At 72.3% G+C, this 55,309-nt stretch carries 54 protein-coding genes and 1 pseudogene (2 of these 55 only partly in view); 31 read left to right on the top strand and 24 right to left on the bottom strand.

Going from position 1 to position 55,309, the window contains the following annotated elements:
- On the top strand, positions 1-247 hold the final stretch of the coding sequence (locus ACIGEZ_RS16030; protein WP_399831226.1) for an ABC transporter. It extends 407 nt beyond the left edge of the window; the window shows 247 of its 654 coding nt (coding positions 408-654); its start codon lies off the left edge, out of view; the stop codon is at positions 245-247.
- A gap of 12 nt (positions 248-259) precedes the next feature.
- Here ACIGEZ_RS16030 and ACIGEZ_RS16035 read toward each other — a convergent pair whose 3' ends face one another.
- From ACIGEZ_RS16035 to ACIGEZ_RS16050, 4 genes are all read right to left on the bottom strand, one after another.
- On the bottom strand, positions 260-2,113 hold the full coding sequence (locus tag ACIGEZ_RS16035; RefSeq protein WP_399831228.1) for a DNRLRE domain-containing protein: 1,854 nt from the start codon (positions 2,111-2,113) through the stop codon (positions 260-262).
- 95 nt (positions 2,114-2,208) lie between these two features.
- Positions 2,209-3,105 carry a polysaccharide deacetylase family protein gene (locus ACIGEZ_RS16040; protein WP_399831231.1) on the bottom strand — a complete coding sequence of 299 codons (897 nt, stop codon included), beginning with the start codon at positions 3,103-3,105 and terminating at the stop codon, positions 2,209-2,211.
- A gap of 17 nt (positions 3,106-3,122) precedes the next feature.
- Positions 3,123-3,953 carry a PPK2 family polyphosphate kinase gene (locus ACIGEZ_RS16045; RefSeq protein ID WP_399831477.1) on the bottom strand — a complete coding sequence of 277 codons (831 nt, stop codon included), beginning with the start codon at positions 3,951-3,953 and terminating at the stop codon, positions 3,123-3,125.
- Between the two features lie 139 nt (positions 3,954-4,092).
- Positions 4,093-4,734, bottom strand: coding sequence for a TetR family transcriptional regulator (locus ACIGEZ_RS16050; protein WP_399831233.1), 642 nt, complete (start codon positions 4,732-4,734; stop codon positions 4,093-4,095).
- Between the two features lie 76 nt (positions 4,735-4,810).
- Between ACIGEZ_RS16050 and ACIGEZ_RS16055 the strand changes: the two genes are divergently transcribed.
- Entirely contained in the window at positions 4,811-5,740 is a 930-nt protein-coding gene (locus tag ACIGEZ_RS16055; RefSeq protein ID WP_399831235.1) for an oxidoreductase, read from the top strand.
- Between the two features lie 88 nt (positions 5,741-5,828).
- On the opposite strand, the gene ACIGEZ_RS16060 is transcribed toward ACIGEZ_RS16055, so the two are convergent.
- A complete protein-coding gene (locus tag ACIGEZ_RS16060; protein ID WP_399831238.1) occupies positions 5,829-6,485 on the bottom strand; it encodes a DUF1326 domain-containing protein in 657 nt (218 codons plus the stop codon).
- Positions 6,486-6,619: 134 nt separating this feature from the next.
- On the opposite strand from ACIGEZ_RS16060, the gene ACIGEZ_RS16065 reads away from it, so the two are divergent.
- Positions 6,620-7,465: a DUF2182 domain-containing protein gene (locus tag ACIGEZ_RS16065; RefSeq protein ID WP_399831241.1), complete on the top strand. Its 846-nt coding sequence runs from the start codon at positions 6,620-6,622 to the stop codon at positions 7,463-7,465.
- A gap of 49 nt (positions 7,466-7,514) precedes the next feature.
- On the opposite strand, the gene ACIGEZ_RS16070 is transcribed toward ACIGEZ_RS16065, so the two are convergent.
- The 3 genes from ACIGEZ_RS16070 to zapE all read right to left on the bottom strand — a co-directional run bounded on the left by ACIGEZ_RS16070 (position 7,515) and on the right by zapE (position 10,612).
- Positions 7,515-8,900, bottom strand: coding sequence for an alkaline phosphatase PhoX (locus ACIGEZ_RS16070; RefSeq protein ID WP_399831244.1), 1,386 nt, complete (start codon positions 8,898-8,900; stop codon positions 7,515-7,517).
- Between the two features lie 163 nt (positions 8,901-9,063).
- Positions 9,064-9,492: an OsmC family protein gene (locus tag ACIGEZ_RS16075; protein WP_399831247.1), complete on the bottom strand. Its 429-nt coding sequence runs from the start codon at positions 9,490-9,492 to the stop codon at positions 9,064-9,066.
- A 34-nt stretch (positions 9,493-9,526) separates the two neighbouring features.
- On the bottom strand, positions 9,527-10,612 hold the full coding sequence (gene zapE, locus ACIGEZ_RS16080; protein ID WP_399831250.1) for a cell division protein ZapE: 1,086 nt from the start codon (positions 10,610-10,612) through the stop codon (positions 9,527-9,529).
- 36 nt (positions 10,613-10,648) lie between these two features.
- Here zapE and ACIGEZ_RS16085 point away from each other — a divergent pair, with 36 nt between their 5' ends.
- The 4 genes from ACIGEZ_RS16085 (at position 10,649) to msrB (ending at position 13,934) form a co-directional block, all read left to right on the top strand.
- Positions 10,649-11,431, top strand: a complete 783-nt coding sequence (locus tag ACIGEZ_RS16085; protein WP_399831253.1) for a pyrimidine reductase family protein — start codon at positions 10,649-10,651, stop codon at positions 11,429-11,431.
- Positions 11,432-11,538: 107 nt separating this feature from the next.
- Positions 11,539-12,012 carry an indole-3-glycerol phosphate synthase gene (locus tag ACIGEZ_RS16090; protein WP_399831256.1) on the top strand — a complete coding sequence of 158 codons (474 nt, stop codon included), beginning with the start codon at positions 11,539-11,541 and terminating at the stop codon, positions 12,010-12,012.
- Between the two features lie 106 nt (positions 12,013-12,118).
- Positions 12,119-13,510: a UDP-N-acetylmuramate--L-alanine ligase gene (gene murC, locus ACIGEZ_RS16095; RefSeq protein WP_399831259.1), complete on the top strand. Its 1,392-nt coding sequence runs from the start codon at positions 12,119-12,121 to the stop codon at positions 13,508-13,510.
- A 16-nt stretch (positions 13,511-13,526) separates the two neighbouring features.
- On the top strand, positions 13,527-13,934 hold the full coding sequence (gene msrB / locus ACIGEZ_RS16100; RefSeq protein ID WP_399831262.1) for a peptide-methionine (R)-S-oxide reductase MsrB: 408 nt from the start codon (positions 13,527-13,529) through the stop codon (positions 13,932-13,934).
- A gap of 94 nt (positions 13,935-14,028) precedes the next feature.
- On the opposite strand, the gene ACIGEZ_RS16105 is transcribed toward msrB, so the two are convergent.
- Positions 14,029-14,460 carry a Fur family transcriptional regulator gene (locus tag ACIGEZ_RS16105; RefSeq protein ID WP_399831265.1) on the bottom strand — a complete coding sequence of 144 codons (432 nt, stop codon included), beginning with the start codon at positions 14,458-14,460 and terminating at the stop codon, positions 14,029-14,031.
- 173 nt (positions 14,461-14,633) lie between these two features.
- Here ACIGEZ_RS16105 and katG point away from each other — a divergent pair, with 173 nt between their 5' ends.
- The 3 genes from katG to ACIGEZ_RS16120 all read left to right on the top strand — a co-directional run bounded on the left by katG (position 14,634) and on the right by ACIGEZ_RS16120 (position 17,921).
- On the top strand, positions 14,634-16,868 hold the full coding sequence (gene katG, locus ACIGEZ_RS16110; RefSeq protein WP_399831268.1) for a catalase/peroxidase HPI: 2,235 nt from the start codon (positions 14,634-14,636) through the stop codon (positions 16,866-16,868).
- Between the two features lie 91 nt (positions 16,869-16,959).
- Positions 16,960-17,718 (top strand): hyaluronoglucosaminidase, encoded by a 759-nt coding sequence (locus tag ACIGEZ_RS16115; RefSeq protein ID WP_399831270.1) that lies wholly within the window; start codon positions 16,960-16,962, stop codon positions 17,716-17,718.
- Positions 17,719-17,729: 11 nt separating this feature from the next.
- A complete protein-coding gene (locus ACIGEZ_RS16120; protein WP_399831272.1) occupies positions 17,730-17,921 on the top strand; it encodes a hypothetical protein in 192 nt (63 codons plus the stop codon).
- A gap of 138 nt (positions 17,922-18,059) precedes the next feature.
- Here the strand turns inward: ACIGEZ_RS16120 and ACIGEZ_RS16125 are convergent, their stop codons facing one another.
- Positions 18,060-18,830 (bottom strand): SDR family NAD(P)-dependent oxidoreductase, encoded by a 771-nt coding sequence (locus ACIGEZ_RS16125; RefSeq protein WP_399831274.1) that lies wholly within the window; start codon positions 18,828-18,830, stop codon positions 18,060-18,062.
- 296 nt (positions 18,831-19,126) lie between these two features.
- On the opposite strand from ACIGEZ_RS16125, the gene ACIGEZ_RS16130 reads away from it, so the two are divergent.
- A complete protein-coding gene (locus tag ACIGEZ_RS16130; protein WP_399831277.1) occupies positions 19,127-19,498 on the top strand; it encodes a hypothetical protein in 372 nt (123 codons plus the stop codon).
- Positions 19,499-19,548: 50 nt separating this feature from the next.
- On the opposite strand, the gene ACIGEZ_RS16135 is transcribed toward ACIGEZ_RS16130, so the two are convergent.
- Entirely contained in the window at positions 19,549-19,941 is a 393-nt protein-coding gene (locus ACIGEZ_RS16135) for a VOC family protein (RefSeq protein WP_399831280.1), read from the bottom strand.
- 62 nt (positions 19,942-20,003) lie between these two features.
- Between ACIGEZ_RS16135 and ACIGEZ_RS16140 the strand changes: the two genes are divergently transcribed.
- Complete coding sequence (locus tag ACIGEZ_RS16140) at positions 20,004-20,651, top strand: nucleoside/nucleotide kinase family protein (RefSeq protein ID WP_399831283.1); 648 nt, start codon at positions 20,004-20,006, stop codon at positions 20,649-20,651.
- Here ACIGEZ_RS16140 and ACIGEZ_RS16145 read toward each other — a convergent pair.
- On the bottom strand, positions 20,648-22,192 hold the full coding sequence (locus ACIGEZ_RS16145) for a DUF4157 domain-containing protein (protein WP_399831286.1): 1,545 nt from the start codon (positions 22,190-22,192) through the stop codon (positions 20,648-20,650). The genes ACIGEZ_RS16140 and ACIGEZ_RS16145 overlap by 4 nt on opposite strands.
- A gap of 112 nt (positions 22,193-22,304) precedes the next feature.
- Entirely contained in the window at positions 22,305-23,042 is a 738-nt protein-coding gene (locus ACIGEZ_RS16150; RefSeq protein WP_399831289.1) for a hypothetical protein, read from the bottom strand.
- Positions 23,043-23,139: 97 nt separating this feature from the next.
- Between ACIGEZ_RS16150 and ACIGEZ_RS16155 the strand changes: the two genes are divergently transcribed.
- The 4 genes from ACIGEZ_RS16155 to ACIGEZ_RS16170 all read left to right on the top strand — a co-directional run bounded on the left by ACIGEZ_RS16155 (position 23,140) and on the right by ACIGEZ_RS16170 (position 26,824).
- Positions 23,140-23,673, top strand: coding sequence for a tetratricopeptide repeat protein (locus tag ACIGEZ_RS16155; protein WP_399831292.1), 534 nt, complete (start codon positions 23,140-23,142; stop codon positions 23,671-23,673).
- Positions 23,674-23,681: 8 nt separating this feature from the next.
- The gene (locus ACIGEZ_RS16160) at positions 23,682-24,590 is read left to right on the top strand and encodes a LysR family transcriptional regulator (protein WP_399831295.1); all 909 of its coding nucleotides are present in this window, start codon (positions 23,682-23,684) and stop codon (positions 24,588-24,590) included.
- 43 nt (positions 24,591-24,633) lie between these two features.
- Positions 24,634-25,593, top strand: a complete 960-nt coding sequence (locus tag ACIGEZ_RS16165) for a hypothetical protein (protein WP_399831298.1) — start codon at positions 24,634-24,636, stop codon at positions 25,591-25,593.
- A gap of 82 nt (positions 25,594-25,675) precedes the next feature.
- Complete coding sequence (locus ACIGEZ_RS16170) at positions 25,676-26,824, top strand: aminopeptidase P family protein (protein WP_399831301.1); 1,149 nt, start codon at positions 25,676-25,678, stop codon at positions 26,822-26,824.
- 35 nt (positions 26,825-26,859) lie between these two features.
- On the opposite strand, the gene treZ is transcribed toward ACIGEZ_RS16170, so the two are convergent.
- Together treZ and ACIGEZ_RS16180 are read right to left on the bottom strand one after the other, a co-directional pair.
- Complete coding sequence (treZ, locus tag ACIGEZ_RS16175; RefSeq protein ID WP_399831304.1) at positions 26,860-28,611, bottom strand: malto-oligosyltrehalose trehalohydrolase; 1,752 nt, start codon at positions 28,609-28,611, stop codon at positions 26,860-26,862.
- 150 nt (positions 28,612-28,761) lie between these two features.
- On the bottom strand, positions 28,762-29,739 hold the full coding sequence (locus tag ACIGEZ_RS16180; RefSeq protein WP_399831307.1) for a GNAT family N-acetyltransferase: 978 nt from the start codon (positions 29,737-29,739) through the stop codon (positions 28,762-28,764).
- Between the two features lie 119 nt (positions 29,740-29,858).
- Between ACIGEZ_RS16180 and ACIGEZ_RS16185 the strand changes: the two genes are divergently transcribed.
- On the top strand, positions 29,859-30,419 hold the full coding sequence (locus ACIGEZ_RS16185; protein WP_399831311.1) for an FHA domain-containing protein: 561 nt from the start codon (positions 29,859-29,861) through the stop codon (positions 30,417-30,419).
- Between the two features lie 116 nt (positions 30,420-30,535).
- Positions 30,536-31,555 (top strand): cytochrome P450, encoded by a 1,020-nt coding sequence (locus ACIGEZ_RS16190; RefSeq protein ID WP_399831314.1) that lies wholly within the window; start codon positions 30,536-30,538, stop codon positions 31,553-31,555.
- Between the two features lie 195 nt (positions 31,556-31,750).
- On the opposite strand, the gene ACIGEZ_RS16195 is transcribed toward ACIGEZ_RS16190, so the two are convergent.
- Positions 31,751-32,800, bottom strand: coding sequence for a peptidoglycan-binding protein (locus ACIGEZ_RS16195; protein ID WP_399831318.1), 1,050 nt, complete (start codon positions 32,798-32,800; stop codon positions 31,751-31,753).
- 298 nt (positions 32,801-33,098) lie between these two features.
- On the bottom strand, positions 33,099-35,456 hold the full coding sequence (gene treY / locus ACIGEZ_RS16200; protein ID WP_399831321.1) for a malto-oligosyltrehalose synthase: 2,358 nt from the start codon (positions 35,454-35,456) through the stop codon (positions 33,099-33,101).
- Between the two features lie 90 nt (positions 35,457-35,546).
- Here treY and ACIGEZ_RS16205 point away from each other — a divergent pair, with 90 nt between their 5' ends.
- Positions 35,547-36,767, top strand: a complete 1,221-nt coding sequence (locus ACIGEZ_RS16205; protein ID WP_399831479.1) for an MFS transporter — start codon at positions 35,547-35,549, stop codon at positions 36,765-36,767.
- Here ACIGEZ_RS16205 and glgX read toward each other — a convergent pair.
- On the bottom strand, positions 36,736-38,856 hold the full coding sequence (gene glgX, locus ACIGEZ_RS16210; RefSeq protein ID WP_399831324.1) for a glycogen debranching protein GlgX: 2,121 nt from the start codon (positions 38,854-38,856) through the stop codon (positions 36,736-36,738). The two genes, ACIGEZ_RS16205 and glgX, sit on opposite strands and share 32 nt — an antisense overlap.
- Before the next feature lie 167 nt (positions 38,857-39,023).
- On the opposite strand from glgX, the gene ACIGEZ_RS16215 reads away from it, so the two are divergent.
- The 5 genes from ACIGEZ_RS16215 to ACIGEZ_RS16235 all read left to right on the top strand — a co-directional run bounded on the left by ACIGEZ_RS16215 (position 39,024) and on the right by ACIGEZ_RS16235 (position 43,654).
- Positions 39,024-39,857, top strand: a complete 834-nt coding sequence (locus tag ACIGEZ_RS16215) for a Tat pathway signal sequence domain protein (protein WP_399831327.1) — start codon at positions 39,024-39,026, stop codon at positions 39,855-39,857.
- Positions 39,858-39,906: 49 nt separating this feature from the next.
- On the top strand, positions 39,907-41,208 hold the full coding sequence (locus ACIGEZ_RS16220) for a copper amine oxidase (protein ID WP_399831330.1): 1,302 nt from the start codon (positions 39,907-39,909) through the stop codon (positions 41,206-41,208).
- 128 nt (positions 41,209-41,336) lie between these two features.
- Entirely contained in the window at positions 41,337-42,590 is a 1,254-nt protein-coding gene (locus ACIGEZ_RS16225; protein WP_399831333.1) for an SAV2148 family HEPN domain-containing protein, read from the top strand.
- Positions 42,591-42,665: 75 nt separating this feature from the next.
- Positions 42,666-42,944 carry a hypothetical protein gene (locus tag ACIGEZ_RS16230; RefSeq protein ID WP_399831336.1) on the top strand — a complete coding sequence of 93 codons (279 nt, stop codon included), beginning with the start codon at positions 42,666-42,668 and terminating at the stop codon, positions 42,942-42,944.
- Positions 42,941-43,654 carry a 3'-5' exonuclease gene (locus ACIGEZ_RS16235; RefSeq protein ID WP_399831339.1) on the top strand — a complete coding sequence of 238 codons (714 nt, stop codon included), beginning with the start codon at positions 42,941-42,943 and terminating at the stop codon, positions 43,652-43,654. Before ACIGEZ_RS16230 ends, ACIGEZ_RS16235 begins: the two co-directional genes overlap by 4 nt.
- Positions 43,655-43,815: 161 nt before the next feature.
- Here ACIGEZ_RS16235 and ACIGEZ_RS16240 read toward each other — a convergent pair whose 3' ends face one another.
- Together ACIGEZ_RS16240 and ACIGEZ_RS16245 are read right to left on the bottom strand one after the other, a co-directional pair.
- Positions 43,816-44,649, bottom strand: coding sequence for an alpha/beta fold hydrolase (locus tag ACIGEZ_RS16240; RefSeq protein ID WP_399831342.1), 834 nt, complete (start codon positions 44,647-44,649; stop codon positions 43,816-43,818).
- Between the two features lie 45 nt (positions 44,650-44,694).
- Positions 44,695-45,552 (bottom strand): phosphotransferase enzyme family protein, encoded by an 858-nt coding sequence (locus tag ACIGEZ_RS16245; RefSeq protein WP_399831344.1) that lies wholly within the window; start codon positions 45,550-45,552, stop codon positions 44,695-44,697.
- A gap of 149 nt (positions 45,553-45,701) precedes the next feature.
- Here ACIGEZ_RS16245 and ACIGEZ_RS16250 point away from each other — a divergent pair, with 149 nt between their 5' ends.
- From ACIGEZ_RS16250 to ACIGEZ_RS16280, 7 genes and pseudogenes are all read left to right on the top strand, one after another.
- The gene (locus ACIGEZ_RS16250; RefSeq protein WP_399831347.1) at positions 45,702-46,637 is read left to right on the top strand and encodes a carbohydrate ABC transporter permease; all 936 of its coding nucleotides are present in this window, start codon (positions 45,702-45,704) and stop codon (positions 46,635-46,637) included.
- A complete protein-coding gene (locus tag ACIGEZ_RS16255) occupies positions 46,634-47,476 on the top strand; it encodes a carbohydrate ABC transporter permease (protein ID WP_399831350.1) in 843 nt (280 codons plus the stop codon). The genes ACIGEZ_RS16250 and ACIGEZ_RS16255 overlap by 4 nt, the downstream gene beginning before the upstream one ends.
- Positions 47,473-48,783: an ABC transporter substrate-binding protein gene (locus ACIGEZ_RS16260; protein ID WP_399831352.1), complete on the top strand. Its 1,311-nt coding sequence runs from the start codon at positions 47,473-47,475 to the stop codon at positions 48,781-48,783. Before ACIGEZ_RS16255 ends, ACIGEZ_RS16260 begins: the two co-directional genes overlap by 4 nt.
- 40 nt (positions 48,784-48,823) lie before the next feature.
- Complete coding sequence (gene mgt / locus ACIGEZ_RS16265) at positions 48,824-50,017, top strand: macrolide-inactivating glycosyltransferase (RefSeq protein ID WP_399831355.1); 1,194 nt, start codon at positions 48,824-48,826, stop codon at positions 50,015-50,017.
- A 191-nt stretch (positions 50,018-50,208) separates the two neighbouring features.
- Positions 50,209-51,423, top strand: a complete 1,215-nt coding sequence (locus tag ACIGEZ_RS16270; RefSeq protein ID WP_399831358.1) for a S8 family serine peptidase — start codon at positions 50,209-50,211, stop codon at positions 51,421-51,423.
- A 74-nt stretch (positions 51,424-51,497) separates the two neighbouring features.
- Entirely contained in the window at positions 51,498-52,061 is a 564-nt protein-coding gene (locus ACIGEZ_RS16275) for a DUF1697 domain-containing protein (RefSeq protein ID WP_399831361.1), read from the top strand.
- A 173-nt stretch (positions 52,062-52,234) separates the two neighbouring features.
- A pseudogene (locus ACIGEZ_RS16280) lies at positions 52,235-52,798 on the top strand (TIGR03086 family metal-binding protein); the annotation flags it as partial.
- Here the strand turns inward: ACIGEZ_RS16280 and ACIGEZ_RS16285 are convergent.
- The 4 genes in view from ACIGEZ_RS16285 to ACIGEZ_RS16300 are tightly spaced (at most 35 nt apart) and all read right to left on the bottom strand, a layout consistent with a single transcriptional unit that may run on beyond the window.
- Entirely contained in the window at positions 52,705-53,541 is an 837-nt protein-coding gene (locus tag ACIGEZ_RS16285) for a sirohydrochlorin chelatase (protein WP_399831364.1), read from the bottom strand. The pseudogene ACIGEZ_RS16280 and the gene ACIGEZ_RS16285 overlap by 94 nt on opposite strands.
- A gap of 2 nt (positions 53,542-53,543) precedes the next feature.
- Complete coding sequence (locus tag ACIGEZ_RS16290) at positions 53,544-54,437, bottom strand: ABC transporter permease (protein WP_399831367.1); 894 nt, start codon at positions 54,435-54,437, stop codon at positions 53,544-53,546.
- Complete coding sequence (locus tag ACIGEZ_RS16295; RefSeq protein WP_399831369.1) at positions 54,424-55,221, bottom strand: ABC transporter ATP-binding protein; 798 nt, start codon at positions 55,219-55,221, stop codon at positions 54,424-54,426. The genes ACIGEZ_RS16290 and ACIGEZ_RS16295 overlap by 14 nt, the downstream gene beginning before the upstream one ends.
- 35 nt (positions 55,222-55,256) lie before the next feature.
- Positions 55,257-55,309, bottom strand: the end of a protein-coding gene (locus tag ACIGEZ_RS16300; RefSeq protein ID WP_399831371.1) for an aliphatic sulfonate ABC transporter substrate-binding protein. Its footprint extends 1,054 nt past the window's final position; the window shows 53 of its 1,107 coding nt (coding positions 1,055-1,107); the start codon falls outside the window, past its right edge; its stop codon occupies positions 55,257-55,259.

Consider the following 55,309-nt stretch of genomic DNA (forward strand, 5'->3'; position numbering starts at 1 on the left):
GATCGGCACCCTGACCACCCGCCCCCTGGTCCGCTCCCGCGGCTGGTCCCTGACGACCCTGCTCCTTGGCTCCCTGCTCGCCCTGGTGACCACCGGCTCCCCGGCCGCCTCCGCCGTCTCGGCCCTGGTCACCGCCGCCTCGCACGGGGCCGCGGTGCCGTACCCGTGGCTCGCCGGGGCGGGCGCCATCGCCCTCACGACGACGGCCGTGGCCCTGGCGTGCAGGGCCACGGCCTGGCGTGACTGAGTCCGGCGGGGCCTACTGGTAGGCGGGCACGGCCCAGGTCGCCTTGTAGCGGCGGTCGGCCGGGTCGACCTTGAAGACCGACTGCTCGTCACCGGTGGGCACGAAGCGGATCGAGTGGGTCTCCCAGACCTTGTGCGACGTCTGGGTCTCGGGGCAGCCCTGCGAGCAGGTGGAGACGACGGTGCCGGTGACGGGGTCGTTGCCGACGCTCTTGATCAGTGTGCGGTTGGTGACCTCCCCCGCGTTGGCGTAGTTCGTGCACCAGCGGTTCTCGAGGCCGGTGACGTAGGTCGCCAGGGGCCAGCGGTCCTGGAGGACGGTTTCGTCGTAACAGTCGACGGCCTCGCTCTTCGAGAACTGCGTGATGCCGCCGTTCGATCCGACCCAGAGCCGGTCGCTGTCGCCGTACACGGGCGTGAGCTCGTGGCCGTACGCCTTGTTGTCGCCGGTCTGCTTCGGCAGCGGGAAGGCCTTGTCCCAGGCGAGCTTGCCGTTCGCGTACTTGTACCGGACGAGGAGCTCGTCGCCGACGGCCCACAGGAAGTCGCCGGCGCGGTCGTAGACGATCTCGTGCGCGCCGGCGAGGGAGGTGTCCTGGACCGGGGTCGCGTTCCAGGCGCCCGGCTTGCCCTGGGCCTTGGAGAAGACGAGGAGGCCGCCCGCGATGTCCTTGCCCGTCGTGTCCTTGCCGAAGACCCTGGACGCGAACGCCGCGACGACCGTGCCGTCCGGCAGCATCTCCACGCCGTGGAGGTCGCCGGGGGCACCCACGTTGATCGCCCAGTGGTAGCCGGCCAGGGACGGGTAGGGGATCACGCCGATGAAGCCGCTGGCGCCGTCACCGGTGACGAGGACGTCGCCGCCGTAGACGCCGCCCGGGCGCAGCTTGTGCGAGGTGCCTCCGCCGAAGGCGTCGCCCTTCAGGGTCGTGTCGAAGACCGAGTGGTAGGCGTCGGGGATCCAGCGCTGGTACGGGCCGGAGGAGGGCCAGACGGCCGGGCTCGTGGAGTCGAGGAATTCCAGGGCCGCGTGGCTGGTGGGGTAGTTGCCCGGGTAGGTGGGGCCGTACGCGTTGCCCGACATGACCGGGGTGTGGCCCTCGTTGAACTCCACCTCCAGGGTCGGCGCGTTGTAGGCGGCATGGCACGCGTAGTCCGTCGACACCGGGTTCATCGAGCAGAAGTCCTTGTAGCTGGAGGAACGATCCTCCTGCGCCGAGAACCGGATGCCGTGGTTGGGCAGGGTGGTGTCGGCCCAGCCCTTGACCCAGTCGGTGACGTCGATGCGCTGGATGCCGTTGGACGCCGCCGGGTTGGTCTTGTTCGGCACGTCCGGGCAGTTCGGGTGGCCGAGGCCGAACGCCGTGTCCTTGACCTTGGCCGTGTCGACGGCCGGCTGGTTGGCCCAGGTGATCGTCGACTGGTCCCACGCCTGGGTGACCGGGTGGACGCTCATCGAGGCCTTGGCGGCGCAGTCGGAGACGAAGGAGTTGTAGACGCGCAGGCTGGCGCTCTTGATCAGGGCGCCGCGGAGCTTGGACACGTCGAAGCGCAGGAAGCTGCGGTACTTCGTGGCGCCGTTGTCGGGCGTGCCGACGTGCAGGAGCTGTTCCTGCGAGTGGTCGGCGTTGTCGGTGCTCTTGATGTACGTGTCCGACAGCCGCTTGATGATGTTGCGCGGCCCGGTCTGCGCCATGGGCGACACCGTCGGTGTGCCCTCCGCGGCGGCGACCGCGGCCGGCGCCGGAGCGGTCTCCCCGTTGACCGCGGCCTGGGACGACGGGACGAGCAGCGACGCGAGGAGGGCCACCCCGCCGCCGGTCGCCAGAAGGCCCCTCGCCAGGAGGGGCCGGGTGGAGCGACGCACGTGAAAGTCCGCCTTTCGGTGTCTCGACTCTTCTTCGGAAGTCGACAAGGGGACACCCTCGCATCGCGTGCCGGTGCTTGTACAACGGAAAACCGTCAGGCCATCAGGTCCGAGACCTTCACGAAGCGGTAGCCCTTCGCGCGGAGCTCCGGGACGATGCGGCGGATCGCCTGTTCGGTGACCGGGGCGGCGCTGCGGGTGCAGTGCATGACCACCAGGGAGCCGGGCTTCACGCCCGCGAGGACCTCCTCGGCGACGGCGTCCGCGTCCTTGGCGAAGGCGTCGCCGCTGACCACGTCCCACTGGACGGCGGTGACTCCGGCGGGGGCGAGGGCGCGCCGGGCGTCGTCGTCGTAGCAGCCGCCGGGGAAGCGGAAGTACGGCACGACGTTGGTCGCCCCGGCGTCGCGGAAGGCGTCGAAGGCGCGCTGGACGTCCGCCGCCATGTCCGGGCCCGACACGGTCGGCAGGCCGTAGCAGGGCGCGGCGAAGGCGTAGTGGCTGTAGGAGTGGTTGGCGATCTCGAAGCGGGGGTCGTTGCCGATGGACCTGGCCTGGTCCGGGTACTCCTCGGCCCAGCGGCCGGTCATGAAGACGGTCGCGTCGACCTTGAGCCGCCGCAGGGTGGCGATGAGCTGCGGGTTGTCGAAGTGCTCGCCGCGGGCCGCGCGCGGCCCCTGGTCCGCCGTCATGTCGGCGTCGAAGGTGAGCGCGACGACCTTGTCGGTGCTCTTGGCGCGGTGCGTGTAGACGGGCGTCAGCCCGTCGGCGGCCGGCGCCAGCGTCGGCGGCACCTTGCGGGCGGGTGCCTGGTGGCCGGGGGCCGGCCGGGCGGCCGGCTTCGCGCTCGGCGGGGCGGCCTTCGGCTGGGCGGCCTTCGGCGTGGCCGCCGGTGCGGAGGGCGCCGGCGGTTCGGCCGCGCCCCCGCCGCAGCCGACGAGAACGGCGCCCAGGAGAGCGAGCGCCGACAGCTTTCGTGCAGAAATGGTCACCCAGGGAAATTAACCGATCATTGGGTGAGCAACTGCCTTCGGCACTCCGCCACGTCGAAGTCGGCCTTCGGGTACTGCGGGTCCAGCTCCTCCAGATGTTCGAGGAGGAGGGTGCTGACCGCCCAGTTGCGGTACCACTTGCGGTCCGCGGGGACCAGGTGCCAGGGGGCCGCGTCCGTCGAGCAGCGCTCCAGGGCGATCTCGTACGCCTCCTGGTACTCGGGCCACACGGCGCGCTCGGTGATGTCGCCCGGGTTGAACTTCCAGTGCTTCTCCGGGTTGTCCAGGCGCTCCAGGAGGCGGGAGCGCTGCTCCTCGTACGAGAGGTGGAGGAAGACCTTGACGATGGTGACGCCGTCCTCCGTCAGGGACTTCTCGAAGGCGTCGATCTCGGCGTAGCGCCGTTCCAGCTCGGCCCGCGGGGCCAGCTCGCGGACCCGGGCGATGAGGACGTCCTCGTAGTGCGAGCGGTCGAAGATGCCGATCTCGCCCGGCTCGGGCAGGGCCTTGGTGATCCGCCACAGGAAGGGGTGGCCGCGCTCCTCCGGCGTCGGTGCCTTGAAGGCCCGGATGCGGCAGCCCGAGGGGTTGAACTGGCCGATCACATGCTTGACCGTGCCGCCCTTGCCGCTCGTGTCCATGCCCTGGAGCACGAGGAGCATCCGGCGCCGCTCGCCCGCCGTGCTCGCCGCGTAGAGGCGTTCCTGCAGGTCCGCGAGCGCCGGACCGTGGGCGGCGGCGGCCGCGAGGCCGGCGGCCTTGCCGGCGGGGCCGCCGGGGGTCGCGGAGGCGTCGTAGGAGGAGAGGGCGATCCGCTCGCCGACGGGGAGCCGCAGCAGCTCGCGCAGCGGGGGCGTCCCCGGACCGTCCCCTGCGGACCTCGCACGCCTCGTGCCCTCCCTGCCGTCCTTCCTGCCGTTCTTGCCCTTCTTCCTGCCGTCCTTCTTGTCCTTGCCCTTGTCCTTCGGCACCTCGTGCCCCTTCCCGTCAGTCGAGCGGCCCCTCCCCCCGATCCTGCGGGTCGAGTGCCGGGGCCACCACCGCGAACGCCCGGTCGAGCAGCGCCATGGGGTCCTCCGCCGCGTCGCTGTCGCCCCACCGCTGGAGCGCCGTGTGGAAGGCGACGAGCGCCGTCCCCGCCGCGAGACGCGGATACAGGTCGACCGCGGGGTCGAGCCCCTGACGGTGCGCCAGCTCCGCCGCCAGCGCCTCCCGCCAAGCGGCCTGCCGCTCCAGGAAGCGGGCGAGTAGTGCGGGCGTACGGAGGATCAGCTGGACCACGCGCAGCGCGCGGGCGGTGTGGTCGGCGTGCTTGTCGGTGCAGGCGGCCAGCGGCACCGCGACGGCGTGCCGCAGGGACGCCGACGGGGGTTCACCGGCCGGGCGCTCGGCGAGCGCCGCGTGGATGTCGCTGCCCATCCCGGCCAGGAACTGGACGACCACGTCCTCCTTGGACGCGAAATACCGGAAGAAGGTCCGCTTCGACACTCCGGCGGCGGCCACGATCTCGTCCACGGTGACGGCGTCGAACCCGCGCAGGGCGAGGAGCTGGAGCGCCGCCTCCGTGAGCTCGGTCGCGACGAGGAGGCGCTTGCGCTCGGCGAGGCTGAGGGCGGCATCGGGGCTCATGCGCCGATCGTAGCCCGGACGCTGGCACTCGGAGAAAAACTTGACACCAAGTGCCACGCGCAGCAGTTTGTGTCACATGACAGAGCCGCAGAGCTGGAGCGCCGACCACATCCCCGACCTGACCGGTCGCGTCTTCGTCGTCACCGGGGCCAACAGTGGCCTCGGCCTCGCGACCACCCGCGCACTCGCCCACCGCGGCGGCCACGTCGTCCTCGCCGTCCGCGACGAGGAGAAGGGCCGCGCCGCGGTCCAGGACATCGCCGCCGGCCACCCGGACACCCGCCTGGAGGTACGCCGGGTCGACCTGGCCGACCTCGACTCCGTACGGGCCTTCGCCGACGGCCTGCGCGCCGACCACCCGCACATCGACGTCCTGGTCAACAACGCGGGTCTGATGGCCCCGCCCCGCACCCTCAGCGCCCAGGGCCACGAGCTGCAGTTCGCCGCCAACCACCTGGGCCACTTCGCCCTCACCGGACTCCTGCTCGACCGTCTCGCGGCCGGCCGCGCCCCCCGGATCGTGACCGTCAGCTCCCTGCAGCACCGCAAGGGACGCATCCACTTCGACGACCTCGACGGCGCGCGCCGCTACTCGCCCATGGGCTTCTACAACCAGTCCAAGCTGGCCAACACCGTCTTCGGCCACGAGCTCCACAAGCGCCTGACCGCCGCAGGCAGCCCCGTGCGCAGCGTGCTCGCCCACCCCGGCTACACCGCCACCAACCTCCAGGCCGCCACCCCGGTCGCCCTCGTCCGGCTGGTGTTCGGCCGCGTCCTCGGCCCGCTGCTCGCCCAGCCCCCGCACAGCGGCGCCCTGCCCCAGCTCTACGCGGCGACCGCCCCGGACGCGGAGGGCGGCGCCTTCATCGGCCCCGACGGCATGGGCGAGCTGCGCGGCGCGCCCAAGCGGGTCTCCTACGCGCCCGCGGCGACCGATCCGGAGACCGGCCACCGCCTGTGGGAGCTGTCGGAACGGCTCACCGGGGTGCGCTACGCCTGGGCCTAGACCCTGCTTCAGGCGGCGCGTGCGACCGGTGCCCGGCCGGCTGACCCGGCTCGGCGGAGCGCTCTGCCTGACCAGGGGGGTCATCCCCTCAGGAATCGGGGCCGCTCCAGTCGAAGGGGATGTGCTTGCTGGACTGGCCCTCGCGGCTCCACTGGAAGCCGAACGCCTCGGCCCGGTCCACCGTCGACCGGCCCCAGGTCACGACCTGGCCCGGGCCGGTCTCCGAGCCCGGCATGTTGACCGACTGGACGCGCGCGCCCTCCGGTGTCGTCGGCCCGCTGAGCGCCACGGCACCGGCCTCCACCCGGCCGGGAATCGCGGCCCTCCAGCTGCCGAGGTCCTCGTCGACCTCGATCTCGATCGGTGCGAAGTCCATGCCCCGCATCTCGGGTCCGAGCATGCCCACCAACTGTGCGGGCCAGCCGCCGGCCTGGCCGCCAAAGATCATCTGAAGGGCCGCGCGCTGTGCTTCGTCCGCGCGCTCGTCGAGGAAGACAGCCGCGTACGCGTCGGAGTGCTCGCCCCACACGTTGCCGACGAAGGCGCCGAGCATCAGCACGTTGAGCCCCTCCATCGGCACGTCCCCGTAGCTCCCCGCGTTGACGTGCCAGGCGAGGACGCCGTCACACGCCCCGTAGGTGGGCGGCTGCGCGAAGGTACAGGGGCAGGGGATATCGCACCTGCACGTATCGAACCAGTCTCCTGCCACGTGCCAGCTCGGAACGGTCGCCGTGGTCTCAGCCATGGTCGCGCCTCCTCAGGAGGCCCCTGGGAACATTCTCCACCCGCTACGGCGGGCAGACCAGGCCGGGCGGGCACCGTCCGCGGTTCTGTGCTGTGCTGTGGTGGAGGTGTCCTCGCGCGTTCGGGAGGAGGGCCATGCACATCCGGCTAGCGCCACCGGCCCCCACCGGACCGGGCGTCCTCCTGCCGAGGCGCGAGCTGGCCTTCGCCTGGATCCTGCTGACCCTGCTCGCCGCGCTGGCCTGGGCTCTGACCGTCGCACAGTCCCGCGAGATGGGCACCGGCTCAGGCACGATGGGCATGGCGCTGCCCCTGTTCCTGCCGCTGTGGGTGGTCATGATGGCGGCGATGATGCTGCCGTCGGTCGCGCCGGTCGCCGTGACCTGGGTACGGGCCATCGGCCGTACGTCCGCCGGCCCGGTCCGCGTGGTCCGGACCGGCGAGTTCCTCCTCGGCTACCTGCTCGCGTGGACGGCGTTCGGGCTGGTCGCGTACGGGCTGCTCGCCGCGACCGACCGGCTGCTCGACGCCTACCCCGGGGCGGGCCGCTGGATCGGTGCGGGCGTCTTCCTGCTGGCGGCCGTCCAGCAGTTCGGGCCGCTGAAGTCGGTCTGCCTTCGGCACTGCCGCAGCCCGATGTTCCAGCTGCTGCGGTACTCGCGCTTCCGCCCCCGGGCCAAGGACCTGCGCGTGGGGGCGCACCACGGGATGTACTGCGTCGGCTGCTGCTGGGGGTTGATGATCATCCTGATTCCGCTCGGGGTGATGAACGTGGCCGCCATGGCGGGGCTGTCCGTCGTGATCTTCCTGGAGAAGCTGTGGCGGCAGGGCCCGTGGCTCGCCTGGGCGGTCGGCGCCGCCTTCCTGGTCCTGGCGCTGCTCGCGCCGTTCCACGACTGGCTGCTCCCGGGCCTCGGGACCTCGCACTCGCCGATGGACATGGACCACATGGGTCGGATGCCGGGCCCCACACCTTCGTGAGGGGGCCGGATACATGGCGAACGCAGGCCGCACCGCGGTGACCGCGTGCTCAGCGCCAGGGGCCCGTCACCGCGAACGTCGTCCCTGGCGTGTAGCAGTTGACGAACATCGTGCCGCCGTCCGGCGAGAACGTGACACCCGCGAACTCGCCCCACTCCAGGGCCTCGGGGGTGCCGCCCGCCGTGGCAGCGGCTGATGTCAGGGCCTGGGCTCCGCGGGCCACCGCGTACACCTCGCCCTTCCTGCTCACGCCGAAGACGTGCTGGGCGCCGTTGCCGTCCTCGCAGACCATCAGGCCACCGGTCGGCGCCAGGCAGATGTTGTCCGGTGACTCGCCGGGGAGCCGGACGTCGGTGTCCGGGCCGAAGACCACGACAAGGGTGAGGCGACGCCGGTGCGGCTCGTACTTCCAGACCTGGCCGAAGTGGGTGGCGGCGGAACCGTCCTTGGCGCGGGCGAAGGACGAGACGAAGTACACCGCGCCCCGACCCCAGTAGCAGCCCTCCAGCTTCTGCGCGTGGGTGATGCCCTTCGGGCCGAAGTCCTGGAGCCTGACCGGGGTCCGGGTCGCGAGCGGGTCCGGCACCGGCACCCACTCGACCCTCTCGAAGCGCGCCCCCGGCTCCTGGACCACCGACAGGTCCGGCACCCCCGGCACCCGCATCGCCTCCAGGGCGCCGCCCGCGCGCAGGGAACCGGTGCCGCCGAGCGGCCGGTCGGGCAGGAACCGGTAGAAGAGGCCGAAGGGCCGCTCGAAGGCGTCCTCCGTCTCGTACACGATCCCGCTCAGCGGATCGACGGCGATCGCCTCGTGCTGGAAGCGGCCCATCGCGGTCAGGGGCACCGCGCCCGTACGGTGCGGATCGACGCCGTCGACCTCGAAGACGAAGCCGTGGTCCTTGGTGTAGCCGTTGGTCCCGGCCCGGTCCTCGGTCTCCTCGCAGGTGAGCCAGGTACCCCAAGGGGTGGGCCCGCCCGCGCAGTTGACGGCCGTACCGGCGATGGCGACCCGCTCCCCGAGGACGTGGTTGCGGCTGTCGAGGGTGAGCGCCGTACAGCCGCCTTTGGCCGCCGGGTCGTAGGTCAGACCGTCGACGGTCGGTACGCCGGTGAGTGCGGTGGCCCGGTTCTCGTGGTTCCGCACGAGGTGCACCCGGCCGCGCCGGCCGGCGAAGGCCCCCATGCCGTCGTGGTTGCCGGGAACGAGCCCCTCGCCGGAGCGGAGCGGATCGCCCTGCCGGGAGAGGACCCGGTAGGAGAAGCCGGCCGGGAGGTCGAGCAGGCCGTCGGCGTCGGGGATCAGCGGGCCGTACCCGGCGTGGCCGCCGAGGGCGGTGGCGGTGCCCGCGAAGAGCTCGGAGAGGGCGCCGGCGAAGGCGATGCCGGCGACGGACGCGCCGGTGCGGGCGAGGATCTGACGTCGTGTTGCGGACATGAGGCAACTACCCACTTCCTGCTGGGAACACCCCCATGCCGAAGGCCATGGGGGGAGGACAGGACGGAACGGTGGTGTGACGTGTGACCCGCATGTGTGTACCACGCACGGTGGTGGCACGTGAACCACGCGGGTCACCCGTCGCCTCAAGCGGCAGAAGGGGTCAGGACGCCAGTTCGGCCGTCAGCGTGATCGTCGTGCCCGTGAGCGCCTGGCTCACCGGGCAGTTCTTCTTGGCGTCCTCGGCCATTGCCCGGAACTCGTCCGCGTCCAGCCCCGGCACGTCGCCCCGCACCGTCAGGTGGACGCCGGTGATGCCCTCGCCCGGCTGGAAGGTGACGTCCGCCTTGGTCTCCAGGCGGGCCGGCGGGTTGCCGGCCTTGGCCAGGATGTTGGAGAAGGCCATCGAGAAGCAGGAGGAGTGCGCGGCGGCGATGAGCTCCTCGGGGCTGGTCTTCCCGTTGGGCTCCTCGGTCCGGGCCGGCCAGGAGACGTCGTACGAGCCGAGGCCGGAGGAGTCGAGGGTGACGACGCCCTTGCCCTTGAGGAGGTCGCCCTCCCAGACGGTGTGGGCGTGACGCACGGTGGCCATGGTGTATCCCTTTCGATCGGGTATGGCCCCCAAGCTACTGCTCCACGAGCCCCTTGGCGTCCCGGGCCAGGGCGGTGAGCCGGGAGATGGCCCGGAAGTACTTCTTCCGGTACCCGCCGTTCAGCATCTCCTCGCTGAACAGCCGGTCGAAGGGCAGACCGGAGGCGAGCACGGGTATCTCGCGGTCGTAGAGCCGGTCGGCCAGGACGACGAGCCGCAGCGCGGTCGACTGGTCAGGGACCGGCTGGACGTCGGTGAGGCAGACCGCGGAGAGCCCGTCGGTGAGGGCGCCGTACCGGCTCGGGTGGACCTTGGCCAGGTGTTCGAGCAGGTGCGGGAAATCGTCGAGGGAGGCGCCGGGAGTGGCGTACGCGGTCTTCGCGACGATCTCGTCGGAGTACGGGGCCGGGGCCTCGGGCAGCCCACGGTGCCGGTAGTCCTCGCCGTCGATCCGCAGCGGCTTGAAGTGCGCCGAAAGGCCCTGGATCTCGCGCAGGAAGTCGGCGGCGGCGAACCGGCCCTCGCCGAGCTTGCCGGGCAGCGTGTTGGAGGTGGCGGCGAGCGCCACGCCCTGCTCCACGAGGCGGCTGAGCAGCGAGGAGACGAGGACGGTGTCGCCCGGGTCGTCCAGCTCGAACTCGTCGATGCACAGGAGGCGGTGGCCGCCGAGGGTCTGGACGGTCTGCTGGAATCCGAGCGCGCCGACCAGGTTGGTCAGCTCCACGAAGGTGCCGAAGGCCTTGAGGGCGGGCTCGGCCGGGGTGGCGTGCCAGAGGGAGGCGAGCAGGTGGGTCTTGCCGACGCCGTAGCCGCCGTCGAGGTAGACACCGCGCGGGGCCGCCGGGGCGGCGGGCTTCTTCGAGAACCAGCGGCGGCGGCCCGCGCCGGAGGCGTGCGAGCCGCCGAGCCCCTCCGCGAAGGACGAGAGCGCCTTGACCGCGTCGATCTGGCTGGGCTGGTTCGGGTCCGGTATGTAGGTGTCGAAGCGCACGGCGTCGAACCGGGGCGGCGGCACCATCTCCGCGACGAGGCGGTCGGCGGGGACGTGGGGCTCTCGGGAGCAGAGCGAGAGCGGGGCCGCTTGGGTGGAGGCCGCTTCGGTTATGGCACGGGTCGACACAGTTCCCCACTGTAAGCGCCATGTCAGACTGCGAGGATGCGACGCCTGTTCCCTGTGACGGACATGACAGCGAAGGACCCGGACGCGGAATCGGACAGGGAGTGGTCCCTCGACGAGCTCGCCGACGCCTACGCGTACCCGCCGGAGGCGGCCTCCGCCCCCTGGCTGCGCGCCAACATGGTCTCCTCGCTCGACGGGGCGGGCCAGCACGACGGCCGCTCCCAGCCCCTCTCCTCCGAGACCGACATGCGGATCTTCGGCACCCTGCGGGCCCTGGCCGACGTGGTCGTCGTCGGTGCGGAGACCGTACGCCTGGAGGGCTACCGCCCGGCCAGGGCGCGGGAGGCCTTCGCGGAGCGCCGGGCGGCGGCGGGACAGGGTCCCGCCCCGGTGATCGCCGTCGTGACCGCGTCCCTGAACCTGGATTTCTCGCTTCCGCTTTTCACCGAGCCGCTGGTCCCGACCCTGGTCCTCACGGGGGCCGCGGCCTCCCCGGAGCGGCGGGCCGAGGCCGAGCGGGCCGGAGCCGAGGTCGTGGTCGCGGGGGACGGCCCCGGGGTCGAGCCGGAGCGGGTGGTGGCGGCGCTCGCGGAGCGCGGGCTGCGGCGCCTGCTGACCGAGGGCGGGCCCCGTCTGCTCGGCCAGTTCGTGGCCGCCGGGGTGCTCGACGAGCTGTGCCTGACCCTGTCGCCGACCATGACCGCGGGCGGCGCCCAGCGGATCGCCGGAGGCCCCTCCGTGGGCGTTCCGAAACGCTTCGCCGTGGCGTCGCTGCTGGAGCAGGACGGCTTCCTCTTCACCCGCTACCGTCGGATCTGACAATCGGCGGAATTTGTCGTTCCGCTTAGCGTTCGCTGGGCACACTTACTCACGCAGGTCCCCGTGCGGGCACGGGGAAGGATGGTTTCCGCAGAAGGGCTCCTGAGGTGTTCACAAGCGTTCTGATGATCGAGAAGCCCCTGACGTCCGTCGACGTGGATTTCGTCACCACGCTGCACGGCGACGAGGCGGTCTCCTTCATCGTCCTGATGCAGCCGCGCGGTGACCAGGCGGATGTACTGCTGCGTGCCATCGACGACGTGGCCATGGGCGAGCTGAAGGAGGCCGCCCGCGAGGGCGGGGAGCCGGAGGGCAAGGCGGCCCGGATCCCCGCCGAGCAGGCCCTGGAGTACTCGCTCCAGGCACTGAGAGGCGCCGGCTGCGAGGCGGTCGGACAGGTGGTCGAGGACCACCCCCTGAACAAGATGAAGTCCGTCGTCGAGGAGGCCGAGGCCGACGAGGTGATCGTCCTGACCGCCCCGCACTACGTGGAGGAGTTCTTCCACCGCGACTGGGCCTCCCGGGCCCGTCACAAGGTGGGCGTCCCGGTCCTGAAGCTGTTCGCGCACAGCGCGGAGTAGCGGCCTCCGTACGGACCGTCGCCCCGGGCGCGGCCGCCCGGGGCGACCCGTACGAACCACTAGGCTGGGGACCTCCAGGACAGACGCACCCCGGGGAGAGAACCACATGGCACCCGCCATCCCTGCCGCCATGGAACGGCCGCACTTCATCGGCATCGGCGGTGCCGGAATGTCGGGCATCGCGAAGATCCTCGCCCAGCGCGGCGCCAAGGTCGCCGGCAGCGACGCCAGGGAGTCCGCGACCGCCGAGTCCCTGCGCGCCCTGGGCGCCACCGTGCACATCGGGCACGCCGCCGAGCACCTCGCCGACGACGCCTCCGCCGTGGTCGTCTCCAGCGCCATCCGCGCCGACAACCCCGAGCTGGCCCGCGCCGCCGAGCTCGGCATCCCGGTCGTCCACCGCTCCGACGCGCTCGCCTCCCTGATGGACGGCCTGCGCGCCGTCGCCGTCGCCGGTACGCACGGCAAGACCACGACCACCTCGATGCTGGCCGTCGCGCTCACCGAGCTGGGTCTCGACCCCTCGTACGCGATCGGCGGCGACCTCGCCGGCCCCGGCACCAACGCCCGGCACGGCGATGGCGAGGTCTTCGTCGCCGAGGCCGACGAAAGCGACCGGAGCTTCCAGAAGTACGACCCCGAGGTCGCGATCGTCCTCAACGTCGAGCTGGACCACCACGCCAACTACGCCTCCATGGACGAGATCTACGAGTCCTTCGAGGCCTTCGCCGCCAAGATCCGCCCCGGCGGCACCCTCGTCGTCGGCGAGCACGCCGGCGCCCGCGAGCTGGCCGCCAAGGTCTCCGGACGGCGCGGCCTGCACGTGGTCACGGTCGGCGAGGACGAGACCTCCGACGTCTGGATCCGGACGATCACGCCGAAGGGCATGACCAGCGAGGTCTCCGTGGTCATGGACGGCGCCGAGCACACCTTCACGGTCTCCGTGCCCGGCCGTCACTACGCCCACAACGCGGCCGCCGCCCTCGCCGCCGGCTCCCGCGTCGGCATCGACCCGGCCGAGCTGGCCCAGGCCCTCACCGCGTACACCGGTGTCGGCCGCCGCCTGCAGCTGAAGGGCGAGGCCGCCGGCGTGCAGGTCATCGACTCGTACGCGCACCACCCCACCGAGATGACCGCCGACCTGGAGGCCATGCGCGGCGCCGCCGGGGCCGCCCGCCTCCTGGTCGTCTTCCAGCCGCACCTCTTCTCCCGCACCCAGGAGCTGGGCCGGGAGATGGGCGAGGCGCTCGGTCTCGCCGACGCCTCCGTGGTCCTGGACATCTACCCGGCCCGCGAGGACCCGATCCCGGGCGTCACCAGCGAGCTGATCATCGCCGCGGCCCGGGCGGCCGGCGCCGACGTCACGGCCGTCCACGACAAGACCGCCGTGCCGGACGTGGTGGCGGGAATGGCGAGGCCCGGCGACCTGGTTCTGACCATGGGCGCGGGCGACGTGACGGACCTGGGCCCGCGGATCCTGGACCGCCTGGCGAAGTAGCAGAGGGAGCGAGCTCATGGCGTACGAGGTCGAGAAGTCGGACGAGGAGTGGCAGGCGCAGCTGACTCCGTCGGAGTACCAGGTGCTCCGGCTGGCCGGCACCGAGCCCGCGTTCCGCGGTGAGTACACGGACACCAGGACCAAGGGCGTCTACTCCTGCCGGGCCTGCGGGGCGGAGCTCTTCACGTCCACCGAGAAGTTCGAGTCGCACTGCGGCTGGCCGTCCTTCTACGACCCGAAGGACAGCTCCGCGGTCGAGCTGGTCGCCGACACCACCCACGGCATGATCCGCACCGAGGTGCGCTGCGCGCGCTGCGGATCGCACCTCGGGCACGTGTTCGAGGGTGAGGGGTATCCGACCCCGACCGACCAGCGGTACTGCATCAACTCGATCTCGCTGCGGCTCGAGCCCGACGAGAGCTGAGCGGAGCGGGGCGATGAGGTTCGTACACGTGAGCCGGCCGGCGCGGAAGCGCCAGGCCGGCTCACGCGTCTTCGCGGCCGGCGCGGGCGTCGTCTCAGTCGTCGTCCGGGTCCTCGGGCCCGCACTCCGGGCACCGGCCCCGGTACGTGACCTCCACCCCCGTCACGGTGAAGCCGAAGCGCTCGGCTTCCGGCAGCACCGTCAGCGGGTCGCCCCCGGGGTGGACGTCCCGCACCGCGCCGCAGCCCGAGCACACCAGGTGCTGGTGGTCCCGGTGGGCGTTCGGGTCGTACCGCTTGGCGCGACCGACGCTGGACACCTCGATCACCTCGCCGAGCGACACCAGCTCGCCGAGCGTGTTGTAGACGGTCGCGCGCGAGATCTCCGGCAGTCTCGCGGTGGCGCGGGCCAGTACCTCGTCCGCGGTCAGGTGGATGTGCTCGCCGTCGAGTACCTCGGCGACCACCCGGCGCTGGGCGGTCATCCGCCAGCCGCGTCCGCGAAGCCGTTCCAGCAGGTTGCTCATGGTCACCAGCCTTGCAGTGTGAGTAATCCGTACGGGTCCGGCTGTCGTATTGACTTGGACTCAGTCCACCATAGGATCGACTCCAGTAGTAGCCAAGAGGGTGTGCGCCGGTCACACCGACGCCTCAGCAGTTCCCGAGCTCCGTGATCCGAATGGTTCGGAAGGAAAGACCGATGTCTGAGCAGAATCACGATCCACTTGTCACCGAAGACGAGGCGGCGGCGGAAGGCACCGGCGGCTGCCCGGTCGCGCACGGCCGAGCCCCGCACCCGACCCAGGGCGGCGGAAACCGCCAGTGGTGGCCGGACCGGCTCAACCTGAAGATCCTCGCCCAGAACCCCGCGGTGACCAACCCGCTCGGCGAGGAGTTCGACTACGCGGCCGCCTTCGAGGCCCTCGACCTCGCCGCGGTGAAGCGGGACATCGCCGAGGTGCTCACCACCTCGCAGGACTGGTGGCCCGCCGACTTCGGCCACTACGGCCCGCTGATCATCCGCATGTCCTGGCACGCCGCCGGCACCTACCGGATCAGCGACGGCCGCGGTGGCGCCGGCACCGGTCAGCAGCGCTTCGCGCCGCTGAACAGCTGGCCGGACAACGCCAACCTCGACAAGGCCCGCCGTCTGCTGTGGCCGGTCAAGAAGAAGTACGGCCAGAGCCTGTCCTGGGCCGACCTCCTGGTCCTCTCCGGCAACGTCGCGCTCGAGACCATGGGCTTCGAGACCTTCGGTTTCGGCGGCGGCCGCGAGGACGTCTGGGAGGCCGAGGAGGACGTCTACTGGGGCCCCGAGACCGAGTGGCTCGGCGACGAGCGCTACACCGGCGACCGCGAGCTGGAGAACCCGCTCGGTGCGGTCCAGATGGGCCTCATCTACGTCAACCCCGAGGGCCCCAACGGCAACCCGGACCCGATCGCCGCGGCCCGCGACATCCGTGAGACCTTCCGCCGGATGGCGATGAACGACGAGGAGACCGTCGCCCTCATCGCCGGTGGCCACACCTTCGGCAAGACCCACGGCGCCGGCCCGGCGGACAACGTCGGCGCCGACCCCGAGGACGCCCCGCTGGAGCAGCAGGGCCTCGGCTGGAAGAGCTCCTACCGCAGCGGCAAGGGCGCGGACGCCATCACGTCCGGCCTCGAGGTCACCTGGACCACCACGCCCACCCAGTGGAGCAACGGGTTCTTCACCAACCTCTTCGAGTACGAGTACGAGCTCACCAAGAGCCCGGCCGGCGCTCACCAGTGGGTGGCGAAGAACGCCGAGGCGGTCATCCCCGACGCGTTCGACCCGTCGAAGAAGCACCTCCCGACGATGCTCACCACGGACCTGTCGCTCAAGCTCGACCCGGTCTACGAGCCCATCTCGCGGCGCTTCTACGAGAACCCGCAGGAGTTCAAGGACGCCTTCGCCCGCGCCTGGTTCAAGCTGACCCACCGCGACATGGGCCCGGTCGTCCGCTACCTCGGACCCGAGGTCCCGACCGAGGAGCTCATCTGGCAGGACCCGCTGCCGGCGCGCACGCACGAGCTCGTCGACGCCGCGGACATCGCCTCCCTCAAGCAGCAGATCCTCGGCTCGGACCTCACGGTCTCCCAGCTGGTGAACGCGGCCTGGGGCGCGGCTTCCACCTTCCGCGGCAGCGACAAGCGCGGTGGCGCCAACGGCGGCCGCATCCGCCTGGAGCCGCAGCGCGGCTGGCAGGTCAACAACCCGGACGACCTCGCCCAGGTGCTGCGCGTCCTGGAGGGCGTCCAGGAGTCCTTCAACTCCGCCCAGACCGGCGGCAAGCAGGTCTCCCTGGCCGACCTCGTCGTCCTCGCGGGCAGCGCGGCCGTCGAGAAGGCTGCCAAGGACGGCGGCTTCGCCGTCGAGGTGCCCTTCTCGCCGGGCCGGGTGGACGCCGCGCAGGAGCAGACGGACGTCGAGTCGTTCGCCGCGCTCGAGCCGGCCGCCGACGGCTTCCGCAACTACCTGGGCAAGGGCACCCGCCTGCCCGCCGAGTACCTGCTGCTCGACAAGGCGAACCTGCTCACCCTGAGCGCCCCCGAGACGACGGCCCTCGTCGGCGGTCTGCGCGTCCTGGGCGTGACCCGGCCGCAGTCCTCGCTCGGTGTCCTCACGGACAAGCCGGGGACGCTGTCCAACGACTTCTTCGTCAACCTGCTCGACCTGGGCACGACGTGGAAGTCCACCTCGGAGGACCAGACCACGTTCGAGGGCCGTGACGTGGCCACCGGCGAGGTCAAGTGGACCGGCAGCCGCGCCGACCTGGTGTTCGGCTCCAACTCCGAGCTGCGCGCGTACGCCGAGGTGTACGCCTCCGACGACGCGAAGGAGAAGTTCGTGAAGGACTTCGTCGCGGCGTGGACCAAGGTCATGGACCTGGACCGCTTCGACCTCGTCTGATCACTCCTGCCCCGCCCCTGACAGAATGGCGTCGCCCCTCCTCGAACGGCGAGTTCGAGGAGGGAAGGACCTTCGGGAAGGGGTGGGGCACGTGTCCGTCACGCGCAGACTGTTCGTGGGAGGGTTCACGGCCGGAGCCGTGACCGTGGCCGTCGGGTCGACGGCGGGCGAGGCGGAGGCCGTGGCGGCGGTGACGCCGTTCCAGGGCGAGGTGCACGCGGACCGGTTCACCACGGACACCGGCACCAACTCGGCCTTCTTCAAGACCACGTCCGTCAGCGAGCACACCGCCACCTTCTACCAGGCCGGCACCAGCGGCTCCGGCGTCGCCCTCAACGTGGTCTCGGACAATCCCGGGACCTCGGCGATGTACCTGTCCGGTACGGAGACCGGCCGCGGCACTCTCAAGATCGCGCACCGCGGCTACACCGACGGCTCGGACGCGAACGCCGCCGCCCTGTCCATCGACCTCCAGACGCCGGGGGCGACGGACCCCAAGAAGCCCGGCACCGCCGCCCAGGGCATCTACGTCACCGCCACCCACGGCCCCACCACGGGCGCCCTGCTCGTGCTCCGCAACAACGAGGGCCTGGACGACCTCACCGTCAAGGGCACCGGCCTCATCGGCATCGGCATCGACCGCGGCGCCACCCCGCGCGCCCAGGTCCACATCGTGCAGCGCACGGAGAAGCCGGGCCTGCTGGTCGACGGCACCGTCGAGATCGGCAACACCGCGACCCCGCCCACCGGCACCGTGTCGGCGGCCGGCGGCGGCACCCTCTACGCCCAGAACGGCGAGCTGTGGTGGCGCGGTGCGGCGGGCACCCGCACCCGTATCGCGTCGGCGTAGGGGGTACGGAGATGGTTCGGCTCACCCCCGAGGAGCTGGTCGGCGAGTTCCAGGACGCCGTCGTCGAGCTCTACTTCGCGCGCAAGCGGATCGTCGCCCTGGAGGCGGAGAACGCGGAACTGCGGGCGCGCCTGGCGCAGGCCGTCGGGGCCGGCGCAGCCCCGGAAACCGCAGGAACCCCGGAGGCCGAGACGGCGCTGTAGCTGTGGCTAGTCGGAGTCGTAGCCGCGGAGGTCTTCCGATGCGCGTCCACGGCCATGGCCCCCGCCATTCGTCGCTGACGCAACCCAGGCAACGGGGTGCGACAGGTTTTCGATGGCGGGGGCGGTGGTGCGCGGGATTCAGTGGACGGACAACCCGCCGTCCACGAAGAGCGCTTGCCCGGTGACGTAGGCGGAGGCCCGGCTCGCCAGAAAGACGGCGGCCCCCTCGAAGTCCTCGGCCAGGCCGTTGCGCCCGGCCATCGTGCGGGCGGCGAGCTCCGCGACCTTGACGGGGTCGGAGGAGAGCCGCACGTTGAGCGGGGTCATCACGAAGCCCGGCACGAGGGTGTTGGCGGTCACCCCGTACGGAGACCAGGCCTCGGCCTGCGAACGGGCCAGCGACTCGAGACCGCCCTTCGACACCCCGTACGCCCCACTCTGCACGAACGCCCGGTGCGCCTGCTGCGAGGTCACATGGATGATCCGCCCGAAGCCACGCTCGGCCATCCCCGGTCCGAACCGCTGGCCGAGGAGGAACGGAGCCTCCAGGTTGACCGCCATGGTCCTGTCCCAGACGTCCTCGGAGAGCTCGGAGAGCGGCGGACGCAGGTTGATGCCGGCGGAGTTGACGAGGATGTCGGGCTCGCCGAACACCCGGACCGCCGCCTCGGCGGCCGCCCGTATCCCGTCCCGCGTGCTCAGATCCCCGCTCACCCAGCCGACCTCGGCACCGTCGGCGGTCAACTCGTCGACCACGGCCTTCAGTTCGGCCTCACGCCGCGCGACGACCACGACGGACGCCCCGGCCCGCGCGAGGGCGCCGGCGATGGCCCTGCCGATACCGGAGCTGCCACCGGTGACGAGGGCGGTGCGGCCGTCGAGGGAGAAGAGGTCGTCGAGGTAGCCCATCAGATCCGCCCGCAGGAGGTCACCTCGACGCGGTCGCCGCGCCCGCCGCTGCTGTAGCTGCTCTCGAACCAGGCCAGTTCTGTGGTGCTCATGTAGCTCCTCGCATTTCCCGCGACAGGCTCTGGGGGAGTCCTCGGTGGTCGGAGCCTGTGGCCGCATCCTGGCATACGGTCACGCCGGCGGCAGCGCGCGGGGCGTGAGCGGCGGCGCGCCATGCCCGCTGGCCGGGGCCTGACGGATCTGTGGTTTCCTCTTGCCCGGTGGACAGTTGCCGGTCCGGCTCGGGGAGGGAATCCATGGTGGGTCAGAGAAGAGCACGACGGGCGGCAGCCGTCGTCGTCCTGGTCGCGGGGCTCGTGAGCGGCTGCTCGTCGTCCGGCTCCGCGGCGGCCGAGGAGCGGCAGCAGGACTACTGCACCAAGCTGGGGAGCTGGCAGGACATCAGAGACGACGCCGTGGCGGCCGGCGGCGCGGGCGATCAGGCCGATCTGGCGGGGTACGCGGCCGTCAGCGCGGCGAAGGTGATCGATCGCGAGGGGCTCGATCGCGGTGGCAGTCATGTGCTCGACGACACCGTGATGGCGGTCGGCGGCGACCCGGTCGCGGAGGGCCGTGCGGCGTCCTACTGCGACGGCTCGGGCTTCGAGACCCTGGTCAACGGGGGATAGGCCCAAGACGGCACCTGGGGCTCCGAATGCGGTCAGAAGCCCGCGCGCGCTCAGCCCGTCGGCTGGAGCAGGTCCCAGCGGTTGCCGTAGAGGTCTTCGAAGACGGCCACCGATCCGTACGGCTCGTGGCGCGGGGACTCGAGGAAGCGGACTCCCTCGGCGGTCATGTGGGTGTGGTCGCGGGCGAAGTCGTCGGTGTGGAGGAAGAAGCCGACGCGGCCCGCCGTCTGGGCGCCGACGGCGGCGGCCTGCCGTTCGTCCTTCGCCCGGGCGAGGAGCAGGCCCGTGCCCTCGGTGCCGCGGGGGCGGACGACGACCCAGCGGGTCCCGTCGCCGCGGTCGGTGTCCTCGACCAGGTCGAAGCGCAGGGCGCGGGTGTAGAAGTCGATGGCCTCGTCGTAGTCGCGGACGACGAGCGTGATGAGGGCGATGGAGGACGGCATGGGGTCAACGTAATACGTATGACCTGGCGGGGGTCAAACCCCCTCCGCCACCCGGTGCCACAATGCCCCGCATGGACGCGGCGGAAATCGAAGGGCTCGTCCGGCGGGCCCGGCGGCTGGCCGAGAGCGGTGGGCGGCGGGTGCTCGGGATCGCCGGGCCGCCCGGGGCGGGGAAGTCCACCCTCGCGGCGCGGCTGGTCGCCCGGCTCGACGGGCTCGCCGTTCTCGTGCCCATGGACGGCTTCCACCTGGCGCAGGCCGAGCTCGAGCGGCTCGGGCGGGCGGGGCGGAAGGGGGCGCCCGACACGTTCGACGCGGCCGGGTACGTCGCGTTGCTCGGGCGGCTGCGTACGGCCGAGACCGGCACCACCGTCTACGCGCCCGCCTTCGACCGCGCCCTGGAGGAGCCCGTCGCCGGGGCCGTCCCCGTACCGCCCGAGGTCCCGCTCGTGATCACCGAGGGAAACTACCTGCTGCACGACGAGGGCCCCTGGGCCGGCGTGCTCCCGCTCCTCGACGAGGCCTGGTACCTCGACCTCGACGACCGGCGCCGCGTGCCCCGGCTCGTCGCGCGGCACGTGCGGTTCGGCAAGGCGCCGGCGGAAGCCGAGCGGTGGGTCGAGCGGTCCGACGAGGTCAACGCCCGTCTCGTCGCACGGGGCAAGAGCCGCGCCCACCTCGTCGTCCGGGGGACCGGTGAGACCCCCTAGTACTCGTTCGTCTCGTTGTTCCACCGGTGGCCGGCCCTCGACGTCACGTCCTGGATCTCCTTGACGAACAGCTGGAACAACAGCTTGGTCGCCTCGGCGTCCCCGAGGCTGAGGCTGAAGTCCCCGTGCTGTTCCGGCTTCATGCCGATGTACCCGGTGAGGTTTCCTTCACCGCCCGAACTCGTCTGGAAGGTGTTGTTCGCACCGAAGATCCGGCGCAGTGCCGCGGGCGCCCCCTTGTCCCCGGACAGGGCCATGTACTCCGGATCGAACAGCAGTGTGTGCGCGCCGGGCTTGAGCGTGAACTCGAGGACGCGGGTCGCCGGGCCGCCGACGACCCTCTTGCCGGCGCCCCCTGCCGCTATGTGGTCCGCGTAGTGCTGGTCGTGCTGGGTCTCGTAGTAGTGGTAGGCCTGGTTCATGTCACCGAGGTGGTTCCTGACCGGCATGGCGCCGACGGTGGAGTTGTCCCCCGTCTTGGCCGCGTGGAACGCGCTCGTGATCTGTCCGTCGTTCTCGTGCTCGCGCAGCCACGCCTCGGTGCCCGCTCGTTTGCCGGCGCCGTTCCATTCGAGGATCGCGTCGGCCTCCTCGATGGTCATGGTCCGGAACAGGCGCAGTTCCTTCTGTCCCGCCGCCTCTCCCTGCGCCGTCAACGCCCTCAGGAGCTGGTTCGCCACGGTCGTGAGGATCGTGTTGAGAGTGCGTCCACCACCCACGCCGGGGGGAGCGACCGCGGGCTTGTCGCCTGCCTGGCCCTCCCAGTAGCCCTTGGTCCAGAGGTCCTGGATGTTCTCCGGATCCTCGACCCGCTGCACGGCCCCTGTCCGCACGGCTCCCGTCTGCTCCGCGCGCTGCGCCGGAACCGGCTCCGCCGACGGCCGGACCGGGGCGGGGCCGGACAGCACCCGGCGCGCGTTCGCCTCGGCCGCGCGCTCGAAGCGGTCGGAGGGGTCGGACACCCGCAGGCCGCTGCCGTCGTCGGTGCCGGCCACGGGGCCCTGGCGCTGCTGGATGACATGGGTGAGTTCATGGGCGAGCGTGTGCCGGTCGCCTCCGCCGTCGCCGATGACGACGTGGTTGCCGGACGTGTAGGCGCGGGCGCCGATCTCGGCGGCCGAGCGCTGGGCCGCGGCATCGTCGTGGATGCGGACGTCGGAGAAGTCCGCGCCCATGCGGGACTCCATGTCGGTGCGCGTGGCCTCGTCCAGGGGCCGGCCGCCGGAACGCAGCACACCGGGCACGGTGGAGCGCTGCACCGGGGCCTGCCCGGGCCGGTGGTGCCCACAGCCGTCGTCGTGCTGGTGCCGCGCCAGGTCCGGCCGGCCGGAGTGTCCGGCCTGACGCACCATCTGGACGACCGCGGCATTGCCCGCGCTGCCCTGCAGGGCGAGCAGTGCCGTGGGGGAGATCGGCGCCGCCGTGGACGCGGCCGCGGCCGTGCCGGCCGGGCGGGCCGGACGCCGGGCCTCCACCTCGTCGGACGACTTCCCGGGTTTATGCGTACGCATGCGGAGCAGGCCTCTCTGAGGTTCGATCAAGTACCTGCTCCTGGATACCCCGAACGGGCACGGCGGTGAAGGGGCGATTCGGGCAGAGTCGACCGGCGATTCGGGGGCCCCGCGACCCGGCCGGTTGCCCTTTCGCGCAACTTCAGCGCACCGGAAGCCCACTGGCCGCCCGCGCGAACGCCCGCACGATCGGGTGCGGCCGGGTCCCGTCGCCCGCGAGTTCCGGCTGGAACAGCGTCGCCAGGAAGAACGGGTGCCCCGGCAGCTCCGCGATCCGGACCTGACCCTCCTCGTCCGCCCCCGTGAAGCGGAGCCCGTGCGCGGTCAGGACGTCCAGGCGGTCGCCCGCCGGCCCGTACGCGCAGTGGTAGCGCTCCGTCGAGCGCTCCGCGCCCAGGATCGACTCGGCCAGCGAGCCGGGCGTCACCCGCACCGCCCCCTCGTGGCCGACCAGGGAGCAGGCCAGCGGGGTGATCACCAGGTCGTCCGCCTCCGCGCCCGGCTCGTTCTCGGCGTGCGCGGCCCGGTCGAGACCGCAGACGTTCCGCGCGTACTCGACCAGCGCGTGCTGGAAGCCCGCGCAGGTGCCCAGGAAGGGGATGCCCTCCTCGCGTGCCGTACGGATCGCCGCCAGCGCCCCCGCCTCGCTCGCGTACGGGCTGCCCGGCAGCAGCCACAACGCGTCGAAGCCCGCCACCGCGCCCGGCTCCTCCGCGTCGCCGCTCGGGATCCAGTACGCGTCGAGGACCAGGCCCTCACGCTCCGCGAGGGCGTCGAGCAGCATCGGGATCCGGACATGGGACTTCACGTGCGGGGAGCGGTCGCCGACCAGGGCGATGCGGGGGGTCGTGGTGGTTCGAAGGTCGATCGGTGTGTTCATGCGGATCATGCTCCGTCAGCCGCCCACTTCACGTCCAACGATGAAATCTGCACTCGGCATCAGCACTGCTTATGTCGGCCTGGATAGGCTTGCGCCCATGACCGACCCCTCCACCGAAGACTGGGAGCGTCGCCTCGCCGCGCTCTGGGCCGAGCCGGACGCGTACGACGAAGCCGCCTTCCGCGCCCGAATCGACGAACTCGCCGCCGAGCTCCCCGCCGACGACCCGCGCGCCCTCTTCGAACGGGGCGCCGCCCACGACTCCACCGGCCTGCCCGAGGAGGCCGTCCGGTTCTACCGCCGGGCCCTCGGCGGCGGCCTCACCGGGCTGCGGCGCCGAAGGGCCGTCATCCAGCTCGCCAGCAGTCTGCGCAACCTCGGCCGGCCCGACCAGAGCGTCGAACTCCTCAACGAGGAGCGGGCGATCCCCGCCGACCGCCTCGACGCCGAAGAGGCGGCCCTCTCCGCCGCCGTCGACGCCTTCCTCGCGCTCGCCCTCGCCGACACCGGCCGCGACCGCGAGGCCGCCTCCCTCGCGCTCGGCGCCCTCGCCCCGCTGCTGCCCCGCTACAACCGTTCCCTCGCGTACTACGCGCGGGCTCTGGTCACCGGCGAACCCGACGCGTCCTGACCGATCCCGTGGACCCGCACCTGCTCCGTACGTACGTCACCGTCGCCCGGCTCGCCTCCTTCTCGGAGGCGGCCCGCGTCCTCGGCTACACCCAGTCCGCCGTCTCCCAGCACATCGCCGCGCTCGAGACCGACCTCGGCATGCCGCTGCTCACCCGCAGACCCGTCGCCGCCACCCCGGCCGGCGAGCGGCTGCTCGAACACGCCGGCTCGCTGCTGCTGCGCCTCGACGCGGCGCGCGCCGACCTCGCGCGGTTCGCCGCCGCGCCGCGCGGGACGCTCACCCTCGTCGCCTCCCCGCTCGCCCTGCACCCCCGTGTCCTCGCCGCCCTGCCCGCCACCGGGGTCACCCTGCGCACCCTGCCGCGCGACGAGGTGCCCGCCGCCGTCGCCGTCGGCGCCGCCGACCTCGGGCTCGTCGACGGGCTCGCCGCGCCCAGCGACCCGCTGCGGCTGCCCGACGTCGCCCCGCTGACCGCCCGCGCCGTCGCCGAGGAACCCCTCGCCGTGGTCCTGCCCGCCGGGCACCCGCTCGCCGGCCGCCCCGGTCTCCGCCTCGCCGACCTGGTCGACGCCCGCTGGCTCGACGCACCCGGTGCCGGCTTCCCGCTCGACCGCTTGCGCGCCCTCCACGGCGGTCCGGCAGGCCACGGCTTCCGCGCCGCCCTGCGCTACGAGGGCACCGACGCCCGTACCCTCGCAGCCCTGGCCGCCGCGGGCCACGGCCTCGTCCTGCTCCCGCGGTCGGCGGCCGCCGAGGCGCCGGGCGCCGTCGCCGTCCCGCTCGCCGCGCCCCGGCTCGTCCACCGCACCGAGCTCCTCCACCCCGGCGGCGGCCACCCGACGCACGGCGAACCCGTCGGTCCGGCCACGGAGTTGACCCGACGTCTCACCACCCCCCGACCCCCCGGTCGCTAGGCTGACCCGAACGGCGGGCACAGTGACGAAAGGCGGGGCGGACGTGGGGTGGTTGCGGAGAGGGCCCAGGAGGGACGGCGAGGACGCGCCGAGGGACCCCGAGTTCTCGTACTTCTCCGAGCGCGAGGCCGCCCTCTTCCGTGGCCGGGTCCGCGAGGCCTTCGCCGAGATGGGGCTCGAAGTCACCGTCTACGCCGAGTCCGTGATCGACGACGCCGGGCGCCGCTTCGGCCTCGGCAACCTCGCCGCCGTCTGCCACCAGGACCCGCGCGGCACCCGCATCTGGCCCCAGCTCGTCCGCCGCCACGTCCGGCTCGTGGTGCGCACCCTCGACGGGCCCTCCGCCCTCGACACCCTCCCGCCCGAGCAGATCCGCGCCCAGCTCTACCCGCGGGTCGTCAGCGGCGAGGGCATCGACCCCGGCACCTTCGGCTACGCGCGGACCGTCGCCCCCGGGCTGTACGAGGTGCTCGCCCTCGACCTGCCGGAAAGCGTCATGACGCTCACCGACGAGGCCCTGGAACGCCTCGGCGACCCCGCCCGGCTGCGCGAACGCGCCCTGCACAACCTGCGCGACCTGCCCGTCGAGGGCCACGAGACCGTCAAGGACGCCGACGGCATGCGCTTCGAGGTCATCCTCGGGGACTCCTTCTACACCGCGAGCCGTGTCCTCGACCTCGACGCCGTCGTCCGCCGCGTCACCGGCCGCCCGCTCGGCGTGGACGGCGCGCTCGTCGCCATGCCCTTCCGCCACCAGCTCGCCTTCCACCCCATCCGGGACACCACCATCGTCCCCGCCCTCGGCGCGATGGCCTCCTTCGCGGCCTCCGGCTACGAGGACACGCCGGGCGCCATCAGCCCGTACGTCTTCTGGTGGCGGGCCGGCACGCTCACCCAGCTCAGCGAGTACGCCGAGGACGACGGGCAGCTGCGGATCGTCGTCGGCGACGAGTTCCAGGCCCTCCTGGAACGCCTCATCGTGCAGGACCCGGACCAGGGCTGAGAGACCTGGGCCGGAGACCGGGCCGAGCGGTCGCGGCCGCCGCGGCCGCCGGGCAGGATGGCGTACGTCGAGGAGGAGACCCATGTCCCAGAGCACCGCGCACGACAGCCACGCGCCCGCCGCGTTCACCGCCGAGGACTACCGGGCCAGGATGGCCCGCGCAGCCGACTCCGCCGCCGAGGCGGGGCTCGCCGGGGTGCTCGTCGCGCCCGGACCCGACCTGGTCTACCTGACCGGCTACCAGCCCACCGCGATCACCGAGCGGCTCACCGTCCTCGTGATCGCCCCCGGCCAGGACCCGGTCCTCGTCGTCCCCACCCTGGAGGCCCCGGACGCCGAGAAGGCCCCGGGCGCCGCCGCGCTCGCCCTGCGCGACTGGACCGACGGCAAGGACCCGTACGCGGTGACCGCCCCGCTGCTCGACGTCGACGGCCGGTTCGGCGTCAGCGACAACGCCTGGGCCATGCACCTGCTCGGCCTCCAGCAGACCCTCCCCGGCACCTCGTACGTCTCCCTGACCGAGGCCCTGCCGATGCTGCGGGCCGTCAAGGACGAGCACGAGCTGGCCAGGATCGCGGCCGCCGGGGCCGCCGCCGACGAGGCGTACGGCGAGATCCTCAAGGTCCGCTTCGCCGGCCGCAAGGAGACCCAGGTGGCCGCCGACCTCGCCGCGCTGCTGCTGCGTTTCGGCCACTCCCAGGTCGACTTCACCGTCGTCGGCTCCGGGCCCAACGGCGCCAACCCGCACCACGAGGCCGGCGAGCGGGTCATCGAGCGCGGCGACATGGTCGTCCTCGACTTCGGCGGCCTCAAGCACGGTTACGGCTCCGACACCACCCGCACGGTGCACGTGGGCGAGCCCACCGACGAGGAGCGGCGCGTCCACGACCTCGTACGGGAGGCGCAGCAGGCCGGCTTCGAGGCGGTACGGCCCGGGATCGCCTGCCAGGACGTGGACCGAGCGGCCCGCAAGGTCATCACGGACGCGGGCTACGGCGACTACTTCATCCACCGCACCGGCCACGGCATCGGCGTCACCACCCACGAGCCCCCGTACATGATCGAGGGCGAGGAGCGGCCGGTCGTCCCCGGCATGTGCTTCTCCGTCGAGCCGGGTGTCTACCTCCCGGGCCGCTTCGGCGTCCGCATCGAGGACATCGTGACCCTGACCGAGGACGGCGCCGGGCGCCGCTTCAACAACACCCCGCGCGAGATGGCGATCGTGGAGTAGGCAGGTCCTGCGGAGTCCCGGTCGTCGCGGGAGCCTCAGCCGTCCGTGAGGACGACCGCGGACTCCGCCGGCAGCCTCAGCAGTCCGTCCCGGCCGGGTGCCTCGGTCCGCTCCCACGCGGCGAGCACCCGGTCGCGGCCGTTGGAGCCGAGCGCGAGGTCCACCGGCTCCTTGCCCAGGTTCACCGCCACCCGGATGTCGCCGCGCCGGAACGCCAGCCAGCGGGCCTCCTCGTCGTACGCCACCTTCACCCCGGCCAGGTCCGGGTCGGTGAGGTCCGGCTGGGTGCGGCGCAGCGCGATCAGCTCGCGGTGCCAGGCGAGGAGGCGCTTGTGCGGGTCGCGTTCGCGCTCCGTACGGTCGAGGACCGAGCGGTCGCGGGTGGCCGGGTCCTGCGGGTCGGGCACGTCCTCCTCGGCCCAGCCCTCCGCCCCGAACTCCCGCCGCCGGCCCCGCCGTACCGCCTCGGCGAGCTCGGGGTCGGTGTGGTCGGTGAAGTACTGCCAGGGCGTCTTCGCCCCCCACTCCTCGCCCATGAACAGCATCGGGACGGAAGGTCCGGTCAGCACCAGGGCCGCCGCGCAGGCGAGCAGCCCGGCAGAGAGGGTGGCCGAAAGCCGGTCGCCCGTGGCCCGGTTGCCGATCTGGTCGTGGGTCTGGGCGTAGCCGAGGAAGCGGTGCGCGGGGGTGCGCCCGCGGTCCACGGGACGGCCGTGGTGGCGGGCCCGGAAGGTCGAGTACGTGCCGTCGTGGAAGAAGACCCGGGTGAGGGTCTTGGCGAGCGCGGCCATCGGGGCGAGCGCGAAGTCCCCGTAGTAGGACTGGGATTCACCGGTGAGGGCGGTGTGCAGGGCGTGGTGGAAGTCGTCGTTCCACTGGGCGTGGATGCCGAGGCCGCCGGCCGCGCGCGGGGTGGTGGTGCGCGGGTCGGCCGAGTCGGACTCGGCGATCAGGAAGTGCTTGCGGCCCTGCTCCTTGGCCAGCTCGTCGACGGCCGCCGACAGCTCCTCCAGGAAGGTCAGCGCCCGGGTGTCGACCAGGGCGTGCACGGCGTCCAGCCGCAGCCCGTCGATCCGGTAGTCCCGCAGCCAGGCGAGCGCGCTGCCCAGGAAGTAGGCCCGGACCTCGTCCGACCCGGCCGCGTCCAGGTTCACCGCCGCGCCCCACGGGGTGTGGTGGGTGTCGGTGAAGTACGGCCCGAAGGACGGCAGATGGTTCCCGGACGGGCCGAGGTGGTTGTGCACCACGTCGAGGACCACGCCGAGGCCGAGCCCGTGCGCCGCGTCCACGAACCGCTTGAGCGCCGCCGGCCCGCCGTACGGCTCGTGCACCGCCCACGGCGCCACCCCGTCGTAGCCCCAGCCGCGCACCCCGGGGAACGGGCACAGCGGCATCAGCTCCACATGGGTGACGCCGAGGCCCGCGAGCTCCCCGAGCCGCGCCGCCGCCGCGTCGAGGGTGCCCTCGGGGGTGAAGGTGCCGAGGTGCAGCTCGTACAGGACGCCGCTGCGCAGCCGCAGCCGCGGGACCTCGCTCCGCCAGGTGTACGCGGAGTGGTCGACGACCGCGGCGAGGCCGCCGGGTCCGTCCGGCAGGCGGCGGGCGCGCGGGTCGGGCAGCACGGGCCCGCCGTCGAGGGAGTAGCCGTACCGGTCGCCGTCGGCGGCGGGCGCGACCCCGGTCCACCAGCCCGGGCGCTCGGCGTCCCGCTCCAGCGGGTGGCCGGTGCCGTTCAGTTCCAGCGTCACGCGGTCACGGGCGTGCGGCGCCCACACCTCGAACAGCACGGGAGGGTCCCCTCGTCGAATGATCAACGGCTACGGGACCCATCCTGGCAGCCGGGAGCCCGCCTCGCCCGGCACGTCGGTGATCTCGTCGGATCCGGCCGGGACCGCTCCGCCGGGGCGTCGGGATCCGCCCCGGCGAAGCGCCGGGCGCTACTCCGCGGGGGCTTGCGGGGTCGCCTCCCACACGTAGTTGACGGACCGCTCGAAGGTCGCGTAGCCGGCCCGGGCGAAGGAGTTCGCCATCGGTACGTTGCCGAGGTCGGTCGCGGCCCGGATGCGGGGCACGTCCTGGGCGGCCAGGACACGGGTGCCCTCGGCGAGGATGTCGTCGATGTAGCCGTGGCCGCGGTGCGCGGGCAGCACGCCGATGTAGGCGATGATCGGGTTGTAGCTGTTGCGCGCGGGGATCACGAAGCCGACCGGCTCGCCGGTCTCGGGCAGCTCCGCGATCCGCCACCACTCGCGGGGCGTGCTGTAGTGCGCGAACTCCTCGTCGTAGTGCAGATCGGCCGCCTCACGGGCCGAGAGCCCGGACGCCAGGTCGGCCTGCCCGTGGGCGTCGAGGGTCCCCTCCATGACCGGAGTCATCAGCGCGAGCAGGTCCTCGCGGTCCGCGACCGGCCGGAAGACGAGCCGGTCGCCGGGCTCCGGCACCGGCGAGCCCTGCCGCCACTCCAGGCGCAGCCGCTCGACGAGCGGCCGGGCGCCCGAGGCCGTCAGGATCCCGAACAGGGTCTCCAGGTACGCACGGGTCTCCGGCACCTCGCGCCAGTCCGCCGGCATGAAGCGGCCGTACTCGGGGCGGGGTGCGCCCGCCGGGACGACCGCGGCGGTCGCCGTCTCCAGGAGCCGCAGACCGGTCTTCGCGGCCTCGTCCGGGGTCAGTTCCGGATCCAGGTCGAAGACGTCGAGGGTCTGGGGCTCGGCGCCTTCCTTGTGGGTCCACCAGGCGATCCGGCCGATGAGCCGGTCGCCGCCGAGCGCCACCCACATCCACTCGGGGCGGCGGCGGCCGGCGGCGAGGTCGTCGGCGAGCTCGTGGTCGAGGACGTAGTCGAGGCGCTGGAAGAGGTCCAGCTCGTGGGCTCCGGCGAGCGGACGGACGGTGATGGCCGGGTCAACGGTCATGTACGGGGTTCCCCCTGGTAGTCGAATCGGCAGACCGTAACAGCGATCCTTTTCGCGGTGCACCGGCATATCGGAGGCCCTTCTGGACACCTCGGGCCCGTCCGGCCGACAATCACGAGGTGACGACACCCTTCGAGATCCCGGCCAACCCGCCGGTCGCTGCCCAGCGGCTCACCGACGCCGAGCGCGACCACGCGCTCGCGGTGCTCCGCGAAGGCGCCGCGCAGGGCCGTCTGTCGCACGACACCTTCCTCTTCCGGATGGAGCGGGCGCTCGCCGCGCGCCGCTCCGACGAACTCGCCCTGCTCACCGCGGACCTGGCGACCGAGTCCACCTGGACCCGGCGGGTGGTGGGCGCGGTGGAGAAGATGTCCGCGTTCACGGCGAAGCTCGGGCGGGCCTGGCAGGCCGAGCGGCTGCCCAAGCTGCTCCTGCCCGCCCCGGGGCCGCATCCGCTGCGGATCGGGCGCGACCCGGTGAACGGGCTGCGGCTCAGCCACGAGACGGTCTCCCGGCTGCACGCCGAACTCTCCCTGCAGGGCGGTCTGTGGGTGCTGCGGGACCTGGGCTCCACCAACGGCACCACGGTCAACGGGCGCAGGGTGGTGGGCGCGGTGGTGGTTCGGGCCGGGGACATGGTCGGTTTTGGACAGATGGCGTTCCGGCTCTCGGTCAACTGAGGGCCTTGACCCCTTCTTGGGCCTCGAATCACCCGTTCGGCGGTATACCTGCTGCGGCCGGGTCTTCCCGGTGATGGGCTGGGGGGACGCGCGCCGCTGACCGACGAGGGGGCGAGATGAGCCACGAGCCGAAGCACACGCCGTGGCGGGACCAGTGGGCCGCACTGCCGCCCATGGCACCCGCCGAACGCGGGCCCGCCACCGCACCGAAGGACGGCACGGTCCGCCGGGTCGCGCCCAGCCCGCTGGAGCCCGGCAGCAGCCGCGACCCGTACCGCACCTACCGGGTGCTGCGCGAGGAGTTCCCGCTCACCCACGACCCGCTGCTGCGGGCCTGGGTGCTCAGCCGGTACGCGGACGTGGCGAGCGCCCTGACCGACGCCCGCTTCGGCCACGGCCACCGGCCCGGCGACCCGCCCTGCGCCGAGACCCACACCGATGTCGACGAGGCCGAGCTGCGCGCGGTCGCCGAGCGCACCGCGTTCGTCCTGGCCCGCCGGATCGCCGACCGCTCGCAGGCCGACCTGGTCGCCGACTTCTGCCACTGGCTGCCGGCCGGCACGGTGGCCGCCGCCGTCGGCGTCCCGTACCGGGACATGATGCGGCTGGTCCGGGGCCGGGCCGCCTCGGCGCTCGCCGGGCAGTGCACGGGCCAGATCGCCGTACGGGAGAAGGCCCTGGCCTCCTTCCTCGCCCACGTCCTGACCGACCCCGACCAGGTCGCGGCCCTCCGCGACGCCCCTTCGGACCTGGTCGCCCGCGCCTGGACCGAGTCGCTGAGGCGCGAACCCCCGGTCCAGATCGTGATGCGCCGCACCCGCGGCGAGGTCAAGGTGACCGGTGGCGTCATCCCTCCCGGCGCCCCGGTCGCCCTGCTCATCGGCGCGGCCGGCCGCGACCCGGAGCGCTTCCGCGAGCCGGACCGCTTCGCCCCCCTGCGCGACGACCCGGGCCAGCTCACCTACGGCACCGGCTTCTGCCCCGCCGTCACCCTCGCCGCCCTGGAAGCCGAATACGCCTTGCGCGCCCTCTTCCACGCCATGCCCCGCCTCCGCCTGGCCGACGGCTTCCGGCCCGTGCGCACGGGCCTGATCACGAGGGCACCACGAAGCCTGCTGGTGCGACCGGGCGGTTGAGCCCGCCCGGCCAAAGATTCCCCGGGCCCGGCGGAGTTCAGGATGCCCATAGCAACGAGATCCCGGTTCGGTCCACATACAAGACCGCGTCCATGAACCGGCGCACGTCGAGCTCGGACGGCCGTCCGATGGCCCGGAGGCCGCCGTCATCCACGAGTCAGGCGACCCCCTCCCCAGGCTGGGCGAGAGGCTCGCTCAGCGCGTGAGCGCGCCCCACGTCTGAGGGCCGACGATGCCGTCTACGGCGATGGCGAGGCGGGTCTGGAATTTGCGGACGTGCCGCTCCGTGACGGGGCCGAACCTCCCGTCGACCGCGAGGGCCTGGACGTCCGGCACGTGGGCGTTCAGGAGGCGTTGGAGCTTGCGGACCGCGGGGCCACGCGAGCCGTTGCTCAGGGTCGGCGTCCCGGATGCTTCCTCCTCCGCCCGCTCACCGCCCGTCAGCATGCCCCAGGTCTCAGGACCCACGACCCCGTCGATCTCGATGTCGACACGACGCTGGTACTCGCGGACACGTTCGTCCGTGACGGGGCCGAAGTCACCGTCGACGTCCAGGGGTCCGAGGTCCGGCACGTGGGCGTTCAGGAGGCGTTGGAGCTTTTCCACCGCCACTCCCTGCGAGCCGCTCCTCAGTGTGGGCGTGCCGATACCGTCGCCCCCCGCGGGCGCTCCGCCGCCTCCTCCCGGGCCGCCAGAGGGCTGGACGTCCAGGTACAGCGCGTACACCCCCAGGTCTCCGTCGCCGTCCGTACCGCTGCAGATGACCATGTCCGTGAACTGCAGTGTGCGCGGATCGTCGGGGCGCTGCCGTATCTGGCGCCGGCTGTTCGCATCGAGCAGCTTGTCCTTCGGGATGAAGACGGCCGCCGGGTTGAACGGGTCGTCGGCGAGGCCGAGAAGGTCGCTCGCGATGTCGACCAGGGCGACGGCCAGGAAGTCGATGAAGGGCTTGGCCAGGGCGGCGCCCGCCGGACTCGTGGCGGAGGCGACGGCCGCCGTCGCCGCGTTGGAGATGGCTTGGGAGACGGCCTGCTTCTCCTGCTCCACGTCACCGGAGTCGTGCTGCACGAGCGCGAGGGACACGCTGAGGTCCTCCGCCGGTCCGGAGTACAGCAGGCGCTGGGCGCTGAAGATCCTCAGCCCTGGAGGCCCGAACGACAGCGTGCCGGCGTCCGGGAACTTCACCGCCGGCTGCGGCGTCATCCCGGTGATCAGCTGAACGCTGCCGAAGATGTCGTCTTCCATCTCTTGCCTGACACGGCATTCAAGCCCTGTCCACACGACCTTCACGTCAGGCATGGCTCATCGGGTCCCTGAACTCGGGGCCGGACGGCGAGGCTGTCCCCCGTGGGCCGCGGCCGGCCGGCCGGGCGAAGTCCCACACCCCACGCCCCGCCCCGGGGTCCGATGACGGAGTGGGGGGAACGTCTCTTACTCACGACTGTAAGCCTGCGGACGCGAGGTGTCCTGCGTTGGCGGGGGCCGGCCGGATCAGATGCCCCCGGCCGCACCCGGCCGCTCTCGCCCGGCCCGCACGCCGCCCTCACCCGGCCCGCACCAGCAGGGCCACCGGTCCGGGCTCGAAGAGTTCCGCCAGTTTCACCGGGGTGTCCGCGCCGCCGGTGAACTCCCGTACGCCGCCGTCCAGGAGATCGAGCCACCGGCCCTCCGGCAGTGCCAGGGAGGTGTCCTGCCAGCCGCCCGCCTCCGCCAGGCGCAGGGAGAGGCGGGTGACGGCCGTCAGGACGCGGTCCGCGCGGGTGTAGGACAGGCAGTGCGGGGCCGCAGGGCCGGTGGCGGTCAGCGGGGCGTAGTCGCCCAGGGGGCCGAAGAGCTCCGGGTGGCTGCGGCGCAGGCCCAGGGCCGCGCGGACCAGGGTCGTCTTGTCGTCGTCCTCGCCCGGCACGAAGGAGGCCCGGTTGTCCGGGTCGACCAGGGCGCGGTAGTCCCGCTCCGTGCCCTGGTACAGCTCCGGCACCCCCGGCATCGTCAGCTGGACGAGCGTCGCGCCGAGGATCTGGGCGCGGATGTGCGGCTCCAGGGCGAAGGCCGTCTCCGAGGCCGTCCGAAGCGGGATCCGGCCCGGGCCGGCCGCCACGAAGTCGGTGACGGCCCGCTCGTACGCCGGGTCCGGCTCGGTCCAGCTGGTGTGGAGTCCCGCCTCCCGTACGGACTTCAAGACCGCGGGCCCGAGCCGCGCCGCGTCCGGGGCGCCGAAGCCGAAGGCGGTCTGCCAGGCCGTCCAGGCCAGGTGCGGATCGGGCGCCGGCACCCCGGAGACCTCATCCAGGAGCTCCGCCCACCGCTGCGGGCACTGGGCGAGGACCGCGATCCCGGCCCGCACGTCCGCGCTGCGTTTGGTGTCGTGGGTGGTCAGCACCGTGCCGCTGCCCGGCCAGTCCCGGGCGATGCGGGTGCAGTACGCGTGGAACTCGTCCGGCGGGACGGCGGGGCGGCCCGGATCGCCGCCCACCTCGTTCGCCGAGAGCAGCGGCGTGTAGCGGTAGAAGGCCGTGTCCTCCACCGACTTGGCGCGCAGCGCCGAGGAGGTCTGGGCGAACCGGCTCCGGAAGGCCCGCTGGTCGGGTCCGTCCCCGTACTGCCCGAGCGCCAGGTCGCGCACCACGTCGACCGCCGTCGCCTCCTCCGGCACCGCGAACGCCGCCTTCGCGCCGCGCGCCGCCTCCGGGGTCAGCACCTTCTCCCCGCCGGTGCGGTACGGCCGGTAGACCGGCATCCGGACGAGCAGTTCGCGCACCGCCGTGTGCAGGGCCCAGGGCGCATGGTCGCGCAGCCGCGGGTCCGCCGCACAGATCCGGCCGGCGAGCCGGGTCAGCGCGGCCGTCTCCGCGGCCAGTTCGTGCGTCACCACCTTGTACGCGGCGCGCCGTGCGGTCGCCTCCCAGTAGCCGCCCCGGTCGCCGGCCCGACCGACGAACTCCCGGTAGACGTCCGCGAGTTCGTCGGCGCCCAGGGGGTCGGTGAAGAGGCCGTCCACGTACCGCAGCGCGTCGTAACCGGTGGTGCCCGCCACCGGCCAGGACGCGGGCAGCGTCTCTGGGCCGGTGAGGATCTTCTCCACCACCGTCCAGCACCGCCCGCCCGTCGCCTCCTCGAGGCGTTCCAGATATCCCTCCGGGTCGGCGAGTCCGTCCGGGTGGTCGATCCGCAGTCCCTCCACTACCCCGTCCGCGACCAGTTCGAGGACCTTCGCGTGCGTCGCGTCGAACACCTCCGGGTCCTCGACCCGGACCCCGATGAGGTCCGAAATCGTGAAGAATCGGCGGTAGTTGAGCTCCGTGCGGGCGATCCGCCACCACGCGAGCCGGTACCACTGCGCGTCGAGCAGCCGGTCGAGAGGCAGCCGCTCGGTGCCCTCGCGGAGCGGGAACTCCTGCCCGTCCAGGGCCAGTACGCCGCCCGAGACCCGCATCCGGTCCCGTACCTCCGACAGGCGCCCCGGAAGCACCGGCAGCAGCATCCGCCCGCCGCCCGCCGCCCAGTCGATGTCGAACCAGCGGGCGTACGGCGAGGCGGGACCGTCGCGCAGCACCGCCCGCAGGGCGTGGTTGTGGCGGGGCGCGGCCGCCATGTGGTTCGGCACCAGGTCGAGCACCAGGCCGAGGCCGTGCGCCCGCGCGGTGGCGGCGAGCGCGCGCAGCCCCGCCTCGCCGCCCAGCTCGGCCCGCACGGCGCGGTGGTCGGTCACGTCGTAGCCGTGCGTCGAACCGGGCACGGCTTCGAGGACGGGCGAGAGATGGAGATGGGACACCCCGAGCTCGGCCAGATACGGCACGGCCCGCTCGGCGGCGGCGAACGGGAACTCCGGCTGCAGCTGGAGCCGGTAGGTGGCGGTGGGCAGCGTCCGCTCAGAGGAGAGGCCCGGCGAAGAGGACGTCATGCGAACGTACGTACCCGGTGTGGAGGCTTCCGTGTCATCGACGCATGCACCTGTCCGGATGTATCGCGTTACGTTCGCGCGATGCTCCGGATGTATCGCGACACGCTGTCCCTGCTCGGGCCCGCCCTGCCGGTGGTCTCGTTCCTCGGCCGGCTGCCGACCGCCATGTGCCAGCTCGGCAGCCTCCTCCTCGTCGCCGAGACCAGCGGCTCCCTCACCGCCGCGGGCCTCGCGGGCGGCGCGCTCGCCGCGGGTCAGACGGTCGCCGGGCCGGTGGTCGGGCGGCTCGCGGACCGGCGCGGCCAGCGCCCCGTGGTCCTCGCCGCCTCCCTCGCCAACGCCGTCGCCGTCACCGCCCTGGTGCTCGCCGCCCTCGACCGGGCGGACACCGGGCGGCTGATGCTGCTCGCCGCCCTCGCCGGCGCGACCGTCCCGCAGATCGGCCCGCTGGCCAGGACCCGCTCGGTGAAACTGGCCCGGGCGGCCGGCGGCGACGAGCGGACCGTCGCGACCGTCCTCTCCTTCGAGGGCACCCTCGACGAGGTCTCCTTCGTGCTCGGCCCCGCCCTGGTCGGCCTCGCCGCCTCGATCGCCCACCCCGCGGCCGCCCTGCTGACGGCCGCCGCCCTCCTCGCGTCCTGCGGCACGGCCTTCGCCCTGCATCCGACCGCCCGCGCGGCGGCCGGGACGCGACAGGCCGCTTTCACCCGTACGAGTGCCGCCGAACGGACGCGGCTGCCCGCCTCGACCCATGCCCTGCGGGCCACGATGGTCCTCCAGGGCGCCATGTTCGGCGCCTCACAGGCGGGCATCACCGCCCTCACCGAACGGCTCGGCGCGCCCGACCAGGCCGGGCTCGTCTACGCGGCCATGGGAGTGATGAGCGCGGCCGCCGGGTTCGCGATGGCCGCCGTGCCCGAGCGGATCGGCCTGACCACTCGCTGGCGCGCGGCCACCGCCGGCCTCGTGGTGCTCGCCGCGCCGCTGGTCCTCGTCGACACGCTCGGCCGGCTGTACGCGGGCGTCGTCGTCCTCGGCGTCGCCTACGCGCCGCACCTCATCACCGTCTTCGGGCTCACCGAGCGGAGCGTGCCGCCCACCCGGCTCGCCGAGTCGATGGCCTTCCTCACCAGCGGCGTCGTCGGCGGCCAGGCCCTCGCGCTCGCCCTGTCGGGCATGCTCGCCGACACGCACGGCGCCCCGGCCGCCTTCGGGGTGGCGGCCGGGGCGGCCGTGATGTGCGCGGTGCTGTCCTGGACGGTCCGTACGGGGGCGGAGGCTAGGCCGGCCGTCGCAGCACCGTCAGCGTGAGCGGCGCGAGCGCCACCCGTTCGCCGGCGGCCACCTTCGGGCCCTCCTGCGGTGGCATGCCCTCCGGGTGGGAGGTGTCCACCACGATCTTCCAGCACTCGCCGTGGTTGTCCGGCACCTCGAACTCGAGCTCCTGCGACGAGGCGTTGAACATCAGCAGGAAGGAGTCGTCGGAGATCCGCTCGCCCTGCGGGCCGGGCTCGGAGATCGCGTTGCCGTTGAGGAAGACCGTCAGCGCCTGCGCGTGCGCCGCCTGCCAGTCCCGCGCCGTCATCTCCTCGCCCTCGGGCGTGAACCAGGCGATGTCGGTGAGCTCGTCGTGGGTGCCCTCCACCGGCCGCCCGTGGAAGAAGCGGCGACGCCGGAAGACCGGGTGCTCCCGGCGCAGCCGTACCATCGCCCGGGTGAACGACAGGAGCGTGGCCTCCGGCTCGCTGCCCGCCTTCGGCCAGCGTACCCAGGAGATGTCGCTGTCCTGGCAGTAGGCGTTGTTGTTGCCGCCCTGGGTGCGGCCGAACTCGTCGCCGTGGCTGAGCATCGGCACGCCCTGCGAGAGCATCAGCGTCGCCAGGAAGTTGCGCGTCTGGCGTGCCCTCAGCTCGCGGATGCCGATGTCGTCCGTGTCGCCCTCGGTGCCGCAGTTCCAGGAGCGGTTGTAGCTCTCGCCGTCCCGGTTGCCCTCGCCGTTCGCCTCGTTGTGCTTGTCGTTGTACGAGACGAGGTCGCGCAGGGTGAACCCGTCGTGGCAGGTCACGAAGTTCACCGAGGCGAGCGGGCGCCGCCCGTCGTCCTGGTAGAGGTCGGAGGAGCCGGTGAGCCGCGAGGCGAACTCGGCGAGCGTCCGCGGCTCGCCGCGCCACAGGTCCCGTACGCAGTCCCGGTACTTGCCGTTCCACTCCGCCCACTGCGGCGGGAAGTTGCCCACCTGGTAGCCGCCCTCGCCCAGGTCCCACGGCTCGGCGATCAGCTTCACCTGGCTGACCACCGGGTCCTGCTGCACCAGGTCGAAGAAGGACGACAGCCGGTCCACCTCGTGGAACTGGCGGGCCAGCGTCGCCGCCAGGTCGAAGCGGAAGCCGTCCACGTGCATCTCGGTCACCCAGTACCGCAGACTGTCCATGATCAGCTGCAGCACGTGCGGGGAGCGCATGAGCAGCGAGTTCCCGGTGCCGGTGGTGTCCGTGTAGTAGCGACGGTCGTTGCCGAGCCGGTAGTACGAGGGGTTGTCCAGGCCCCGGAAGGAGAGCGTCGGGCCCAGGTGGTTGCCCTCGGCGGTGTGGTTGTAGACCACGTCGAGGATCACCTCGATGCCGGCCTGGTGCAGCGCCCGTACCGCCGACTTGAACTCCAGGACCTGCTGGCCCCGGTCGCCCCAGGAGGCGTAGGCGTTGTGCGGGGCGAAGAAGCCGATCGTGTTGTAGCCCCAGTAGTTCGAGAGCCCCGCGTCGACCAGCCGGTGGTCGTTGACGAACTGGTGGACCGGCATCAACTCCAGGGCCGTGACGCCCAGTTCCTTCAGATGGCCGATCACCGAGGGGTGCGCGAGTCCCGCGTACGTGCCGCGCAGCTCCTCCGGGAGGTCCGGGTGGAGCATCGTCAGGCCCTTCACATGGGCCTCGTAGATGACGGTGTGGTGGTACTCGGTGCGCGGGCGCCGGTCGTCGCCCCAGTCGAAGTAAGGGTTCACCACGACCGAGGTCATCGTGTGCGGCGCCGAGTCGAGGTCGTTGCGCGCGTCCGGCCGACCGAAGGGATAGCCGTACACCGCCTCGCCCCACTTCACCGAGCCCGAGACCGCACGCGCGTACGGGTCGAGGAGCAGCTTCGCCGCGTTGCAGCGCAGCCCGCGCTCCGGCGCGTACGGGCCGTGGACCCGGAAGCCGTACCGCTGGCCGGGCATCACGCCCGGCAGATAGGCGTGCCGCACGAACGCGTCGGTCTCGCGCAGCTCCACCGCCGTCTCCGAGCCGTCGTCATGGAGCAGACACAGCTCGATCCTGTCGGCGGCCTCCGAGAAGACCGCGAAATTGGTTCCTGCGCCGTCGTAGGTGGCGCCCAAGGGATACGACTGTCCCGGCCAGACCTGCATAGACGAAACTCTTCCACTTCTGATCCGGGTGTAAGGGGTGCACTTCGGCCAGATCCTGCCCGAAACAGGGGCAACCACCTAGGACTTCGACCCGTCCTACCGGGTGACCGTATAGAAAGAGTGGAGAAATCCGGAGAACCTGCAAAATCTGCACCAAGGGGGGAAGTGTGTACGAAATAGTGCGCCGTCACCTGGGCAAGGTGGTGGCCGGCACGGCCATGGCGGTGACGGGGACCGCGATCGCCGTCGCCGTGGCCCTGCCCGGCAGCGCGGGGGCCGACGACGCCCCGCCGGGCCGCACCGCGGCGCAGGGCACGCAGACGGGCGGAGCCGCCGGGCAGCAGGGCGGGGGAGCGGGAACCGACGGGCCCGAGCCGGGTCCCGCGGCCCTGGCCTCCGCGCCGCCCGAGGGGGAGAAGGGGATCGGCACCGATCCGCTCACCGACGACGAGCTGAAGCGGGCCGAGGCCCTGGCGCTGACCCCGCCGGCCGCCTCCGCCCAGCGCGACGTCCAGGGGGGCCGCGGCCCCCAGCACCTCGCCACGGAGCTGGCCGATCCGCTCCCCGGCGAGCAGGGCGGCGGCCCGCGCCGCGCCGAGGTCCGCTTCTACGACTACGGCCGCGACGAGCTCATCACCCGCACGGTCAACCTCGCCACCGGCAAGGTCGAGCACTCCGGCGCCCAGCGCGGCGTGCAGCCCTCCGCCCACCCCGAGGAGCTGCGCGAGGCCCTGGAGCTCATCCTCGGCAGCCCGCTCGGCAAGGGCGTCAAGGAGGACTACAAGGACTCCACCGGCAAGGAGCTCACCTCCACCGCCCAGCTCTGGTTCAACGGTGACGTCTACCGGACCTACCGCGAGGCGAACGTCCCCGCGCAGCTCGCCCCGTGCGGCGAGCACCGCTGCGTCCGGCTGGTCACCAAGGTCCTCAACGGCTCATGGATCGACACCCGCAACCTGATCGTCGACCTCAGCGCCAGGACCGTCACCCGCGTCGGCTGACCACCGGCCCGGCCCACACCGCACGTCCGTACCGAGGGAGTACGCACCCATGTCCATATCGCGACTTCGGCGTGCCCGCAGGCGGGGCGCCGTCCTCGCCGCCGGCGCCCTGCTCGGCACCACCGTCGCCACCACCACGGCCGCCACGCCCGTGAGCGCCGCCCCCGCCCCGCCGCCGGCCGACTGCTCCGCCGCGTACCGCATCCAGCAGAAGCTGGACGGCGGCACCGTGTGGCGGATGTGCTGGCGCTACGACACCGACTCCGGGCTCGTCCTGGACAAGGTCACCTACCAGCCGCCCGGCGAGCCCGCCCCGATCCGGGTCCTGGGCAGCGCCAAGCTCGCCCAGATCCACGTGCCGTACGACGACGGCAACGCCGAGTACGACGACCTCACCGGCGCCGGCTTCGGCTGGGGCCTGCAGAACCTGAAGCCCGGCGAGTGCCCCGGCGGCACCATCACCTCCGTGAAGGTGCCCGACTCGGGCAAGGTCAACGGCCTGTGCACCACCACCCGGGCCCGCGGCCACGCCTACCGCATGGCCAACGACGAGGGCACCAAGGTCTGGCAGGCCCAGGGCAAGGACCTGCTCGTCTACACCGTGAACAAGGTCGCCTGGTACGAGTACATCACCGAGTGGCGCTTCTCCTCCGACGGCACCATCGCGGCCAACGTCGGCGCCACCGGCAGCCTGTCGCCCGGCGACTACAACGCCACCGACGGCCGCGGCTGGCCCATCGGCAAGGGCGCCCGCGACTACGCCACCAGCCACGCCCACAACGTCTTCTGGAAGCTGGACTTCGGCCTCGACGGCGACTCCAGGGGCCGGATCGAGCAGTACGACTCCAAGGTCACCGCGCCGCCGCAGGGCGGCGGCGGACCGACCGTGAAGACGACCCGCACCGCCGTGACCAAGGAGCTCGCCGGCGACGCGAAGAACATGCGCTGGTGGCGGGTGGTGAGCGCGACCGGAAAGAACAAGGACGGCCACCCGCGTTCGTACGAGATCGTGCCCGGCCACTCCAACACCCATGCCGGGCGCGGCTTCACCAAGCACGACGTCTACTTCACCCAGGCACGCCCCTGCGAGCAGTTCGCCAGCAACAACATCCTCGACTGCGGCCGCAACGCCCCGGACAGCGTGGACAAGTGGGTCAACGGGGAGACGCTGACCAACCCGTCCGTGTGGGTCAACATCGGGTTCCACCACATCGCCAGGGACGAGGACCAGCAGCCGATGCCGGTCCACTGGCAGGGCTTCCAGCTCGCGCCCAGGGACGTAACCGCTATGAATCCGCTCACTCCGGCCGATCTCGCCGACCAGAACGGCGCACCGAATCAGGGCAGTTGAGCAACGGACGGCCGATCCTGCTGCATCGCCTCCCGCTACCGGAGTACCCTTCCTTGATCGTTGTCGGAGTTGTCAGAAGGTAATCCACTCGGCCGGAACGGGTGTCCGGAGCAGAAGGCGGTGCGCGGGTGAGCTCGGGAGGTATGGAGCTGCCCCCAGGGGACGCGGGCCACGAATCGGGTCCTGCGGACCCCGTGGACGTGCCGCCCGGTGCGGTGTCCGTCGCCCGCCCCGTGGAGATCGGGGCGGAGCTCGACTGGGGCGCGGAGGCGTGGAGCGAGGTGCGCACCCGGGCCCAGCGGGCCGGCCGCGCCTACATCTGGCTGAATCTCGTCGAACAGCGGCTGCGGGCGGTGGTCGCGGCGGTGCTGCGGCCGGTCTACGAGCCGGTGCACGGCGAGGAGTGGGTGGTGGCCGCGGCGGGACCGGCCGGCCAGGAGTGGGTCCAGCGGGCCGTGGCCGTCCGGGAGGTCTCGCGGCGCAAGGGCTATCTGCTGGACCCGGCCGACGACAACGTTCTCAGCTTCCTGACCCTCCCGCAGCTGCGCGAGCTGATGGTGCAGCACTGGCCGTGCTTCGAGCCGTACTTCGACGACCGGCGCGAGGTCGAGCTGGCGCTCGACGAGCTGGAGGTGACCCGCAACGTCGTCTCCCGCAACCGGGCCCTGTCGCTGACCGTGCTCGCCCAGTCCGAGCGGGCCTCCGCCCGGCTCCTGGAGATCCTCGGGAGCGGGGCGGGGGTGCCCTCGGCCGACCGGCTGCCGGTCGACGCCGTCGAGGACCTGGTGGGGGACCGCTACGCGGACGTGGTCTCCGTCCACCCCGACCGGGTCAGGCTGCAGCGGCAGCTGCCGGCCGAGGACCTGTTCGGCGGCGCCCGGCGCCTCGACGCCACGGGCATAGGTCTCAATCTGCTCGTGCAGAACTTCTCCGGACGGCGCATGATCCGGCTCGCCGAGTCCGGCTGCCGGATCCGGCTGCTCTTCCTCAACCCGGCCAGCAGCGCGGTCAAGCGGCGCGAGCGGGAACTCGGCCTGAAGAAGGGCGAGCTGAGCCGCGCGGTCGAGATGAACATCCTGCACATGCGCAGGGTCCGCTCCAAGCTGCGCGACCCGGGCGCCTTCCAGATCCACGTCTTCGACGAGACCCCGCGCTTCACCGCCTACCTGGTCGACGGGGACGGGCCGGACGGGCTCGCGGTCGTCCAGTCGTATCTGCGCAAGGCACGCGGCATGGAGGCGCCGGTCCTGGTGCTGCGGGGCGGCGGACGGAACGTGGTGCGGGCCGGACAGAGCCCCGATCGTGACGCGGAACACGGACTTTTCGCGACATACCGGGAGGAATTCGAGTCCGTGTGGCTCGACTCCCGGCCGGTCTCCTGACGCTCCCGGCCGGATTGTCAGTGGGGCGTGCGAGGGTGTCCATCACCACGGGGGAGATCACGTAAGGAGGACCCGATGGCTTCGTACGGGGAAGAGCCGGCCGGCTTCGACCTGGAGACGACCGGCACCGACGCGCTGGAGGCCCGGATCGCCACGGCCTCGATCGTCGGCGTCCACGGCGGCCACGGCGACCGGGTGGTCCGGCAGCAGGAATGGCTCGCCGACCCCGGCATCCACATCCCGGCGCAGGCATGCGCCTCGTTCTGTGCACCCGCACCAGGCACGTCGCAGGTGTCCCATGGCGAGGCGCGGCGCCGACTGGAAGCCCACGCCGGAACGGCGGCTGCGCGATGAGCTGGATCAGCGGGCCGTTGGTGGCCTTCGACCTGGAGACCACGGGCACCGACGTCGAGACCGACCGCATCGTGACGGCGGCGGTCGTGCGCCTGGATGCGGCCGGGGCCGTCTCGGCTGAACGGACCTGGCTGCTGAATCCCGGAGTAGCCATACCCGAGCAGGCGTCGGCGATCCATGGCATCTCGACGGAGCATGCCCGCGAGCACGGAGCACCGGCAGCTTCAACCATCGAAGAGATCGCGCAGGCCGTAGCCGAGGGGCTGCGCTCGGGGACGCCTTTGGTGGTGATGAACGCACGCTACGACCTGTCACTGCTGGATCGCGAGTGCCGGCGGCACGAGGTCGCGTCGATCAGCGAGCGGCTGGGCAGTGTGCCTTCGCCCGTCATCGATCCACTGGTGATCGACAAGCACATCGACAAGTACCGGAAGGGCAAGCGGGCCCTCCACGCGTTGTGTGCTCACTACGGGGTGTCGCTCGACGACGCGCACGATGCGAGGGCCGATGCCGTGGCCGCCGCCCGCGTGGTGCGACGCATGGGCGAGAAGCACCAGCCCGTGGGCCTGATGCCCTTGGCGGATCTGCACGACCTTCAGGTGCGTGCGGCGGCCGAACAGTCGGTGTCGTTGCAGGCCTATCTGCGGCGTGCCGTGGATCCGACGGCAGTCGTCGAGCCGGCCTGGCCGCTCATTCCCCGGAGCGGATGACCGCGCCGGTCAGCCCTCTCCGGGCGCGAGCGCCTGCAGGTGGGAGAGAGTGACCCGGCGACGTGGAAGGTCGACCTCCACGATCTTCACCGTGAGGGCGTCTCCGAGCTGGACCACGTCCTCGCTCAGGGCCGGTCCGGCGGTAGCGGGCCGGATGGCCCTCAGTTCGTGTGCTGGGCCAGGTGGTCGAGGAGCAGGGCGTTGAGCCGCTCCGGCTGGTCGAGCTGGAGCCAGTGGCCCGCGTCCTCCACGCGCTCGTAGCGCCAGGGGCCCGCGACGTGCTTGGCGGTGTCCGCCATGGACTCCTCGGTGAGGAAGCGGTCGCCGGTGGACCACACGCCGAGCACCGGGACCGGGGCCGGGAGCGGGGGCAGCGGGAGCGCCGGCGCGAACTGGACCTCGGCCGGCACGCCCGAGCGGTAGATGTTCAGCGCCGCCGTCAGCGCCCCGGGCGCCCGCAGCGGCTCCAGGACGGCCTCGGCGTCGGGGTGTTCGGCCAGCATGCCGCGCAGGTTCGCGTGGTCGTCGTGCGTCAGCCAGCTCTCGGCCAGGCCCGCATGCTGGAAGAGCAGCATGTACCAGGAGCGCTGCTTCTGCTCCCAGCCGGCGTCCCGGATGGCCGCGAAGTGGCCGACGGACAGGATGGTCAGGCTCCGCACCCGGTCCGGCACGGTCTGGGCGAGGCCTTGGACGATGCCCGAACCCCAGTCGTGGCCGACCACATGGGCCTGCTCGATCTCCAGCCGGTCGAGCAGCTCGAGGAGGTCCCCCACGTGCTTCCCCGGGTGGTACGCCTCCGGGCCGCCGTCCGGCCGGTCGGACGCGCCGAAGCCCCGCAGGGTGGGGGTGACGACCTGGTACCCGGCGGCCTCCAGCGCGGGCACCTGGTGGCGCCACAGGTGGTGGGAGTCCGGGAAGCCGTGCACGAGCAGCACGGCCGGTCCCTCGCCGGTCACCTCGACGTCCAGGGTCACCTCGGACAGTTCGACACGCATCGCAACACCCCGTCATGACATGGGAATTCGGTCCCCGCCATGATGTCAGAACGGGTACCAGCGCACCTCGGCGTCGCCGTCCCGCAGCGAGGCCACCCGCCGCTCGAACTCGGCCAGCGCCTTGGGGTTGGTGGGCGCGTGCTGGGCCACCCAGGCGCAGCTCGCGGTCTCCCGCGCCCCGCGCAGCACCGTGCAGCCCTCCCACGCACGCACGTCCCAGCCGTAGGCCTCGGTGAAGGCGTCGTAGGCGGCCGGGTCGAGGCCGTAGCGGTCCCGGGAGAGGGCGAGGACCACCAGGTCGTGCTCGCGCAGATCGGAGGAGAAGGTCTCCAGGTCCACCAGGACCGGGCCTTCGGGGCCGACATGGACGTTGCGGGGGAGCGCGTCGCCGTGGATCGGTCCCGGCGTCAGGTGCGGGGTGAGCGCGGCGGCCGCCGGGGCGAAGGAGTCGCGCCGCTCGCGCAGGAAGGCCGCGTCGGCCGGGTCGATCGCGTCGCCCGCGAGCCGCAGCCAGCGCTCGACCCCGCCGAGCAGCTCCCGGCGCGGCAGGGTGAGGCCGGCCGGCTCGGGAAGGGCGTGGATCCGCCGGAGCAGCGGGGCGAGGTCGCGCGGCTCGGCGGGCCGTACGGCCTCCGGCAGCCGGTGCCACAGGGTGACCGGGTGCCCCTCGGCGACCCGCGGCTTGGGTTCCGCGGCCCGTACGGCGGGGATGCCGGCGCCCTCCAGCCAGCCGGCAAGGGCCAGCTCCCGCTCGGCCCTCGGCAGCAGCTCGGCGTCGCGACCGACCTTGACGACCAGCTCGCCGACGGCGAAGACGGCGTTCTCCCCCAGGGCCAGCAGCGCCGCGTCCGCCTCCGGCAACCCCGTGGCGGCCAGGATCTCCCGTGCCCGGGCCTCGTCCATCGTTCTCTCCCCAACAGCAGGTCCACCAGTAGGTGCGATTCCGCCAAAGTCTCGCATCCGTGCAGGTCACCTTGACGAACCGACGGTCCGTCAGGACGATGACCGAGTCCGATGCAAGGTGGCGAAACCGTGCAGAGGGGGCGAAATCGATGAGTGTGGTGACCGCCACGAAGCGGTCCGCAGGTCGCACCACCCCCGAGAAGGTGCCACGACCGAGCCGGGACCACGGTGCCTGGTTCCTGGTGCTGCCCGCCCTCCTGCCGATCCTCGTCCTCAGCGTCGGCCCGCTCCTCTACGGCATCGCGCTCGCCTTCACCGACGCCCAGTCCGGCCGCACCCAGGCCACCCGCTGGATCGGCGGCCTCAACTTCCAGGACCTGGCCCACGACACCCTCTTCTGGGAGTCCTTCCGCATCGGCCTGCTGTGGGCGGTCGGCGTCACCGTCCCCCAGTTCCTGCTCTCCCTCGGCCTCGCGCTCCTGCTCGACCAGAAGCTCAGGCTGCGCTGGCTGGCCCGGGCGCTGGCGATCGTCCCCTGGGCGATGCCCGAGGTCGTCGTCGGCATCATGTGGCGGCTGGTCTACAACCCCGACGCGGGCATCCTCAACGAGACCCTGCGCGACCTCGGCCTCGGCGAGGGCCGCGCCTGGCTCAGCGGACTCGCCACCGCCCTGCCGGCCGTGATCGTGGTCGGTGTCTGGGCGGGCCTGCCGCAGACCACCGTCGCCCTGCTCGCGGGCGTCCAGAACACCCCGCGCGAACTGCACGAGGCCGCCGCGCTCGACGGCGCCGGCGCCTGGCAGCGCTTCCGCACCGTCACCTGGCCCGCCCTGCGGCCCGTCGCCCTCGCCATCACGGCCCTGAACTTCATCTGGAACTTCAACTCCTTCGCCCTGGTCTACGTGCTGACCAACGGCGGACCGGGCGGCCGCACCCGGTTGCCCATGCTCTTCGCCTACGAGGAGGCCTTCCGTTACGGCCAGTTCGGCTACGCCGCCGCCATGGGCTGCGTGATGGTCGCCGTCGTCTCCGTACTCCTCGCCCTGTATCTCGTCGGACGGCTGAAGGGGGACCAGGACCGGTGAGCGCCTTCCGCACCAGCGGGCCCGCGCGGTTCGGCCAGTACCTCGCACTCCTCGCGTACCTGGTCTTCCTCGCCTTCCCCTTCCTCTGGCTGGTCTCCACCGCCTTCAAGCCCGCCACCGAACTGGGCTCCCTGCACCCCACCTGGATCCCGCAGGACCCCACGCTCGACAACTTCCGGCAGGCCTTCGACGAGCAGCCGCTGCTCCGGGCCGCCGGGAACAGCCTGCTCGCCGCGCTCGCCGCCGCCCTCGTCGCGGTCCTCGTGGCCACCCCCATGGCCTACGTCCTCGCCCGCCACCGCTCGCGGCTCACCGCCGCCGCCACCGGCTGGGTCGTGGTCAGCCAGGCCTTCCCCTTCGTCCTCCTGATCATCCCGCTCTTCCTGATCCTCAAGAACCTCCACCTCGTCAACAGCCTCGCGGGCCTGACGCTCGTGTACGTGGTGTGGTCGCTGCCCTTCGCGCTGTGGATGCTCACCGGATACGTACGGGCCGTGCCCGTGGAGCTCGAGGAGGCCGCCGCCGTCGACGGCGCCGGCCGGCTCCGTACCCTCGTCTCCGTCACCGCCCCGCTGCTCGCCCCCGGCATCGTGGCCACCGCGCTCTTCGCCTTCATCACCGCGTGGAACGAGTTCTTCTTCGCGCTCGTCCTGCTCAAGACCCCCGAGCAGCAGACCCTGCCCGTGGTCCTCACCCACTTCCTCGGCGCCGAGGGCGTCGCCGACCTCGGGCCGCTCGCCGCCGCGGCCTTCCTCGCCACCCTCCCCTCGCTCGTCGTCTTCGCCGTCATCCAGCGCCGGATCACCGGCGGCATGCTGGCCGGGGCGGTGAAGTCATGAGGCGCCTTCGGGTGCTCGGTGCGGCGCTCGCCGCCCTCGCCCTGCTGCTCACCGGCACCGGCTGCACCGCCGACGGACCCCGTGACGGCGCCGGCGGGGTGATCCGGCTCCGCTTCCAGTCCCTCGCCTGGCAGAAGGAGTCCGTCGACGCCAACAGGCGGCTGGTCGAGGAGTGGAACGCCGCCCACCCCGGCATCCAGGTCGACTACGTCCAGGGCAGCTGGGACTCCGTCCACGACCAGCTGCTCACCTCGTTCGAGGGCGGCGAGGCTCCCGACCTCATCCACGACGCCTCCGACGACCTCGCGGACTTCGCCTACGGCGGCTACCTCGCCGACCTGCGCCCCCTGCTGCCGGAGCGGCTGCGCTCCGACATCCCCGCGCACAGCTGGCAGACCACCACCTTCGGCGACGGGATCTACGGCGTGCCGTTCCTCCAGGAACCGCGCATGATCATGGCCGACCGGAAGATCCTCACAGACGCCGGCGTCCGCGTCCCGACCGCCGAACGGCCCTGGACCTGGGCGGAGTTCCGGCAGACCGCCAAGGACCTGACCGCGGCCATGGGCGAGGGCCGGTACGCCGTCGCCTGGCCCCTCAAGGAACCCGTCTCCGTCTCCCTCAACCTCGGCCTGTCGGCCGGCGGCCGGCTCTTCCACCGCGGCGCCGACGGCAAGGTCACCCTCCGCTTCGACGAGGGCGACGCGGTCGTGCCCGGCACCATCCGCGCCATGGTCGACACCGACCGCACCGCCTCCCGCTCCACCCTCGGCAGCGGCGGCTCCGACACCCTGCCCGGCTTCTTCGGCGGGAAGTACGCGATGGTCCCGCTGGGCTTCTCGTACCGCCAGCAGATCGTCCAGCAGGCGCCCGAGGGCTTCGACTGGATCGTGCTGCCCGCCCCGGCCGGGGCCGGTGGACTCGCACAGGGCGTCAGCCCGCAGACCCTCTCCATCGCCGAGGACAGCCCCCACAAGAAGGAGGCCGCGCAGTTCCTCGACTTCTTCCTGCAACCCCGCAACACGGTCCGGCTCGCCCTCGGCGACTGGATGCTCCCCACCTCCACCGCCGCCCTCGCGGACCCGGCCCTGCACACCCCCGCGTACGGCTGGGCCACCGGTGCCGCGGTCGCCCGGCAGCTGCGGCCCGCGCCCGCGCAGTCGGTGCGCGGCTACCCGGAGTGGAAGGACAAGGTGGCCACCCCCGCCTTCCAGGAGTACTACAGCGGCGCCATCGGCACCGCCGAGCTGAGGAAGCGTCTGGTCGAGGACGGCAACCGGGTCCTGGCCCGCTATCAGCGCGGATAAGCATTAGACGAGACGTTTCGTCTTGTCTAATGTGAGGGTCATGACCACGACCCCGCGCTCTCATGTCGCCATGTTCTCCATCGCCGCCCACGGCCATGTGAACCCCAGCCTCGACGTCATCCGCGAACTCGTCGACCGCGGCCACCGCGTGAGCTACGCGATCCCCGCCGCCTTCGCCGACAAGGTCGCCGCGACCGGCGCCACCCCCGTCGTCTACCGCTCCACCCTGCCGACCGACGACGACCCCGACGCCTGGGGCACCGAACTCATCGACAACATCGAGCCGTTCCTCGCCGACGCGATCCAGGCCCTCCCGCAGCTCGCCGACGCCTTCGACCGCGACCGGCCCGATCTGGTGCTGCACGACATCACCTCGTACCCGGCCCGTGTCCTCGCCCGGACCTGGGGCGTCCCCGCCGTCTCCCTCTGGCCGAATCTCGTCCCCTGGGTAGGATACGAGGAGGAGGTCGCCGAGCCGATGTACGCCGAGCTCAAGGCCTCGCCGCGCGGCAAGGCGTACTACGCCCGGTTCGAGGAGTGGCTCGCCGCGCACGGCGTCGACACCCATCCCGACCCGTTCGTGGGGCGCCCGCGCCGCGGGCTCGTGCTCATACCGAGGGCGCTCCAGCCGCACGCCGACCGGGTGGACGAGTCCGTCTTCACCTTCGTCGGCGCCTGCCGGAGCGAGCAGGCCGACCCGGGGGAGTGGCGGCGGCCCGCGGCGGCCGAGAAGCTGCTCCTCGTCTCGCTCGGGTCCTCCTACACCAAGCAGCCGGCGTTCTACCGGGACTGTGTCGAGGCCTTCGGCGGCCTCGAGGGCTGGCATGTGGTGCTGCAGATCGGCAAGTTCGTCGATCCGGCCGAACTGGGAAAGGTTCCGGACAACATCGAGGTGCACCGGTGGGTCCCGCAGCCCGCGATCCTGAAGGAGGCCGATGCCTTCGTCACCCACGCGGGTGCGGGCGGCAGTCAGGAGGGGCTTGCGACCGCGACGCCGATGGTCGCCGTCCCGCAGGCGGTCGACCAGTTCGGCAACGCGGACATGCTCCAGGCGCTGGGCGTCGCGCGTCATCTGCCGATGGAGGAGGTCACGCCCGAGCGGCTGCGCGAGGCGGTGCTCGCTCTGGTCGCCGACCCCGAAGTGGCCCGCAGGGGGCGGGAGATCAAGGAGTCGATGGCACGGGAGGGCGGAACGAGCCGGGCGGCCGATCTGATCGAGGCGGAGATTGGTTAACTCCTTGACCAGTAGGGCGAGTTGAGTGGACTCGCCCTATTTCCTTATTAAGAAAGCTTGTTGAAAAAGTCACAGGATTGTGAAGGCCTTGATTTGCACTCGTCAATCGGTCAGGGTTTCGAAGCAGCTACCGGAGACTTTCCTTCCGATGGCTCAACCCCCCACAAATCCTGACGAGGAGACCCCTCTTCATGGCAATACACAAGCGTGACCGCAGCAGGACGAAGCTCGTCGCCGGCGCCGCCGCACTGGCGGCCGCGGCCGGAATCACCGTCCTGACCACGTCGTTCGCCGGTGCGGCCCCCACGCCCGCCGAAGGAACGGTGTACGGACTCGGCGTCGAGGGCGCCGTCGCGGGCAGCTACGTCGTGCTGCTCGACGAGACGACCAACCAGGCGGGCAAGAGCGAACTTGCGAAGGAGTACGGCGGGAACCTGCGCCGTAGCTACGACTCCTCCGTGAACGGCTTCTCCGTGAACGGCCTCACCGAGACCGAGGCCAAGCGCCTCGCCGCGGACCCGGCCGTCGCCAAGGTGGTCCAGAACCGCAAGTTCAGCATCAACGCCACCCAGGCCGACCCGCCGTCCTGGGGTCTGGACCGGGTCGACCAGACCGACACGGCGGGCGACGCCAAGTACACCTACCCCGACAGCGCGGGCGAGGGCGTCACGGCGTACGTCATCGACACCGGAGTCCGCACCACGCACAAGGACTTCGAGGGCCGCGCCAGCTCCGGTTTCGACGCCGTCGACAACGACGACGACGCCTCCGACGGCAACGGCCACGGCACCCATGTCGCGGGCACCATCGCCGGCGCCTCGCACGGCGTCGCCAAGAAGGCGAAGATCGTCGCCGTGCGCGTCCTCGACGACAGCGGCTCCGGCACCACCGAGCAGGTCGTCGCCGGCATCGACTGGGTCACCAAGAACCACCAGGGCCCGTCCGTCGCCAACATGAGCCTGGGCGGGGGCGCCGACCCGGCCCTCGACGAGGCCGTCAAGAAGGCCATCGCCGCCGGCGTCACCTTCGGCGTCGCCGCCGGCAACGAGTCCTCCGACGCCGGCGAGGGCTCCCCGTCCCGCGTCCAGGAGGCGATCACCGTCGCCTCCTCGACCAAGGACGACGAGCAGTCCAGCTTCTCCAACTTCGGCTCGGTCGTGGACCTGTACGCCCCCGGCTCGGACATCACCTCGGCCTGGAACGACAGCGACACCGGGACGAAGACCATCTCCGGTACGTCGATGGCGACCCCGCACGTGGTCGGCGCCGCCGCCGTCTACCTCGCGGCTCACCCCGACGCGACCCCCGACAAGGTCGCCGAGGCGCTCGTCTCCGGAGCCACCGCGGACAAGATCAGCAACCCCAGCCCCGGCACCGCGAACCGACTCCTGAAGATCGTCGAGTAGCGGACACCACCCACCGAACCGGCGACCGCCGTGCCCTCCCCCACGGGGCGCGGCGGTCGCCCTATGGTGTGCCCATGACGACCTATGCCCTCCTGCTGCGCGGGATCAACGTCGGCGGACACCGCAAGGTCCCCATGGCGCAGCTCCGTTCCGTCCTCGAAGAGCTCGGCCACCGGGACGTGAGGACCTACCTCCAGAGCGGCAACGCCGTCTTCACCACGGAGCCCACTGACGGCGGAGACACCGACGAGGAACTCGCCGCGGCCATCGAGGCGGCCATCGAGAAGCACTTCGGCTTCCGCGTCGACTGCCTCGTCCGCGACCACGCCTACCTCACCGCCGTCGCCGCCGACTGCCCCTTCCCGGCCGCCGAACTGGAGGGCAAGCAGTTGCACGCCTTCTACTTCTCCGGCCCCGTCACCGAGGAGCGCTACGCCGCACTCGACCGGGACTCCTTCCTGCCCGAGGCGTTCGCACTCGGCGACCGCGTCCTCTACCTCTACGCCCCCGAGGGCCTCGGCCGCTCCAAGCTCGGCGAAGCCCTGTCCCGCCCCGCCCTCCACAAGGACGTCACCGTCACCGCGCGCAACTGGAACACGGTCGCCAAACTGGCGGAGATGACCGCGCCCCAGAGCTGAAGTGGCCCGGTCGACAAGGCGTCGAACGGCCCCCTGCTCAGGTCCACCCCCGCCTAGGCTTCCCTATGACGACGACCGTGGCCTTCTCCCTCGACCCCGGCCGCGCCTTCGCCCGAGACCGGCTGTCGCGAAAATTCAAGACCGGACGGGCCGCGCTCCCTAGGGTCGAGAACATGAACGAGACCCACGCCCACCTCGCCGCCTGCGCCGCCGAAGCCGCCCGCATCACGCGCGGCATCACCCCCGAGCAGCTCGCGGGGCCGTCCGTCTGCGCCGACTGGACGACCCGCGAGCTCGCCAACCACCTGGTCCTCTACACCGCGCACGGCCTGGAACACCGTGCCCTGCGCACCGAACTCCCCGAGGAGACCAGCCGCCGCGACTTCACCGCCGACCCCGACTGGGCCGAGCGGTACGCGGCCCAGCTCGACCGCGCGCTCGCGGCCTGGGAGCGCCCCGAGGCATGGGAAGGGGACGTGGACCTCGGCGGCAGCACGGTGCCGGCCGGTGAGATCGCCGCCATGCTCGTAGCCGAACTCGCCCTGCACGGCTGGGACCTGGCCCGCACGACGGGCCAGGACTTCACGGTGCCGGAGGAGACGGGCACCTTCCTGCTCGACGTCGTCGAGCGGTACGCGAAGCTCTACCGCGAGTACGAGGGCTTCGCCGATCCGATCCCCGCCCCGAACGACGCCGACGCCCTCACCCGCGCCCTCGCGGCGAGCGGCCGCAGGCCCTGGCCGGCGACCGCCACCGGCTGCGGGACCGGGACCGCCTCCTCGTAACGTTCGAGAAGCAGACGGGCCAGTTCGGGAGAAGGGCCGAGGACGTCCGCGAGGGTGTCGGCGTCGGCTGCGCCTGCCGCGATGCGGTCCGGGAGGCGGCCCGGGGCGATCACGTACGGGGCCACGGCCACCCGGCGGACGCCAGGGTCGGCGCGCAGCGCCCGTACCGCCTCGTCCGTGCGGGGAAGGGATGCGGAGGCGAACGCAGGTCGCACGGAGCACCAACCGGTGCGCCGCAGCTCCCGCGCCGTTTCTGCGATCACTGCGATCGCCTCCGGGTCTGTGGAGCCCGCCGAGGCCAGGACGACCCCGGTCGTGCTCTTGTCGCCGGGCGTCAGCCCGGCCTCGTACAGCCGCCGTTCCACCGCCGCGATCAGCAGCGGCGAGGGGCCCAGGACCTCCGCCTGGCGGATCCGCAGGCCGGGCGGGGCCTGCCGCAGTACGGCGGGGATGTCGGCCTTGGCGTGGAAGGCGCGGGTCAGCAGCAGCGGCAGCGCCACCACCTCCCGCACGCCCTCCGTGGCGAGCCGGTCGAGCACCCCCGTCACCGAGGGCAGGTTGAAGTCCAGGAACGCCGTCTCCACGCGCAGCCCCGGCCGCAGCGCGCCGGCCCGGCGCACCAGAGCCTGGACGGTCGCCGCGTGCCGCGGGTCGCGGCTGCCGTGGGCGATGACGAGGAGGACGGGTCCGGTCATCGTCAGGCCTTCACCAGCAGGCCGCGGCGGCGCAGGACCGCGCGCTCCAGCGGGCTGAAGATCAGCAGGTCGATGGCGACACCGACCAGCAGGATCAGGATGATCGCCAGGAAGATGCCCGGCATGTCGAAGTTGTTCCGGCCGTTCTCCAGGAGCTGGCCGAGGCCCAGGCCCAGGTCGGGCGAGGAGGCGATGATCTCCGCCGCCATCAGCGAGCGCCACGAGAACGCCCAGCCCTGCTTCAGGCCCGCGAGGTAGCCGGGCAGCGCGGCCGGCATCACGATGTGCCAGGCACCCTTGAGCCCGGTCGCGCCCAGCGTCCGCCCGGCCCGCAGGAACAGCGGCGGCACCTGGTCGACGCCGGCCACCAGGCCGTTGGCGATGGACGGCACCGCGCCGAGCAGGATCACCGCGAACATCATGCTGTCGTTGAGGCCGAGCCAGAGGACGGCCGGTGCGACCCAGGCCACCGAGGGCAGCGACTGGAGACCCGAGAGGATCGGGCCGATCGCCGTGCGCACCACTCCCACCCGGGCGACGAGCAGGCCCAGCGGCGTACCGATGGCCAGGGCGAAGAGGAAGCCGAGCAGGGCCCGGGACACGCTGGTCCACAGGACGTCGAGGAGCGTGCCCTCGAGCCACATCGTGGTCAGGCTGTCCCACACCGCGCCGGGCGCCGGCAGCTTGGTCTCGTCGGTGACCTTCAGGGTCACCAGGAGCTGCCACACCACCACCACGAGCACGACGGCCAGGACCGGCGGCAGGACCTTCTTCAGGAGGACCTCGCGTACCGGGGCCCGGCGGACCTGCACGCTGTCCAGCGCGTCGAGTCCGGCCTCCAGGCCGGCGAGGTCGTCGGCCTTGACGGCGGCGGTGGTCGTCTCAGTGCTGGCCATGGCGGCGGATCTCCCCACGCAGTTCTTCGGTGATCTCGACGGACAGCTCCGCCACGGCGGCGTCCTCGATCCGGCGCGGCTGCGGGATGTCGATGGTCCACTCCCGGGCGATCCGGCCCGGCCGGGAGGAGAGCAGGACGACACGCTCGGCCAGCCGCACGGCCTCGCGCACGTTGTGGGTGACGAAGAGGACCGACAGGCGGGTCTCCCGCCAGATCCGGGTCAGCTCGTCGTGCAGCACGTCCCGGGTGATCGCGTCGAGCGCCGCGAACGGCTCGTCCATCAGCAGCAGATCGCTGTCCTGGGCGAGCGCCCGGGCCAGCGCGACCCGCTGGCGCATGCCGCCGGACAGCTCGTGCACCCGCTTGTCGTACGAGCCGCCGAGCCGCACCAGGTCGAGCAGCCGCTCGGCCTCCGGGCGGCGCTCCGCCTTCGGCAGGCCCCGCAGCTTCAGGGCGAGTTCGATGTTCTTGCCCGCGGTCAGCCACGGGAACAGGGCGTGCTCCTGGAACATCAGGGCCGGCCGGCCGCCGGGGGTCTCGATGGACCCCGCGGACGGCCGGTCGAGCCCGGCGACCAGGTTGAGCAGGGTGGACTTGCCGCAGCCGGAGGCACCCAGGAGGGTGACGAACTCGCCGGGGGCGACATCGAGCGAGATGTCGTCGAGGACGAGCTGCCCGCCGGCGGGGCCGCCGAAGGACTTCGAGACGTGCTCGATGCGCGCGGCGTGACCGGCCGCGGCGACGCGGTCCTCGGCCTTGGCGAGCGTCGTGGTCGTGGCCATGGTCGTCACCTCCTGGGTATGGGCTGCGGACTTCGTTACTTCACGCCGAGACCGGCGTCGGACACCTCGGGCTTGCCCGCGGCCTTCA

Origin of the sequence: Streptomyces sp. NPDC085481 (genome assembly GCF_044541845.1) — a bacterium.
GTDB lineage: Bacteria > Actinomycetota > Actinomycetes > Streptomycetales > Streptomycetaceae > Streptomyces.

Bases quoted from the DNA above. Each gene is read 5' to 3' on its own strand.
- ACIGEZ_RS16060 (WP_399831238.1), bottom strand. From the start codon at position 6,485: ATGGCTGAGACCACGGCGACCGTTCCGAGCTGGCACGTGGCAGGAGAC.
- glgX (WP_399831324.1), bottom strand. From the start codon at position 38,856: ATGCAGGTCTGGCCGGGACAGTCGTATCCCTTGGGCGCCACCTACGAC.
- msrB (WP_399831262.1), top strand. From the start codon at position 13,527: ATGGCGTACGAGGTCGAGAAGTCGGACGAGGAGTGGCAGGCGCAGCTG.
- treY (WP_399831321.1), bottom strand. From the start codon at position 35,456: ATGACGTCCTCTTCGCCGGGCCTCTCCTCTGAGCGGACGCTGCCCACC.
- ACIGEZ_RS16150 (WP_399831289.1), bottom strand. From the start codon at position 23,042: ATGAACACACCGATCGACCTTCGAACCACCACGACCCCCCGCATCGCC.
- ACIGEZ_RS16295 (WP_399831369.1), bottom strand. From the start codon at position 55,221: ATGGCCACGACCACGACGCTCGCCAAGGCCGAGGACCGCGTCGCCGCG.
- katG (WP_399831268.1), top strand. From the start codon at position 14,634: ATGTCTGAGCAGAATCACGATCCACTTGTCACCGAAGACGAGGCGGCG.
- ACIGEZ_RS16180 (WP_399831307.1), bottom strand. From the start codon at position 29,739: ATGACCGTTGACCCGGCCATCACCGTCCGTCCGCTCGCCGGAGCCCAC.
- ACIGEZ_RS16275 (WP_399831361.1), top strand. From the start codon at position 51,498: ATGACGACCTATGCCCTCCTGCTGCGCGGGATCAACGTCGGCGGACAC.
- ACIGEZ_RS16260 (WP_399831352.1), top strand. From the start codon at position 47,473: ATGAGGCGCCTTCGGGTGCTCGGTGCGGCGCTCGCCGCCCTCGCCCTG.
- ACIGEZ_RS16250 (WP_399831347.1), top strand. From the start codon at position 45,702: ATGAGTGTGGTGACCGCCACGAAGCGGTCCGCAGGTCGCACCACCCCC.
- ACIGEZ_RS16270 (WP_399831358.1), top strand. From the start codon at position 50,209: ATGGCAATACACAAGCGTGACCGCAGCAGGACGAAGCTCGTCGCCGGC.
- ACIGEZ_RS16070 (WP_399831244.1), bottom strand. From the start codon at position 8,900: ATGTCCGCAACACGACGTCAGATCCTCGCCCGCACCGGCGCGTCCGTC.
- ACIGEZ_RS16075 (WP_399831247.1), bottom strand. From the start codon at position 9,492: ATGGCCACCGTGCGTCACGCCCACACCGTCTGGGAGGGCGACCTCCTC.
- ACIGEZ_RS16170 (WP_399831301.1), top strand. From the start codon at position 25,676: ATGTCCCAGAGCACCGCGCACGACAGCCACGCGCCCGCCGCGTTCACC.
- ACIGEZ_RS16195 (WP_399831318.1), bottom strand. From the start codon at position 32,800: ATGGAAGACGACATCTTCGGCAGCGTTCAGCTGATCACCGGGATGACG.
- ACIGEZ_RS16190 (WP_399831314.1), top strand. From the start codon at position 30,536: ATGAGCCACGAGCCGAAGCACACGCCGTGGCGGGACCAGTGGGCCGCA.
- ACIGEZ_RS16240 (WP_399831342.1), bottom strand. From the start codon at position 44,649: ATGCGTGTCGAACTGTCCGAGGTGACCCTGGACGTCGAGGTGACCGGC.
- ACIGEZ_RS16230 (WP_399831336.1), top strand. From the start codon at position 42,666: ATGGCTTCGTACGGGGAAGAGCCGGCCGGCTTCGACCTGGAGACGACC.
- ACIGEZ_RS16245 (WP_399831344.1), bottom strand. From the start codon at position 45,552: ATGGACGAGGCCCGGGCACGGGAGATCCTGGCCGCCACGGGGTTGCCG.
- murC (WP_399831259.1), top strand. From the start codon at position 12,119: ATGGCACCCGCCATCCCTGCCGCCATGGAACGGCCGCACTTCATCGGC.
- ACIGEZ_RS16055 (WP_399831235.1), top strand. From the start codon at position 4,811: ATGACAGAGCCGCAGAGCTGGAGCGCCGACCACATCCCCGACCTGACC.
- ACIGEZ_RS16085 (WP_399831253.1), top strand. From the start codon at position 10,649: ATGCGACGCCTGTTCCCTGTGACGGACATGACAGCGAAGGACCCGGAC.
- ACIGEZ_RS16135 (WP_399831280.1), bottom strand. From the start codon at position 19,941: ATGCCGTCCTCCATCGCCCTCATCACGCTCGTCGTCCGCGACTACGAC.
- ACIGEZ_RS16065 (WP_399831241.1), top strand. From the start codon at position 6,620: ATGCACATCCGGCTAGCGCCACCGGCCCCCACCGGACCGGGCGTCCTC.
- ACIGEZ_RS16140 (WP_399831283.1), top strand. From the start codon at position 20,004: ATGCCCCGCATGGACGCGGCGGAAATCGAAGGGCTCGTCCGGCGGGCC.
- ACIGEZ_RS16130 (WP_399831277.1), top strand. From the start codon at position 19,127: ATGGTGGGTCAGAGAAGAGCACGACGGGCGGCAGCCGTCGTCGTCCTG.
- ACIGEZ_RS16105 (WP_399831265.1), bottom strand. From the start codon at position 14,460: ATGAGCAACCTGCTGGAACGGCTTCGCGGACGCGGCTGGCGGATGACC.
- ACIGEZ_RS16205 (WP_399831479.1), top strand. From the start codon at position 35,547: ATGTATCGCGACACGCTGTCCCTGCTCGGGCCCGCCCTGCCGGTGGTC.
- ACIGEZ_RS16220 (WP_399831330.1), top strand. From the start codon at position 39,907: ATGTCCATATCGCGACTTCGGCGTGCCCGCAGGCGGGGCGCCGTCCTC.
- ACIGEZ_RS16155 (WP_399831292.1), top strand. From the start codon at position 23,140: ATGACCGACCCCTCCACCGAAGACTGGGAGCGTCGCCTCGCCGCGCTC.
- ACIGEZ_RS16285 (WP_399831364.1), bottom strand. From the start codon at position 53,541: ATGACCGGACCCGTCCTCCTCGTCATCGCCCACGGCAGCCGCGACCCG.
- ACIGEZ_RS16235 (WP_399831339.1), top strand. From the start codon at position 42,941: ATGAGCTGGATCAGCGGGCCGTTGGTGGCCTTCGACCTGGAGACCACG.
- ACIGEZ_RS16050 (WP_399831233.1), bottom strand. From the start codon at position 4,734: ATGAGCCCCGATGCCGCCCTCAGCCTCGCCGAGCGCAAGCGCCTCCTC.
- ACIGEZ_RS16125 (WP_399831274.1), bottom strand. From the start codon at position 18,830: ATGGGCTACCTCGACGACCTCTTCTCCCTCGACGGCCGCACCGCCCTC.
- ACIGEZ_RS16290 (WP_399831367.1), bottom strand. From the start codon at position 54,437: ATGGCCAGCACTGAGACGACCACCGCCGCCGTCAAGGCCGACGACCTC.
- ACIGEZ_RS16120 (WP_399831272.1), top strand. From the start codon at position 17,730: ATGGTTCGGCTCACCCCCGAGGAGCTGGTCGGCGAGTTCCAGGACGCC.
- mgt (WP_399831355.1), top strand. From the start codon at position 48,824: ATGACCACGACCCCGCGCTCTCATGTCGCCATGTTCTCCATCGCCGCC.